Origin of the sequence: Flavobacterium sp. SLB02 (genome assembly GCF_009664855.1) — a bacterium.
In the GTDB taxonomy this organism is placed as follows: domain Bacteria; phylum Bacteroidota; class Bacteroidia; order Flavobacteriales; family Flavobacteriaceae; genus Flavobacterium.
In genome coordinates this window covers 4983674-5041344 of the sequence record NZ_CP045928.1, presented here as the reverse complement: position 1 = coordinate 5041344, position 57671 = coordinate 4983674, and the positions used below count along the sequence as shown (strand labels likewise).

Below are 57671 nucleotides of genomic sequence, written 5' to 3'. Positions count from 1 at the left end.
ACTCAAAACCATTGCGGCGAATGTTGATACGTTGACATTAACGGCAACGCCAATTCCGAGAACGCTTCAGTTTTCGTTAATGGCAGCGCGTGATTTATCGGTAATTACAACGCCTCCGCCAAACAGATATCCTATAGAAACCAATGTCGTTGGGTTTAATGAAGAAGTAATTCGCGATGCAATTTCATATGAAATTCAGCGTAACGGACAAGTTTTCTTCATTAATAACCGAATCGAAAATATAAAAGAAGTTGCGGGAATGATTCAGCGTTTGGTTCCAAATGCAAGAGTCGGAATTGGTCACGGACAAATGGAAGGCGCCAAACTAGAGGAGTTGATGTTAGGTTTCATGAATGGAGATTTTGATGTTTTGGTAGCAACCACAATCATCGAAAGTGGTTTGGATGTACCCAATGCCAACACGATTTTCATCAACAATGCCAATAATTTCGGATTATCTGATTTACATCAAATGCGTGGGCGAGTAGGGCGAAGCAATAAAAAAGCATTCTGTTATTTCATCTGCCCGCCCTATTCATCTATGACCGAAGATGCAAGAAAACGTATTCAGGCTTTAGAACAATTCAGCGAATTAGGAAGCGGTTTCAACATAGCGATGAAAGATCTTGAAATTCGTGGTGCAGGAGATTTATTAGGTGGCGAACAAAGCGGTTTCATCAACGAAATTGGTTTTGATACCTACCAGAAAATCATGAACGAAGCTATCGAGGAATTAAAAGAAAACGAATTCAAAGATTTATATCCGGAAGAGAACGATATTGAAACGAAGGAATATGTAAAAGATTTACAAATCGATACCGATTTTGAACTCTTATTCTCTGACGAATACATCAATAATGTCACAGAGCGTCTAAGTTTATATAACGAGTTAGGTTCTGTAAAAAATGAAGAAGAACTGGTTATCTTTCAAAATAAATTAATAGACCGTTTCGGGCCAATGCCTCCGCGTGCCAATGCGTTGATGAACAGTATTCGCATCAAATGGATTGCTACCAACGTAGGTATTGAGAAACTAGTAATGAAAAAAGGTAAAATGATTGGTTATTTCGTTTCAGACCAACAATCTGATTATTACCAATCGTCTAAGTTTAGAAAGGTTTTACAATTTGTACAAAAACATAGTAACCTTTGCCAAATGAAAGAAAAACAAACGCCAAACGGTTTACGACTTTTATTGACTTTCGAAAATGTTAAATCGACCAAACGGGCTTTGGAATTGATGGAATTGTTGGGGGAGTAATTTTTTTATTTTTTAGGAGCAGATCTATTTCGTTTCATAAGAGCTTTAGTCCCGCTATCCCTTGCAATCTTTTGTGCCGAACCCCGGCACAAAAGGATTTTGAGTCCTATCGGGGCTAGGCGAGAAGTTTAGTAGTTCTAATTGTTATGATCTAATAAAATCTCAGTCATATTTTTATAATTATTAAGAAAACCTTTGGTAACCAGATAATGTTCGGTTTCTTCATAATCGATTTGTCTTATTCCTTTTTCATCCAGTTGATATATTATGGCATTTGGATACGCCAAAAGAATTGGAGAATGAGTAGCGATTATAAATTGTGAATTATTTTTTACATGCTCATCTATTGCTGTAAACATCGTAAGTTGTCTCATGGGAGATAAAGCAGCTTCGGGCTCATCAAGTATATAAAGTCCGTTACCACCTAATCTTTCAGTAAGGATTTTCATGAAAGATTCACCATGAGAACATTCATGTAAAGAGTGTCCCGTTCCTTGTAGATTATCAGTTTCTTCCATGTAAGTGGCAAGGTTGTAAAAACTTTCGGCACGAAGAAAATAATAATCTTTTGGAAGGCTGTAACTTTTTACAATCTTTAAATAATTAAAAAGACCTGAAATATTTTGATGCGTACTAAAACGAGCATGTTTACTTCCTCCTTCTTGTCCAAGTCCCATGTTTAAAGCAATAGCTTCAATTAAAGTAGATTTTCCAGAGCCATTTTCTCCTACAATAAATGTAACATCGGGGTGAAATTCTACTTTGTCCAATCCTTTTATAGAAGGTATGGTAAATGGATACTGTTGATAACTCTCAATCAAATCTCTTTTAAGTGAAATCTCTTTTAAATAAGGTTTGTCTGTTATCATTAGGAACTATTTTTAATTTGAATGCCCAAAAATAAAACATTTAAGCTAAGGAGTTCCTTAATCTGTTTTGCCATAAAGTTTATATTATGAGTTTAATTCGTAGCAAAAAAACTATTCTAAAAATCTAAAGATTAAGTTTTATTTATCTTTTACTTAGGAAAATCCTTAGAACTAATAAGTTTTCTTTGAGAGAAATTTTAAAGTAAACTTCTCTATGCAATATCAATTTATTCTCTTGTTTTTATTTTTTGGATTAACCTCAATTTTCGCTCAGGAAAAGAAACAAATCGTTTTAAATGATTCTCTAAAATCAGAAGAAATTGATCCGCTTCGTCCTGCAAAAGCAGCATTTTACTCGGCTATTTTTCCTGGTTTAGGACAGATTTATAATAAAAAATATTGGAAACTTCCTTTGGTTTATGGAGCAATAGGGACTAGTACTTACTTTTATATTGATAGTCAGAAAAACTATAATATTTACAGAGACGAATATAAAAAGAGACTTGCCGGAAATACCAGTGGTTCTCAATTTTTGGCCAACTTAAGTGAAAGTCAGTTAGTATCTGCCCAAAAGCAATTTCAACGAAACAGAGATTTATCCGCTTTATTTATCGTCGGGTTTTATGTTTTGAATATTATCGATGCTAATATTGATGCTGCTTTATCTCAATTTAATATGAGCGAAAATTTAGCCTTTAAACCTGCGATTATAAAAAATGATATTGCATTCAATAATAATTTCGGTTTTGCTTGTTCCTACTCTTTTTAAGAGCTTCAAACTTATAAATTATAAAAGGATTAAAAAGATTATATAATCTGTGAGAATCTTTTTAATCTGTGGCTAACTTTTTTAAAATAAAAAAAGGCGTATGAGAATTTCATACGCCTTTTAGTTTTAATTCAATAGAATTTACAATTTCTTTAATCCCTTTAATTCTGCAGCATTTCCTTCTTTAATGCTAATGGCAACGCCACCGCCTGGGGCTAAATATTGTTTTAAAATTGTTTTAGAATTTACTACAACTTTAGTCACCGTATATTTTTGTGGATTTACGTTCCAATTAGCTTCTTTTGCATCAGCATAAATCGTAGCGATGAATTTTTTTCCGGCTGGTAAATAATCAAAAGTAATGTTGGCAGTTCTTGAATTTTCATCGGTAATTCCTCCAATATACCATTCATTTTTTCCTTTTGCTTTACGGGCAATTGTGATGTAATCTCCCGGTTCAGCTTCAAGAATATAACTGTTATCCCAATCTACAGCAACATCTTTGATGAACTGAAATGCATCTGGAAAACGCTCGTAATTCCCCGGAATATCTGCCGCCATTTGCAACGGACTGTACATTGTAACGTAATACGCCAATTGTTTTACTAAAGTAGTATTAACACGCTGCGAACTTCCGGTTCCGTAATACGAAAGATCTGTCTGGAAAATTCCTGGTGTATAATCCATTGGTCCTCCCATTAAACGGGTAAATGGTAAAATCGTGGTATGATCCGGAGCTAATCCTCCCATAGATTCAAACTCGGTTCCGCGGGCAGATTCTTGTGCAATCCAGTTTGGGAAAGTTCTGTTTAAACCCGTTGGTCGAACAGCTTCATGACTGTTAATCATGATTTTATAATCGGCGGCGCGTTTGGCTACGTTTATGTAATGATTTACCATCCATTGTCCGTCATGATGTTCGCCACGCGGAATAATTTTACCTACATAACCTGTTTTTACAGCATCATAACCGTTGTCATTCATAAACTGAAAAGCACGATCTAAACGACGCTCATAATTGGTTGCTGATCCTGAAGTTTCGTGGTGCATGATAATTTTCACACCTTTTGAAGCTGCATAAGCGTGAACCGCTTTTACATCAAAATCCGGATAAGCTGTTATGTAATCAAAAACTTCTTCTTTCCAGTTGTTGATCCAGTCTTCCCAACCAATATTCCAGCCTTCGATCAGGATCGCATCGAAACCATTTTTAGAAGCAAAATCAATATATTCTTTTGCGCGTTCTGTTGTGGCTCCGTGTTTTCCATTGGGTGTAAGTTTTGTAAAATCATCTGTCAATTTTACGTTGGTCTCTTTCCCAAAAGCCCACGTACTTTTTCCGGCTACAAAATATTCCCACCAAATCCCGATGTATTTTACGGGTTTTATCCACGAAAGATCTTTATAACTTGTTGGTTCGTTGAGGTTCAGAATTAATTTTGAAGCTAAAATTTCTGTTGCTTTATCGCTTACAACAATAGTTCTCCAAGGAGATTGTGCATCGGTTTGCATATAACCTTTTGCACCAACAGCATCAGGCGCTAAATGACTGCGCATTTTGTAATTTACAGCATCAACTTCAAGATACATGGCCGGATAATTGATCAAACCTGCTTCGTGAATGTTGATATACAAACCGTCATCGGATTTCATCATAGATGGTGTTTGAACCGATAATTCCTTAATTGGCCATTGCGAATTGATTTCGATAGTTGCTTTTTTCATCAGCGAAGGAACTTCAGAAATCTTCGAAGTCGTATAGGCATATTCATTGGTATCATAATCTCCCGGAATCCAGAAAATTTTATGATTTCCGGCCAGATTAAATTCAGAACGTTCTTCTTTTATTACAAAATAATTCAGATCATTTTGCTTTGGGAATTCATATCTAAAACCCAATCCGTCGTTGAATAAACGGAAACGTATGCGAATGTATCTGTTGTTATTTTTGGCTTGAGCCAAAGTCACAACCAATTCGTTGTAATTGTTACGAATTGTTTTTTCTTCGCCTAAAACCGGATTCCAATTTTCATCTACAGAAGATTGTCCCGTATTTGTAACGGTAAAACCATCCATGAATGAAGGCAAATCTTTTAATTCTAAGCCTAATGAACTTGGTTTTATAACTGCTTTTTGTTTGTATGATAATTGGTATGACGGAATTCCGCCTTCTTTTAATTCAAATTTTAAAGAAAGATTTTTGTTTGGCGAAGTTATTTCCTGCGCCTGAAGCCATAATGAGTTGGCACAGACAAAAAGTAACAGCGCGATTTTTTTGCCCAAACGAATTTGGAAAAAAGTTTTTTGGGATTGAAAATTCATGTTTATTTAGTTTTTTGCAAATCTAATTTAATTTTAAAGTTGCGCAGTATTAATTCTTCAATACTAAGTATTGAAAAGGAAATAATGTAATTTCAGTGCCAAGAGTTACTGCATTTCCTGTAAAAGCATCTTTCCATGTTCCTTTTAATGAATTTGCAACAAGATATTTTGCATCATTATTAGTTAAGTTCGAAAACACTAAAACTTTTTCAGCATCTTTTACCATTGTAAAAGCACTTACAGCATCGCTGCTGTATCCGGTATAAGTTCCTTTTTTTATAGCAGTACTTGAGTTTCTGAAAGCAATTATTTTCTTGTATTGAGCCAGCATTTCTGAATCTGCAGTTGACCAGTCGATTGGAGTTTTGGCGAAATAGTTGTAAATCATCGGAACAGATTTCATGTAAGCGGCAACGAGGAATGTAGCTATAGATCCTTTTACCGCCAAAAAGTTCAATTGGAGTTCCTCCTGTAAAGTTGGCATCATGATTGCTGGTATATCTTACGATTTATCGTCCTCATTGTTGCGTTCTTTGCAGTTAAGCAAAAAAAATCACCCGGAAAGAGTGATTTTAATGGTTAAATGTGGTTTTTTGGTTTAGATAATTTGGTCATGAACCTGAAAAAAGACCCGCATCGATTCTAATGCTTTACTCATTTGGTTCTTGACTATATTGATTGTGATGCCGAGTTCCTGACTGATTTCTTCGTAACTCATGCCTTTGTTCTGGGGACATCTTAAAAATTTGCTTTCGTTTTGGAGGCAATTACCCCCCCATCGCTTCTTTTCGTAATTTCCTGCAATCAGCTTCACAAATTAGATAATCACTATAATTATGAGATTTCTGACTTTCGTAAAAAAAACTCTTCTTTAAGTAATGCATCATTTACCATTTTTGAATTCACTCGCCAATAATTGCCGTTATGTTCTTTGCTTCTAACATTAATTTAATTAGTCCTTATTTAAATCTAATTATATTATGATACTATCAAATTTGATACTCTAATTTGCTGACTGGTTAGCAAATATATAAAAATATTATTCGCAATAAATTTTATTAAAAAAAACTTAATTCTATCTTTTTTAATAAAATTTATACTGAATCCCAGTAAATGCAGTGGTAAGAGCCTTTTTATCAGGTGACTATGTTTTTAACTTAAATTTGTAAAATTAATTATTCAGATGAATATTTATTGCGAATATTCTTATTTGCTGCCATACAGAATGACGATTTTACAATTAAAGGGTAAAAAAAAATCCTTTTACCTTTCTGGAGAAGAAAAGATAAAAGGATTAGTATAATAACGAATCTTAATGATTCTGTGATAAATTTATTAGTTTTTCAGGTCTTTTATTACCTTAAAAGCAACATCAACCTGATCTTCTCCAACTAAAATGGTGAATTCATTCGAAGTCGAAATTACCTCATTAATGATAATTCCTTCCCAGGCCAAACGTTGAAAAATGAAATAATAAATACCCGGAACCACGATGTTTTCTTTTGGTAATTTTACAGTAATTGAAGCCAGGTTATCTAATTTCTGAATTAGTTTTTCGCGCATAAAGTGCTTTTCAACCAAATGATTTACACTGCTGCTAACCACAATATTAGTCTCATTTACACCACGAGATGAGGTATAAAATATATCAGATAAAGCATTAATGTCAGAAATTAAATCGGCTTGTTTGTTTAAAACAGTTTCAGAAGCTGCAAAAGTGTAATCCGTCAATTCAGATCGAACTGTGATTTCACCAATATTCTTGATTACTTTATTGATTTTATGGTTCAGTTTAAAATCTAATTCTTCCGTGAGTCGTTTCAGCGACATTACAACAGCACCTTGTTTCACTTCTTTGCCAAATTCACTTTCCAATTCGGTCATAATGTTCCGTGAAAGCGACGTCAGGTTGATGATTCCAAGCGATAGCGCATTTAATAAAAAAGGTTTTGTTTTGATGTAATTTTCGACGATTGAAGAAACGGTTTTCATAATTTTTTTTCTTTTTTTTTGTAACTTAATTGTGTGGTTTAGTTAATAGGGGATGTTATAAATTCCTGCAAATATAAATAAAAAAACAATTTGTTACAAATATAACAATAAAAAATTATGTTAAAAATGATAAAAAGCATCTGTAAAATGTTCAATTACAAATGTTTCGCCTTTTTTATGAATGGATACAATGTCAAATCTAATGTTTAAATCATCACAAAAATCCTTTTCCCTATCGTTTATGTAGGCATTTACTGCTTTTATAAGAAGTTGAATCTTTTTTGGTTTCACAAAATCTTGCGGAGCACCAAAATCTAAACTTGATCTTGTTTTCACTTCAATTATGGCCAAAAGAGATTCTTTTTGCGCAATAATATCAATTTCGGCCTTCTGAAAAGTCTAATTTCAATCTAAAATTTTATATCCTTCTTTGCGGAGAAATTCTACAGCAAGTTCTTCACCTTTTTTCCCAAGTTCATTATGTTTAGCCACTTTTAAGTTATGAGTTTTGAGTTATTAGTTTTGAGTTTGTTTTGCACGCAAAGATGCAAAGTCGCAAAGAATTAAATAAAACTTTGCGACTGTGCGTCTTTACGAGATTTTATGTGGTATTTTGGATTCTTCTTAAATGGAAGAAAACAAGAAATTATTATTTTTGAAAAGAAACAGTACTTCCGGTTTCATTAACATCTATTGAAATGGTGCTTCCCATAATAAGCGCTCTGTTATCCTGAATGTGTCCTGCCGGGAAATTAAAGATTACCGGAATATTGTATTTTTTAGTCACATCGTCTACGATTTCAACCGCATTTTTGCCCCATGGGACTTCGTTGTCTTTCATTTTGGTCATTCCGCCAACGATGATTCCTTTTAGGTTTTCAATACAGCCATTACGTCTCAAATTTATCATCATTCGATCGATATGATATAAATATTCGTCAAGATCTTCAATAAATAAAATTTTATCCTTGCAGTCAATAGCCGATGGAGATCCTAATAAACTATATAAAATAGATAAATTGCCGCCTACCAATTCGCCGGTTGCTTTGCCAAAACGGTTCATTTTATCCGGAGCTACAGAATACGATAACGGCTCGCCAAACAAACTCGACTTCATCGAGCTGATTGCAGCCGGAGTAGCACGCGGAATAGTTACGGGCATTACACCATGAATAGATTTATAGCCCATGGTATTCAAATGATTGTGCAAAACCGTCACATCGCTAAACCCGATAACCCATTTTGGGTGTTGTTTGAATTTAGTAAAGTCCAATAGATCAATCATTCTCACGGTTCCATATCCGCCGCGAACACACCAGATTGCTTTAATATTAGGATTGTCTAATTGATGTTGGAAATCTGCAGCACGCTGCTCGTCAGTTCCGGCAAGTTGATTAAAATCAAGTCCAATTGTGGTTCCCACAGCGGCTTCTAATCCCCAGCTTTTTAATAAATCTATGGTAGGTTTTAAGTTATCGTCGATATTTTTTCTTGCAGTTGCTAAAATCGCTACAGTATCTCCTTTTTGTAAATAAGGTGGTGTTATCATGTTTTGTTGTGATTGACAAGTGAATGAATGCAAAGCAAAAATAAGAAATATGAATTTACAAAAAGGAAAGAGTTTCTTGAAGTGTTGGTTTTGGCTCATGTTCATTGTTTCTTTTGCTAATTCAGTATTAATGATAAACAAATATAGAGATTTTAAAAAATAAAAATATTAGAAAAATCTTACAAATAAATTAATTTGCTTAAATTGAACTTTTTAAAATAGTAAGTTCATGAAGATTATTAGATTTCAGGTATATTTTATTGCGCTGTTTTTTCTTTCGATTTCACATGCACAGTCAAAAAAGTATACCATTCATACCGTTGCGTTTTATAATTTCGAAAATCTTTTCGATACTATAAATGATCCAACAACACATGATGATGAATGGACTCCTGATGGAGCACAACATTGGACCAAGGAAAAATACGAGCAAAAATTAAAAAATCTTTCCCGTGTTTTATCAGAAATAGGAACTCCTGAAAATCCCAATGCGCCAACAATAATTGGAGGTTCTGAAATCGAAAATCGCGGCATTATCGAAGACTTAATCAAACAACCCAAATTACAGCATCTTGACTACAGAATCATTCATTTTGATTCTCCTGACAAACCAGGAATTGATGTGGCCTTACTCTAATCAAAAAAAAATATTTCAGACCCACTTCTTATTCTAATATTCCTTTATATATCTATAAAAATAATACAATTGCAAAAGAAGAAAAGAAAGAAGAACCAGATGATGAAATCGAAATAAAAACAGTCAATAACAATCGAATTTTTACAAGAGATCAGCTTTTAGTAACCGGTTTTCTCGAAGGCGAGGAAATACATATTATTGTCAATCACTGCCCATCGAGATCAGGTGGCGAAAAAAAGAGCAGTCCGTTCCGGGAATTGGCAGGAAGTTTAAATCGAAAAATTATCGATTCGCTCCAACAAATAAATCCCAATGCAAAAGTCATGACGATGGGCGATCTAAATGATGGTCCGTTTAACCGAAGTGTGAAAGTAGCTTTAGGAGCAAAAGCAAAAAAGAGCGAAGTTCCCGAATTTGGTACTTTTAATCCGTTTGAAGAAATGGTAAATAAAGGCATGGGAACGATAGCTTTTAGAGATTCCTGGGATATTTTCGACCAGATCATCATAACCGAATCCATTATAAAACCGGATTTTTCAACCTTCAAATATTGGAAAGCCGGTATTTTTAGTAAACCCTATCTCATTACAACCTCGGGGCAATACAAAGGATATCCGCTTCGGCATAGTTTAACTGAAGTTGGCTTTAGTGATCATTTCCCGGTTTATATTTATCTGATCAAGGAGATGAAATAGTTTTCAGTCACGGTTACTGAAAACTGCGACTGCGACTGGAAACTTTTCATTAACTTAGCTTCATAGAAACTCAGTACCACTAAAAATGTCAATAGCAAAACCCTTCAACCTAACCAAATGGATTGACGAAAACCGTCATTTACTTAAACCGCCTGTAGCCAATAAAAATCTTTATGTAGATTCAGGCGATTATATTGTCATGATTGTAGCGGGTCCAAATGCCCGTAAAGATTACCATTATAACGAAACCGAAGAGCTTTTTTATCAACTCGAAGGTAGTATAAAAGTGGTTATTCAGGAAGATGGCGAGCGTAAGGAAATGGAATTGAATGCCGGAGATATGTACCTTCATCCAGCAAAAATCCCTCATTCTCCAGTTCGTTCAGAAGGTTCTATAGGCTTAGTAATCGAGCGCAAGCGTGCTGGAAAAGGATATACTGACGGATTGCTTTGGCATTGCGACAATTGCAATCACAAACTCTACGAAGTGCTTTTTGAACTCCATAATATCGAGAAAGATTTCCTGCCACATTTCGAGCATTTCTATAATTCAGAAGAATTGAGAACCTGCGACAATTGCGGAACTGTAATGGAATCTGATCCGAGATTTGTCGCGAAGAAGTAGTTAATTAGAAATGATTTTCCAAACTTTCGCACAAATTCTCTTGTGTGGTTTTCGAATATAAAAGGTATATGGGCGGGAATTACAAATTTTGTCCACTTTTTTTAATTCCCCAAAGAAGTTTAAAGTGCTTCACTATAATAGCATTAAAATTTTGTCAATTAATTTAAGAAAATGAAAAGCCATTTTAAAATCATACCTGTTCTAATTTTACTCATTATTGGGTGTAAAAGAAAAGTAATAGAATTTGAACAGCCTAAAATATTAAAAGCAAAATGCAAATTTGATTTAACTATAATGGATTTTAATGAAGATGCAAAACAACTGACATCAAAAATATTTGATACAACAGCAACAGAGTCTTATTCATGTACAGATGAAAAAATGTATGATAGAAAAACTGGAAGTGTTTTGCCAACTGGCGTAAAAAGATGTGGTTATAAGACTATAGAGAAACAAGATAGCGTAGCACATTTTGATGAGTTGTTTTTCCATAGGATTTATATTGAAATAGACGAAAAGAAAAAGATTAAAGCAGTCGTAGGTTATGCAAAATTTAGACAAGAGAAAGAACTTCAAAGACTTATGAAGTCATTTTATGACAAGTACAAAACTACAGTTGATGGTGTAGAAGAATTAGGTTCCGATTACTATACAGGGCAAGATGTAAATTTATGAATGGGGTTTATATGATAGATTTATTCAAGTTCATATAGAAAATGGAAGAGAAATTGAAATCAGTACAAATGCAAAGGATAATTTTAATATTGAATACTTCTATGTTGAATTTTTAATGGTTCCGAGAGAAGAATATCAGCGAATGAAATTTCTAAATTTCAACGAAATAGTTAAAAATAAAAGAATAATGACAGTTGTAAAATCTTATTTTAATTTTGAGTCTATTGATCCATTAAGTGGAAGAAATTCTTCTCAGACATTGGATATATTACAAAATAATACTTCTAAATAAAACTTAATAAGCTAGCTTTGACTTGTCAAATCATCAAAGTCTCTGTTTACAATTATGTGATGCTTGATATGTTTTTAGAAATATTGGATAGTATAAAACATATACGAAAGTATTGACTACGATCGAATTTCATGTTGTAACGGGAATTTTTTACAACTCAAACTTTTTCCCTTGTTCAGGATAAATAATCTTAAACCCTAAGTCATTTTGCTTTTGCAATTGTTCTTTAAGTTTGATGATGTTTTTGGTTGGCGGTTTCAAATGTGTAACAATAATATTGAAACCTTTTAAAGTTCCTTTTCCTGACAAATTTTCTAAAGTATGAAGCTCTTTCATCAAATAATTTGGCGTTAAATGCCCGAACAAGAATTGATCCGGTTGCTCATTGGGGAACGAAACTTCAATAAAAATTCCTTTCAATTGTTTGCTTTTTACAAGAGGAGCAATCGCTGTCCAAAGTGATTTAAGTTTATCGCTTTTTTCTACAGCATCTGGTCCCGTATCTCCTAGATAAAGCACATAAGATGCTCCATTTCTAACAAGGAAAGCAGTACTTTCAAACGGATTCACATGACTTAACGGAAATGCTTTTACCGTCATAGTTGTATTGGTAATTGGAGTTTCTTCTCCTATATTCAGAGTCTGAAAATGATATTTTTTCAATGGAGTTCCGGGACCTTTATCACCAAAATTGGCCCAGGTTTCATCATTAAAATAATGATTCTCCATCATCTCCATACATTTTTCAGTGGCATAAACTGTTTTCGAAGAATCGGCAGGAGAGTTAATAATCAATCCCGAAAGGTGATCTAAATGTGCGTGCGAAATAAAATATCCTTTAATATACTTACGTAAAACCTCGCTTGTCGAAACTTTAAAAACGTTGTTTTCAATTGCTTTTTCGATTCCCGCATTTATAGTTCCCGCATCCAAAGCAATAAAATCATTCGTATTTGTTGGAGCCACTAAATAAGCCGAAAGATTTTTTTCGTCGATACCACCTTTTATTCCTAACGGAACAACCTGAAAAGCAGATTTTTGTTCTTTTTGAGAAAATGCATTTACAGAAATTAAAACGAAACAAATCAAAAGGCGATTGAAAACAGACATATTTAAATAATTTTGTTCCTGCAAAGTTCCTGAATTAAGGCGAATAAATTGTAGAATATTTCTCTAATTGAGTTTTATTAATCCTAAATTTACTTGATTTTAACAACTTGCTTCGGTTGAAATTCAACTCGAAATAATATCTTTACATAAAAATATAACAATTTTAACTAAAAAAGTTACAATGACAACAATAGTATCGCAATTTGGAATGAATGAGGCTCTGGAAAAATTGGGCATCAAACTGATCAATGAAGGAACATCAACAGGAGTACAAAACTTTTCTTCGGGAGAAATTCTGGATAGTTTTTCACCGGTAGATGGTAAACTAATTGCTTCAGTAAAAATGTCGACACCTGAGGATTACGAAAAAGTAATGCAGGCAGCAACAGAAGCTTTTAAAACTTTCCGTTTGATTCCTGCGCCACAACGTGGAGAAATTGTTCGTCAGTTTGGGCAAAAGTTACGTGAAAATAAAGAGGCTCTAGGTAAATTGGTTTCTTACGAAATGGGAAAATCATTACAGGAAGGATATGGGGAAGTGCAGGAAATGATTGATATCTGCGATTTTGCAGTGGGATTATCTCGTCAGCTTCACGGATTAACGATGCATTCTGAAAGACCTGGACATCGTATGTACGAGCAATATCATTCATTAGGAGTTGTCGGGATTATTTCGGCATTCAACTTTCCGGTTGCAGTTTGGTCCTGGAATACGGCGCTTGCATGGATTTCTGGCGATGTTTGTGTTTGGAAGCCTTCTGAAAAAACACCACTTTGCGGAATTGCCTGTCAAAACATCATCGCACAAGTTATTAAAGAAAACAATTTGCCGGAAGGAATTTCTTGTTTGATTAATGGCGATTATAAAATAGGAGAATTAATGACGGCTGATACCCGTATTCCGTTAGTTTCTGCTACTGGTTCTACCAGAATGGGAAAAATCGTTGCACAAGCTGTTGCGGGACGTTTAGGGAAATCATTATTAGAACTTGGAGGAAATAATGCGATCATTGTTACTCCTGATGCCGATATCAAAATGACCGTTATTGGTGCTGTTTTTGGTGCGGTAGGAACTGCCGGACAACGTTGTACATCTACACGCCGACTGATCATTCACGAAAGTATTTATGATAAAGTAAAAGACGCTTTGGTAGCAGCGTATAAACAATTGCGAATAGGAAATCCGCTTGACGAAAACAATCACGTTGGACCACTAATTGATACTCATGCTGTTGAAATGTATGCTGTCGCTTTGAACAAAGTTGTAGCCGAAGGCGGAAAAATTTTGGTGGAAGGCGGAGTACTTTCCGGTGAAGGTTATGAAAGCGGCTGTTATGTAAAACCTGCAATTGCCGAAGCTCAAAATTCTTACGCTATTGTACAGCATGAAACATTTGCTCCGGTTTTATATTTAATTAAATATTCAGGTGACGTTGATAATGCTATCGAAATTCAAAATGGAGTGGGGCAAGGGTTATCATCGGCAATTATGACGAATAATTTACGTGAAGCCGAAAGATTTTTATCAGTAGTAGGTTCAGATTGCGGAATTGCAAACGTAAACATCGGAACTTCAGGAGCTGAAATTGGTGGTGCTTTTGGTGGTGAAAAAGAAACCGGAGGCGGACGTGAATCAGGATCTGATGCCTGGAAAATTTATATGCGCCGTCAGACCAATACAATCAATTATACAACAAGTTTACCTTTGGCACAAGGAATCAAATTTGATTTGTAGAATTTGATTGTAAGAATATTATATAAAAAAGGCTTCCAATATTTTTGGAAGCCTTTTGCTTGTGCGCCCAGCATGGGTGATAACTCTAGGGTGTAAGCCCCGAACACGCCTTTACAGTGGGAAGTGTTAGCTGAATGCAAGGGTGTTCATCTCGAGGTGGAATCTGAAGGAAGCAGTAGGCAAACTCTTGGCCTGACGGAGAGAAACTATATACAAGGCCAGAAATGTTGGATAAAGTTGCAAGCCAAACTGAAGTCCCAAACTGTACGGAAGCATGATGGTAAATATAGCAGGCAGATGAGAGGAAAGTTATCGTTCTTACCTGGGGAGATCTTATAGACATAGGGAAGTTTTTTTTACAGCACTATGGATTAACAATTGCTATAAGAAGTCAGCAGAGGTCATAGTAGGTGCTGGAAATGAGTACTGAAGGACTGAACTTAATTAAGTGAGTAGTAAATGAATGTTACCTATGAAGGAACGAATGCAGAAAATATCAAATCATTTTGATAACTACCTTGGGAAGGATAGGACGGAATCCGAGAGCTACCAAGGAGTGCAGACCTTTATTTGGATAACTGAAAACAACCTCATGGAAGTACATTTAGTTCAGGGAAGCTACTAGAGCTAATCGTAAGCCCTTCCAATATGAATCTGGCTTATAAAAGAGTCAGATCCAATAAAGGAAGCTTTGGAATAGACAAGTTGTCCACTGAGATTTTATTAGAATGGCTCTTAGAACATAAAGAGTCATTGATCAAATCGCTAGAAAACGGGAAATACAAACCTAAGGCCGTTCGAAGAGTTGAGATACCCAAAGAGGGAGGTAGAACAAGGTCACTTAGTATCCCTAGTGTTGTAGACCGCCTAGTGCAACAAAGTATTGCCCAAATCCTAACCCCTATTTACGAGCAAGAGTTCTACTCAAGTAGTCATGGCTTTAGGCCTAAAAGAGGGCGCCATACTGCTTTGAAAGAAGTAGAAAGTCATCTTAATGCTGGTTATTGCTGTGTAGTGGATTTAGACTTAGAGAAGTTCTTTGATACTGTGAGTCACAGTAGGCTCATAGAACTACTATCAAAGAAAGTCAAAGACCCACGAGTGATATCCCTTATCCATAAGTATGTAAGGTCTGGTATTGTTGTGGGGAACAAATTCGAAGAAAGTGTACTAGGAGTTCCTCAAGGCGGTCCTCTAAATCCATTGTTGAGTAATATAATGCTCCACGAACTGGACAAGGAACTCGCCAGACGCGGACACCGCTTTGCACGTTATGCGGATGATTGTTTAATCTTCTGTAAAAGTAATAGAGCTTGTCTTCGTGTCAAGGAAAGTATAACTGCGTTTATTGAAAACGTATTATACTTAAGGGTAAACAAGGAGAAAACTACGGTTGGGTATATAAAAGGAAAGAAATTCCGTGGATATAGCTTCTATAACAAAAGTAAAGGGAAATGGGGGCTATGTGTACATCCAAAGAGTTACAGTAAACTCAAAGACAGGTTAAAGGAAATTACTAACCGCAGTAATGGTATGGGGTATCAAAAGATCAAAGAACTCTTACGATATTACTTGCAGGGTTGGGTATCCTATTTTAAACTAGCCGATATGTCAGGCAGGATTAAACGTATAGACGAATGGCTTCGATTTAGAATACGAATATTAATATGGAAAAGCTGGAAGAAGATAAGTACTAAATACAACAATCTGAAAAAGATTGGAGTTAAAGACAACCAAGCCTACCAGTGGTCTAATACCCGAAAGGGGTATTGTCGAACTGCGCTTAGTCCAATCCTGCAAATAGCCTTAGACACACAAACTCTAAGAAAAGCCGGATATACATTGATGACTGACACCTACCTAAAATGTATCGTAAATTAAGAACCGCCTTGGTACGGATCTGTATGCCGGGTGGTGTGGAAGGTCACCTAGGGAATTAATCCCTAGGTTCCTATCCGATTTTAGGTTAGAGGTTATTTCTTTAAAACTGTGTAATTAAATGAACCATCTGTAGTATTTATTTTCACTAAGTAAGTTCCCGGAACCAGATGATTAACATCTATATTTTCCAGATTTTTATCGGCGGTTTTTACTAACATGCCTGAAATATTATAGATCAAAACTTTTTCTATATTTTGTGTAGCAATCGAGATCGATAATGTATTAGTAACAGGATTAGGATATAATACCGGTTTTGCAATTTCTACTGTTTGTGTTGCTTCAAAATTTGCTGTTCGTAAAGTACTTCCCGAATATTCAGTGCTTATATAGAATAAGTTAGCCACAGATCCTTTTGAGATGGTGTGTGAACCCGAAGCAATTGAAGCCGTAACTATTCCTGCAGAAGCAGTATAAGAAACATTATCTATTTTAACTGTTCCTGTAAAGTTCGAATCAAAAACCAAAGTTAATGTCGAAGCGCTTGTTGTGGAGTAAGTAATCGTCGTACTTGATTCGATTTTTAAACGTTCAGTCAAAGTCAATCCGTTATAGGTTACAGACCCGGGTGTAGAATTCATGTTTCCGGTAATAGTGTAGAACGAACTTGTTTTTCCAGAAGTGGTAAAATTGTGAATTTGATTATTACCCGGATTGTTTGTTGTTACCGTGATTGTTCCTGATCCTGTAGCGGGTGTTCCTGTTCCGATTGTAGCAATGGAATATGAAACTGTAGCTGTTGGAGTTCCGGAAATAGTGATCGTTTTTGCCGAAGTATTTTTTACAAAAGTAATTCCCGATGCTGGTAATCCTGTTACTGTTGCGTCTGTTGCATTGCCTCCCCAGGTAAAGACAATCGAAGCAATGGCTGTTCCGCTTGCTACAGTTTGGTTGTTATTAGCTGTAGAAGTAAGAGTTTGACCATTTGCTGCCGAAACAGTAATTGTGCCTGATCCAGTAGCAGCTGTTCCTGTTCCTATTGTAGCAATAGAATAAGATAACGTGGCTGTAGGAGTTCCTGTAATAGTAATAGTTTTAGCGGTTATGTTTTTTACAAAACTAATTCCCGATGCCGGTAATCCCGTTAATGTTGCATCTGTCGCGCTTCCTCCCCAGGTAAAAACAATAGAACTTATAGCTGTTCCGCTTGTTACGGTTTGATTATTGTTTGTTGTCGAAGTAAGGGTTTGAGGGTTCGCGGGCGGAGTTCCTTCGCCTTGCACAGCTACTAATGGTCCCGTATAATTGGTAAGTGCAGATTTTAATGCTGTAATTACCAGAGACGATTTGTCGTCTACACTATTATCAAATGTCCATTTTAGATCTCCTCCGGAAACTCTTCCGGCATATTGTGTTGTTTTTGATTTTGCAACTGCAGGTTGATCTATTACTAAGTTTTTTACATAAAAAGCTGCGTTGGTATCAAAGTTATTATAAGTATTTGCTCCAGATTTAGACTTTACGTTGCTGCTTACAATTTCACCTCTTGTTGTTGCTACATAAGCATCGAAGTCTGTGGTAGAGCTTGTTTTTCCTGAAATGTTGTATAAAGGATTTGTATCGCCATAAGCTACAAACCGCATATTATTTGTAGCAATATCTGCGTCGAAAGTATTGTTGAATGCTTTGATTGAACCTCCCGCTTCGCCTGAAAATGTTCCCATAGTTCCGGCATTATTTACCTGATTGGCTTCGTCCCAGATATCACTTCCCTGTAAAGAGGTCAACATTGGGTATTTGCTATTTCTATAATAATTTCCTTCAACAAATAAAGAAGAACCTAAAGTAGAGCCTGATCCGTATTTTGAAACTCCATCAAAATAATTATTATAAATGTGCGCCGAATAATAACGAACGCGTGGATGACGTGAATCAGAGTGGTCAAACCAGTTATGATGATAGGTAATATACAAACCGCTTGTAGTACCTTCACTTAATCCTAAAAGACTTGCTTTACCGCTATCCCAAAAGTGATTGTAAGCCAGTGTAATATAAGTCGAAGTTTTATTGTCTAATGCCCCGTCTCCTTTTATCTGATCAGCATCGCTGCCCGCATTTCCGTAAAATAAATCGCAATTATGAACCCAAACGTGATCATTATCTTGCTGCATTCCAATATTATCGCCGGCAGTACTATTGCAATTCATAACACCTATATTGCTAATTTCAATATTAGAGGCAGATTTAAGACGAACTCCCCAACCATTTGCAACAGCATCTGTTCCGACCCCTTCGAGAGTAAGATAGCTGGAAGCGTTGTTTGAGTTTTCAATTACAACATCTCCGCCTTCCATCACGGTCATATCAGTGATATTTCCGATCAATCGAATAATAAACGGACGTGTATCCTTTCCTTTTTTAATCGCGTATAAAATATTTTGTAAGCCCACACACGGATTAGAACTTGCACCGGTGATGTCCATAGATATCGTATTTTTAGTATTTTGAGTAATGTAAAGAATTACCGCACCGGCTTTTGGAGTTCCATCAGCATTGTAACCGCCCGGAACGCGTCCTCCGTCAAATGCAAAACCATTACGGTCATGTGCTAAAACAGTTAGATTACTTGTTGTTGAACCTGTTCCTTCAGTTCCTGCTATTACCGGTTTTACTTTTACAGTATACGTTCCGGCTTTTAGACCTGGAATATCAGCGCGAAAATACGAACCATAACTTCTAATAAGCTGGTCGTCTATTTTTTTGTCGACTAAACCATTTCCGGTGTAGTAAACATTATACGTTTGGGCATTACTTACAGGTTGCCATTTTATAAAAACAGATTCTAACCAGCCAGAAGCTTCGTTAATCTGAACTTGTTGCGCCCATGTTTGAATACTGACAAGAAAGAGCGTCAGGATAAGTAGGTTTTTTTTCATAATCGTGGTTTTTTTGTTAATAAAGTTTTTGTGGTTTTTTGGGTATCGAAACTATTTTAATAATTGTAATCGATTACACAAAAGTATATTTATTTTTTTAAATGTGTAATTAATTAGCTATAAAAAAACATAAAACATAAAAATATTTGCTTTTAATAATTATTATGTAATAAATTACACTAAATGCAATTTATTACATAATTGTAAAATAGCTTGTCAGGGAGTGTTTTTATTGAATTTTGTAAATCTATACAAAGACAGAATACAACAAAATCGCATAAAAATATTGTATCTAATTTTATTTGGATAGGATACATATTAAACAAGTAAAAAGCTACAATTTAAAATAAAGCTTTCATGTTTTTGACTTAAAATTGGCTTTTAAATCAAAAAATGATGAAGATATTTGATACAAAAAAATGATGCAATTATTTATTTTGAAAAGTCTAAAAAGCAGATTTTTTAATTTTTGTAATAGATGAATTACAGGCTATTGATCCAATTGAAAAATTGAAGTAAAAAGTAAAATTATTACATAATTGAAACCAACAGTTACTTGCCAAAAGGAATAGAAAACGATCTATAAAATTTAGGAGGATGGAAATATTAGATCATAAAAAAAAGCCTTTTTGAGAAATCAAAAAGGCTTTGTATTTATGGTATAGAAAGAATTAATCTTTACTTGATAATTTCGATAATAATCTTAAGAATTCGATGTATAACCAAACTAAAGTGATCATTAATCCCATAGCGCCATACCATTCCATGAATTTTGGCATTCTTTCCTGAACACCTTTGTCAATTTGATCAAAGTCTAAGAATAAGTTCAGAGCAGCGATAATAATAACAAAAACGCTAATTCCAATACTCATCATTCCGTTTCCGTAATGAACAGGAGTGAAGTTGAAAATCAATGAAGCTATCCATGAAATCAAATAATAAGTCGCAATTGCTAAAGTAGCAGCAATAACTACTGACTTAAATTGCTCCGTAACTTTTACAATTTTAAATTTATATAAACCTAAGCAAACTAAAAAGGTGACTAATGTAGCGCTAACCGCATTAATTACAATTCCCGGATATTTAGCTTCAAAAATCGCAGAAATTCCTCCAATAAATAGACCTTCAAATAGGGCATAACCCGGAGCCAAATATGGAGAAAGGTGAGGTTTGAATACTGAAACTAAAACCAAAATAAAACCTATTATTGCTCCGCCAATTGCAGGTAATAATGCATTCATTCCGTTAAATGCCATCCACCATGTTACCATTGCAGATCCGCATAATATTAAAAATAAAATAGCTGTTTTATTGATAGTACCTGACAAAGTCATTTCCTGATTGTAATCAATAATTTGAGCTTGGTGTACTTCTTCAGCTTTTGAAACAGCATTTGATGAAAAACGCTTGTTGCTTAAAAATGGGTTTTTTGAGTTGAAGTTCATATTTCTAATACATTTAAATGAACCCAAATATATGGAGTTTTTTTGAAGCTCGTATTGTTTAAGTTAAATTTTTAACATGAATTTCTCTTCTGAAATAGAATGTCCCTGAAATAAAAAATCCATTCGTGAAAACGAATGGATTTCTTTATATTTTGATTGAATTTTTAGTTCAATAAATCTAAAACTAATGATGGAAACAAACCTAAAACAATATTTAAAGTAATCGAAATTACAGCAACTGCATAAATAAGGAAAGGTTTTCCGGTACGTTCCTGGTTTGGCTCTTTAGAATACATAGCTAATATTAATTTGAAATAATACCCAACACTAATAATAGAGTTGATAACAGCAACGATTACTAAAGCAATATATCCAGCCTCGATAGTTTGATTGAATAAAAATAATTTAGCAAAAAATCCAGAGAAAATAGGAATACCGGCCATAGATAACAATGAACCTGTAAGTATTGCCGCTAACAATGGATTTGTTTTTCCTAAACCATGAAAATTCGTAATATCTTCATTGTCCTGATTTTTGCAAACATATAAGATTACGCTAAAAGCAGCAATTCCGGCCAATGCATAAGCAGCAGTATAATATAATAAAACACCTGCTGATGTTGCAACCGTTAATAAAGTCATCAACATAAAACCTGCATGAGAAATTCCTGAGAATGCCAGCATACGTTTTACATTTACCTGACGTAATGCCATTATATTACCAACAGTCATAGAAGCAATTGAAATGATCACTACGATAGTTTCAAATGTTCCTAAAAGATCCTGATTGTCTAAAGACGGAACAAAATTCAATGCCGAAACCAATTTATAAAGAGTTGCAATCGCCACAACTTTAGCCAAAGTACTCATTAAAGCAGTAGTTAAAGCAGGAGATCCTTCGTAAACATCCGGAGCCCAGAAATGAAAAGGAACTGCAGCAACTTTAAACAACATACCAATAATCATTAAGATCATACCAATTGGAAACCAGATTGGCAATTCGGCAGATAAAGAGCTTTCATGAATTTCTGCAACATCAAAACTTCCCATTGCTCCGTAAATCAAACAGATTCCGAATAAGATAATTCCTGATGCAAAAGATCCCATCAAAAAGTATTTCATACCTGCTTCGTTACTTTTTAGATTTAATCTTTCGCTTGCTGCCAATACATAAAGCGCTATGGATAAAATTTCGATTCCTAAGAAAAACATCGCTAAGTTTCCAAAAGAAACCATAGCAACTCCTCCAGCCAATAAAAAGATTTTGATAGCCACAAAATCAGAGATTTTTGTTGGATGATTTTCGTAAAAATTATGACTTAATGCTACTAAGAAAATAGTTAGAATAATAAACAATGATGAAAACGTGGTAGAGAACTTACTCACCGTAATCATATTATTATAGTAACTTGCTGTTGATCCAAATTCGTAATAGTTAAGGGCCAAAACGCCCAACAAACCAATAATGGTAATAGGAACGATGGCCTTTCTTAAATTAAGAATTTCAAACAATAGGCAGAAAATACCCAATCCTGTTATAGCTATTAATGTATTCATTTTTGTTTTTTTGATTTAGGAAATCTCAAACTAATGATGCCCTAATTTATTTTTATTTAAAATATTAATTTTTATTGATAACGTTTAGAATCGTTTCTAAACTAGGTGTAATCAAGTCTGTAATTGGTTTTGGATAAAATCCGAATAATATTAAAACCGCAATAATTACTACAAATGAAATTCCTTCATTAACAGAAACATCTGCAAAAGTTTTAGTATTGGTTTCACCTAACATTACATTTTGAAACATTTTAAGCATATAATAAGCTCCTAAAATAATAGTGGTTCCGCCTAAAACAGCAAACCAAATATTAATTTGAGAAAGACTATACAAAACAGTAAACTCTCCAACGAAATTAAAAGTACCTGGTAAAGCTACTGAAGCCAATACCAAAATTAAAAACATAGAAGTAAATTTTGGAGATTGAGTACGAATACCACCCAATTCATTAATTTCTCTGGTTTCGAATCTTCTAAAGATAACTTCGGCGGCAAAGAACAATCCTACTACAACAAAACCGTGAGCAATCATTTGTAGAACAGCTCCGCGTAAACCATCAATAGTTAAAGTGTACGTTCCTGCAGCAATTAATCCAACGTGTGCTAATGAAGAATAAGCCAATAATTTCTTTAAATCTCTTTGTCTTAAAGCTACGATTGATCCGTAAATAACACCAGCAATTCCTAAAGCGATGAAAATATTCATGTATTCTTTTGCAGCCAATGGTGCAATTGGCAATTGCCAACGAATAACACTGTATAATCCCATTTTTAGCATGATACCAGATAAAAGCATTGTTCCAACAGTTGGCGCTTTTTGGTACACATTTGCCTGCCATGTATGGAAAGGAATAATCGGGATTTTAATAGCATAAGCCAGGAAGAAAGCTAAGAATATCCAAAGTTGTTCACTAGCCGATAGATTTAATTTGTATAAATCTTCGATTAAGAAGCTTCCTGCTTTTTGATATAAATAGATAAAAGCAATTAACATGAACAATGAACCTGCAAGTGTGTAAATAAAGAATTTAACCACTGCTTTTCTGCGTTCTTCGGCATCACCGTTACCCCAAATAAGCGCAATAAAGTAAATAGGAATAAGTGCTAATTCCCAAAAGATATAATATAAAAGACCATCTGCTGCAAGGAAAGTTCCTGTCATAGCAAAAGCCATAAATAAGATTAAAGCGTAAAAACCTTTTGCATTTTTATATTCATTCCCAAAAGAAGAGAATATAATGATTGGTGTCAAAGCAACAGTCAATAATAACATTGCAATTCCTAATCCATCCGCATTTAGAGCAAATGAAATATTAGGTTTTGTAATCCAGGAGTTTATTAAACTGATATTTTCGCCTGCATAAAAATGATTTAGCAATACAATTGAACAACCTAAAGCCGCCAAACTAAAGAACAAAGCTACTTTAGATGCTAGTTTGTCGCCAGCAAAATAAGTGACAAATGCACCAATTAGAAGAATAATTAATATAAGAGAAACGTTCATAGTTGTAAAATTATTTAGCTAAAAATATATAGGAAACAATGGCGCAAAGACCCAAAACAAAGGCAAAAAGATATAATCCGATACTTCCGTTTTGTAATTTTTTACCCTGAAAAGCAAGTTCATTCGTTACTTTTCCTAATCCAAAAACAAGAGCAGATAAACCAGTCTCTATATAGTCTCTGAAAAATCTTGATAATCCGTTAATAGAGCGCACAAATATAGCGTCGTAAGCTTCGTCTACATAATATTTGTTGTATAAAACTTTGGTGAAACCTGTAATGTTTTCATCTGCTTCTGGAACATTATCTTGTTTGAAGTATTTCATGTAAGCAATCAAAATACCTAATAATCCGCCTAAAACAGCCACCCCCATTAAGGTATATTCTGTTGTGCCTAAATGATGTTCTTCTCCTGCCACTTTCGTGAAAAGCGGAGCCAAATATTCATTCAGCCAGCTATTTCCAGGCAAGCTGATAAGACCGCCAAAAGTAGCCAGAATTGCTAAAATGATTAAAGGGAAAGTAATCAATCCGTCACTTTCGTGTAAATGATGTTTTTGCTCTTCGGTTCCTCTAAAATCTTTAAAGAAAGTAAGGAACATCAATCTGAACATATAAAATGCTGTCATGATAGAAGCAATAGATCCAATAGCATAAAGCGCTTTACTATGTTCGAAAGCAGTCAATAAAATTTCATCTTTAGAGAAGAAACCTGAGAAAAATGGAACCCCTGAAATAGCTAATGATGAAATCAACATTGTCCAGAAAGTGATAGGCATTGCTTTACGCAAACCACCCATTTTACGCATATCCTGTTCTCCGTGTAAACCGTGAATAACAGATCCTGATCCTAAGAACAAACAAGCTTTAAAGAAAGCGTGCGTTATGACGTGAAAAACAGCTACTTCATAAGCACCAAATCCTAAGGCTAAAAACATTAAACCTAACTGAGAAACGGTAGAGTAAGCCAATACTTTTTTGATATCGGTCTGAACTAAACCAATTGTTGCAGCGACTAATGAAGTAATAGCTCCAATAACAGCAATAACGGTTTGAACATCCGGTGCTAAATCAAAAATAAAGTTTAATCTGGTGATCATAAAGATACCAGCTGTAACCATTGTTGCAGCGTGAATCAATGCAGAAACCGGAGTTGGTCCAGCCATCGCATCAGGTAACCAGGTATATAATGGAATTTGTGCCGATTTACCACAAGCTCCAATAAATAAACACAAAGCAGCTAATGAAAGCAAAGTAGTATCTAAGTTTGTTGCTCCGGCAATTGCAGTTTTTAAAGTTGCATAATCTAAAGTCGAGAACATCGAACCAAGAATGAACATTCCGATTAAAAGACCTAAATCTCCAATTCTGTTCATGATGAAAGCTTTTTTCGCAGCATCATTGTAATCCTGGTTTTTATGCCAAAATCCAATTAATAAGTACGAGCAAAGTCCAACACCTTCCCAACCAATAAATAGAACTAATAAGTTACTTCCAATTACAAGTGTAATCATGAAGAATACAAACAGATTCAAATATGCAAAAAACTTGTGCATATTCTCATCGTCGTGCATATAGCTGATAGAGTATAAGTGAATCAATGATCCAATACCGGTTACAAAAAGCAACCAAAGTAATGATAATTGATCTAATAAAAATCCAAGATTAATTTTTATGTTGCTAATTTCAATCCAGTCAAATAAAGTAACCTGAAGGGCTTGTTTGGTTTGGCTGATTTGATTGAAAAAGAAAAGTGTCACAGCAAAAGAAACTACTACAGTAGCAGTCCCAATGATTCCTGAAACTGTTTTCCCTAAGCTCTTGCCAAAGAAAACATTGATTAAAAATCCTAAAAAAGGAGATAAAACTAAAAGTAAAGCTAAATTGGTATCCATTTCTATTTATCCTTTTAAATTTTTTAAATTATCGATACTAATCGAACCTAAATTTCTAAAGATCGAAACTAAAATAGCCAATCCAACTGCAACTTCTGCCGCAGCAACTGCCATCGAGAAGAATACAAAGACTTGTCCTTGTGCATCTTGATGATAAGTTGAAAAAGCAACAAATAAAAGGTTAACAGCATTCAACATGATTTCGATAGACATGAAAACGATAATAGCATTTCGTCTGTACAATACACCAAAAATACCAATACAGAAAAGTACAACACTTAAAAAAATGTAGTTTTCAATACCTATTTGATTTAATATATTACCCATTATTTATTTAATTTTTCTTTTTTAGACAATAGTACAGTTCCAATCATTGCTACTAAAAGCAAGATCGAAGCAAATTCAAACGGAACCATATATTCGTTCAATAATATTTTACCCAATACTTTAATCGATTGGAAATCTTCTCCATTAGATGGGTCGTACTCAACAATTGGCTTAGAGTTGATGAAAATTGCAATTAATACAATGCAAATCAAGCAAAAAGAAACAATCGCGCCTAAACGTGTAATTCTAGGTCTGTGTACTTCCCGTTGTTCGTTCAGGTTCATCAACATGATCGTAAACAGGAATAAAATCATGATTGCTCCAGAGTAGACTATAATATGTACAATAGCCAAAAACTGAGCATTTAATAATAAATAGTGACCTGCAATCGAGAAGAAACAAATTACTAAGTAGATAGCACTGTGAATTGGGTTTCTGCTAAAAATGGTCAAAAATGCGGTAATCACCGTAATAAACGCTAAGAAACAAAATATAATTTGTACAGTTGTTGCGTGTGCAAAATCAGGAATATGTATCATTTAGTTAGCATTATTAAGTTGAGCATTTTTGATCGCCACATCAAGAGGCATTACTAATCTGTCTTTTCCAAAAATGAAATCTTCTCTTTCATAGCTAGAAGGAACCAATACTTTCGAAGTAGTCAAATAAATAGCATCTTTTGGACAGGCTTCTTCACATAAACCACAAAAAATACAACGTAACATATTGATCTCGTAGATCGAAGCATATTTTTCTTCTCTGTACAAATGTTTTTCATCAGCTTTACGTTCAGCCGCTTTCATTGTGATCGCTTCTGCGGGGCATGATAAGGCACATAATCCGCAAGCGGTACAGTTTTCACGACCTTGCTCATCACGTTTCAACTGGTGCTGACCGCGATAAACCGGACTCATTTCACGCACTTGTTCAGGATAGTGAATCGTCACTTTTTTTCTGAATAAGTGTTTAAGTGTGATAAACAATCCTTTGACAATCGCCACAAGATACATTCGCTCTAAAAAAGTCATCTCTTTATTAGAGACCATCTTTTTTCTACCGGATAATGATATAGTTTCTATTGACATTTTTTAATGTATGATTTACGATTTACTATTTGTATGAAACAAATCAAATCTATTTTATTATTATTTGAAGCTAATCCCGCTATCCGCTATATCTTTAATTTTTTAAAGAAAAAAATTAAAGGATGCCGCTTCTATCGGGTCTAGGTACTATGGTTCTTAGAATCCTAAAGCGGCTGCAATATCGTGTCTTAATATTACAACACCTGTAATCATGATATTAATGATCGAAAGTGGAATTAAAATTCTCCAGCCCAGATTCATTAATTGGTCATATCTAAATCTCGGAATTGTCCAGCGTACCCACATATAGAAAAATATGAAGAAACATAATTTTGCAAACAATGCTGCAATTCCAAGTAAATTAGCTGTATTGACACCTACATTTTCTACCATCCATTGCATTCCAGGGTAATTGTATCCGCCAAAGAACAAAACAGAAATAATTGTAGCAGAGATAAACATACTGGCATATTCAGCAAATAAATAGAATCCCATTTTCATCGATGAATATTCTGTATGGTAACCTCCAATTAATTCGTTTTCACATTCTGCTAAGTCAAAAGGAGTTCTGTTAGTTTCTGCAAACGAACAGATTAGGAAAATTAAGAATGATAAAGGCTGATAAAATACATTCCAGTTCATTCCGGCTTGTTGCTCAGAAATCGTTTTTAAGCTTAAAGTTCCGGTCATCATCAACAATGCAATTATTGATAATCCCATAGCAACTTCATACGAAACCATTTGAGATGCTGCACGAATAGCTCCCATTAATGAGAATTTATTGTTCGAAGCCCATCCCCCAATCATGATACCGTAAACTCCTACTGAAAGTACCCCAAAAATGTATAATATACCAATATTAATATCAGTTGCCTGTAAAACTACATCGCGGCCAAAAACATGCAATTTGTCTCCCCAGGGAATAACAGCACTTGTCATTAAGGCAGTACTCATGGCAATTGCAGGTCCTACAACAAATAAAAATTTGTTTGGTGTATTTGGGAAAAACTCTTCTTTCGAGAATAATTTCATACCATCTGCAAGAGGTTGTAATAAACCACCCCATCCTGCACGGTTAGGCCCCACACGATCTTGTAGAAAAGCTGCAACTTTACGTTCAGCCCAGGTAGAATACATTGCCATAATCATAGTTATCGCGAAAACGACAATAATAACAACACTTTTTTCTATAATAAATGCACTTTCCATTTCTTAAGATTTTTTATCATTAGTTGTTAATGGAATTGCGGCCATACTAATTTTTTTACGATCGGCATCTCTACCTAAAAGAATATTCTTTTCAGTATCAATTTCAACTTTCTCTAATTTTTGAGTGTAATTATTTTGGTTGATAACAGAATCTTTTTCAAATTCTCTTGGACCTTCAATAACCCAGTCATTCACGTTTTTATGATCAAAACGACAGCTGTTGCAGATGAATTCTTCTACTTCATGATACTCGTCTTTACGACCAGTTACACGTTGAATTTCTCCTCCAAACATCCATACAGTTGTTTTACCACAACATCCCGGAGTTGTGCATTCTCTATGAGCGTTGAAAGGTTTGTTGAACCAAACCCTTGATTTAAAACGGAAAGTTTTATCTGTTAAAGCTCCAACCGGGCAAACGTCGATCATGTTTCCAGAAAACTCGTTGTCGATTGCTTTGGAAATTCCGGTAGAAATATTAGCGTGATCACCACGATCTAATACTCCGTGAACTCTGTTATCTGTCAATTGATCTGCCACTTGTACACATCTTTGACATAAGATACAACGGTTCATATGTAGTTGAATATGTGGGCCAATATCTTCTGGCTCAAATGTTCTTTTTTCTTCAATAAAACGTGATTTCGGATTTCCGTGCTCAAAACTTAAGTTTTGAAGATCACATTCACCAGCCTGATCACAAATTGGGCAATCTAACGGGTGATTGATCAATAGAAATTCAGTTACAGATTTACGTGCCTCAGTTACACGAGCCGACGATTTACTGTTTACTTCCATTCCGTCCATACATCCTGTTACACAAGATGCCATTAATTTTGGCATTGGTCTTGGGTCAGCCTCACTTCCTTTAGAAACTTCAACTAAACAACAACGACATTTTCCGCCGCTGCCTTTTAATTTTGAGTAATAGCACATGGCTGGCGGAACCAAATCTCCACCAATCATACGTGCAGCCTGCAGGATCGTTGTTCCTGGCTCTACGTCTATACTTTGACCGTCTATGGTTACTTTCATCTTTGTTTTGTTTTTTTAGTTTCAGGTTTAAAGTTTCAGGTTGTTGTACTTGAAACTAAAAAAGATTGAAACTTGAAACTATTTTTAAACTGTTTGTTTGCCTACTAAATGTTTTACTTGCGAAAAAGGTTCGGCTACAAAGTGATCTCTGTTTTTTATTTTTTCAGGGAAACGAACGTGATATTCAAATTCATCTCTAAAGTGACGAATCGCCGCTGCTACTGGCCATGCTGCTGCATCTCCAAGCGGACAAATCGTATTACCCTCGATTTTACTTTGAATACTCCACAATAATTCGATATCCTCTTCACGGCCTTGGCCGTTTTCGATTCTCCATAATATTTTTTCTAACCATCCAGTTCCTTCACGACAAGGAGTACATTGTCCGCAGGATTCGTGGTGATAGAAACGAGAAAAATTCCAGGTGTTTCTTACGATACAAGAAGTGTCATTGTAAACAATAAATCCTCCTGAACCTAACATAGATCCGGTAGCAAAACCACCATCACTCAAAGATTCGTAAGACATTAATCTGTCTTCTCCGTTTGCTGTTTTAAAAATTAGTTCAGCCGGTAAAATTGGCACTGAAGATCCTCCTGGTACAAATGCTTTCAAAGGACGGCTTGAAGACATTCCTCCTAAATACTCGTCAGAATTCATGAATTCATCAACGGATAATCCTAATTCAATTTCATAAACTCCTGGGTTTTTGATATGTCCTGAAGCAGAGATTAATTTAGTTCCTGTTGAACGACCGATACCAATTTTAGCATAATCATCACCAGAATTATTGATGATCCACGGCACAGTAGCGATAGTTTCAACATTGTTTACTACCGTTGGGTTTGCCCAAAGACCTGAAACGGCAGGGAAAGGTGGTTTGATACGAGGATTTCCTCTTTTACCTTCAAGAGACTCGATAAGTGCAGTTTCTTCTCCGCAAATATAAGCTCCAGCTCCACAGTGAACATATAGTTCTAAATCGTAACCAGTACCTAATATATTTTTTCCTAACCAACCGGCAGCTTTAGCTTCGGCGATGGCTCTTTCTAATATTTTGAAAACCCACATATATTCTCCACGAATGTAGATGTATGAGAGGTTAGCGCCTAAGGCAAAACTTGAGGTAATCATTCCTTCGATCAATAAGTGAGGAATAAATTCCATCAAATAACGATCTTTGAAAGTTCCCGGTTCAGACTCGTCGGCGTTGCAAACTAAGTGTCTTGGTTTTCCAGATTTTTTATCAATAAAACTCCATTTCATTCCGGCAGGGAAACCTGCACCTCCACGACCACGAAGACCTGATTTTTTTACTTCTTCAGTAACTTCATCCGGTGTAAGTGTTTTTAGGGCTTTTTCTACAGATGCATAACCACCATTTTGGCGATATACTTCGTAGGTTTTAATTCCTGGAATATTGATTTTATCTAATAATATTTTTTGTGACATCTTATTTATCGTGTAATATTATTTTATCATCTTTACAATCAGCGATTAACTGATCTATCTTGTCTTCTGTCAATTTTTCTTTGTAGAAATCGCCTAATTGTAACATTGGAGCATATCCGCAGGCACCTAAACATTCTACACCGGCAATGGTAAACATTCCGTCCGGAGTTGTTTCTCCCATTTTAATGCCTAATTTCTCAGAAGTATAATCCATTAAATTTTCGGCACCATTTAAACAACAACAAGAAGTCTGGCAAAACTCGAACATGTATTTTCCAATTGGTTTTTGGTTGAACATGGTATAAAATGTAACTACTTCGTATACCTCAATTGGTTTTATCTGAAGAATTTCGGCAACTTTATCTTGCAATTCAATGCTAAGCCAGTTGTTATGCGCATCTTGCACTTCATGCAAAACAGGCAACAACGCTGATTTTTGTTTGCCTTCAGGATAATGACTGATCAATTCATTGATACGGGTAATCAATGCTTCGGTCATATTTATTTCTTGTTTGTAATGTTTACGTTCCATTTTTTATTTTGGATTTTAGATTTTAGATCTGAGATTTTTTCAATCTGTGATCTATAACCTTCATTCTGCAATCTTCTAATTTTAGATTTATGATTTTAGATTTTTCAATCTTTTCTTTATAAATCCATATTCTGCAATCTTGTTTTAGTTTTAGATTTTTCAATCTGAATTCTTCAATTCTATATAAGTGTAGATTTTCAATCTAAATTTTAAAATGTGGAATAGTGCAATCTAAAATCAGAAATCTACAATTTTTTTACGCGTCTAATTCTCCTGCAATTACATTTAAACTTGATAAGATAACAATCGCATCAGAAAGTAAAGATCCTTTGATCATTTCAGGATAGGCCTGATAATAGATAAAACAAGGTCTTCTAAAATGTAATCTATATGGAGTTCTGCTTCCGTCAGTAACTAAATAAAATCCTAATTCTCCGTTTCCACCTTCAACTGCATGATACACTTCAGCAACTGGTACAGGAACTTCTCCCATGACAATTTTAAAGTGATAAATTAAAGATTCCATCGAAGTGTAAACATCTTCTTTTGGAGGAAGGTAGTAATCAGGAACTTCTGCATGGTATTCGTTTCCGGCTGGCATTTTATCCAAAGCCTGACGAATAATGCTTAAACTTTCACGAACTTCAGCATTACGAACACAGAAACGATCGTAAGTATCTCCTGATTTTCCAACAGGAACAATAAAATCGAAATCTTCGTAAGAAGAATATGGGTGTGCTACACGTACATCGTAATCAACTCCGGCAGCACGTAAGTTAGGACCTGTAAATCCGTAAGCCATTGCTTGCTCTGCTGAGATTGCACCTACGTCTACGGTTCTGTCAAGGAAAATTCTGTTTCTTTCGAATAAGTTTTCAAATTCTTGCCATGCGACAGGGAATTCTTTTAAAAACACATCTAATTTGCGGAAAGCTTCTGGTGACCAATCTCTTTCGAAACCACCAATTCTTCCCATATTTGTTGTTAAACGAGCACCACAAATTTCTTCGTAAATCTCGTAAACTTTTTCTCTAAATTGAAAAACGTATAAGAAACCAGTATAAGCGCCAGTATCAACACCTAAGATTGAGTTACAAATTAAGTGATCTGTAATACGAGCCAATTCCATTACGATAACTCTTAAATACTGAGCGCGTTTAGGAACTTCAATATTGAGCAATTTCTCCAGAGTCATCCACCATCCCATATTATTGATAGGAGAGGAACAATAGTTCATACGGTCCGTAAGAGGTGTGATTTGATAAAAAGGACGATTTTCGGCGATTTTCTCAAAAGCTCTGTGAATGTAACCAATAGTTGGTTCAGCTTCAAGAATTCTCTCACCGTCCATCAACAGGATATTTTGAAAAATACCGTGAGTGGCTGGGTGTGTTGGGCCTAAATTCAGTACCGAAAGCTCGCTTCCGTCTTCGTTTAGTTTATCCTTTACTATTTTAGCATAACGATGCTCTGGTGGTAATAATAGTTCTGACATTTTATAATGTTGAATTATTTATTTTTAGCAATTTGTTGTTGTTCTTCCAAAGAATCTGTCATCTTTATCAGTTCTTCCGCTGTCTTCCATTGGGAATTCTTTTCGCATTGGGAAAGACACCATTTCATCCATATTCAAAATACGTTTCAATTGCGGATGTCCAATAAAATTGATTCCGAAAAAGTCGTATGTTTCTCTTTCCATCCAGTTTGAACTTAAGAAAATATTTGAAATGGTTTTAATTTCTGGTTTTTCACCGTTTAAGAATACTTTTATTCTAATTCTTTTGTTTTCGTACCAGTTGTGTAAATGATATACTATGGCAAACTGACGATCTGTTTCATTGTCCGGATAGTGAACTCCGCATAAATCAGTTAAAAAGTGAAAACGAAGGTCGGAATCGTTTTTTAAGAAAAGAATCAAAGCTGTGATTTTATCAGCGCTGGTTTCTAAAGTAAAAACATCTCTTTCGTCGTGAAAGTTAAAAACACTTGCATCAAATGTTTCTGTAAGTTTATCCTGGATCAGTGTATTTTCTAAAGCCATCTTATGAAATATTATATGAAGCTAATAATTCTTGGTATTCCGGAGAGCTTCTGCGTCTAACAGATTCGCTTTTTACCAGTTCCTGAAGTCTCATTACTCCATCAACAATTTGTTCTGGTCTTGGCGGGCATCCCGGTACATAAACGTCAACCGGAATTACTTTGTCAATTCCTTGTAAGACAGAATACGTATCAAAGATTCCTCCTGATGAAGCACAAGCTCCAACAGCAATTACCCAGCGTGGTTCAGACATTTGTTCGTAAACCTGTCTTAAAATAGGAGCCATTTTTTTAGAAATAGTTCCCATAACAAGCAACATATCAGCCTGACGAGGAGAAAAACTCACACGCTCAGAACCAAATCGTGCTAAATCGTAGTGTGAAGCCATTGTAGCCATGAATTCGATACCACAGCATGAAGTTGCGAAAGGCAATGGCCATAATGAATTGGCTCTTGCTAAACCTACAACATCATTAAGTTTTGTAGCGAAGAAACCTTCTCCTACAACCCCTTCTGGTGGTGCAACCATATTTACATTTGAATTGCTCATTTTATTTTAGATTTCTGATTTTAGATTTTAGATTTAGGAAATCGTAAAAGTTAAAATCAATTTTTTAAATCAGTGTATTAATTCGAGGAAATCAAATTTCAAATTGTAATTCTAAATCTATTTCGGATAAGGACCGGTTCTAATCTAAAATCACTAATCTAAAATCTAAAATCATTTTATTCCCAGTCTAATGCTTTTTTCTTGATGATGTAGAAAAAGCCCACTAAAAGAAGTGACATGAATACGATCATCTTTAGCATTCCTTCTACTCCTAGTTCTTTAAAGTTTACTGCCCAAGGATAAAGGAAAATTACCTCTACGTCAAACAATACAAACAAAATGGCCACAAGGAAGTATTTTACTGAAAAAGGGATACGGGCATTTCCAACAGATTCGATACCGCACTCAAAGTTTTTATCTTTGGTTTCAGAGCTTCTTTTTGGTCCTAATTTTCCGGAAATAATAATTGTTCCTACCACAAAACCAACAGCCAAAATGAACTGCATTAAAATAGGAATGTAATTGTATTGATCAGATTGCATAATCTTAGGTTTTTTACTTAAAGAATAAGCCACAAAGATAACTTTCAACTCTGTAAATCACAAGCTAAAAAAGGATTTAAGTGTGTTAGAAAAGGGTGAATATTTGTAATTTTTATTCATTATAAATAATAGTAACCTATTTTAAGGTTTTTTTAAGATTTGAGCAAAAAAAAACGCTTCGAAATAAATCGAAACGTTTTTAAACCATTCAGAGGCAAAAAAAATAAATTGCTATATTTTTCTTAGATTACTGCTACTTTAGCAGCAACTTTCCCTTTTCTTCCTTCTTCTTCTTCGTAGCTTACACGGTCACCTTCGCGTAATTCTTCCGCGTTAATTCCTGAAGCGTGAACGAAGATATCTTTTCCTGTTTCTTCGTCTGTAATGAATCCATAACCTTTAGATTCATTGAAAAATTTTACTGTACCTGTACGCATTGTAATTGTAATAATAATTTATAATGAAGCAAATGTAATATATAAATTCATACAAAAGACAATAAGGTGTTAATTTTTTGTAAAAATTATTGATTCACAGTGTTTTCGCTATTTATATTGCATCAATTTTGATATGGAAGTATTTTATTTAAGAATCATTAATTGTAAGAATAAAAGTTAAAAAAGTAGCTTATAGTTTACAAATTTTTCTTATATTATGCACAAGCCGATCCTTAAAACTGTGTAAATGTGGCAGAATACTTGTAATTACTCATATTCTCTCTTTATAGCGCTACAAATTTTAGGTTAAAAGACGAAAAAAATCCAAAAAAATGGCAGCTAAAATTAATAGCTGCCATCTGTAATTTTAAAATTCTGAGAATTTATATTGCATCAATTTTGATGTGTAATTCTTTTAATTGAGCATCATCGATTTTTGCAGGTGCATCGATCATTACATCGCGACCTGAATTGTTTTTAGGGAAAGCAATAAAATCTCTAATTGTTTCCTGTCCTCCTAAAATAGCTACTAATCTGTCAAGACCAAATGCTAAACCTCCGTGTGGTGGTGCACCAAACTGAAAAGCATCCATTAAGAAACCAAATTGTGCTTTTGCTTCTTCTTCGGTAAAGCCTAAATATTTAAACATTAATTGTTGAGTCGCTTTATCATGAATACGAATAGATCCTCCTCCAATTTCATTTCCGTTTAATACCATATCATATGCATTAGCGCGAACTTTTCCAGGTTCAGTTTCTAATAATTGCATGTCTTCCGGTTTTGGAGATGTAAAAGGGTGGTGCATAGCGTGGTAACGACCCGTTTCTTCATCAAGTTCTAATAATGGGAAATCTACAACCCATAACGGAGCAAATTCTTCCGGTTTACGCAATCCTAAACGAGTGGCCAGTTCCATACGAAGTGCTGAAAGCTGAGCACGTGTTTTGTTAGCCGGTCCTGAAAGCACAAAAATCATATCGCCAGGTTTTGCTCCTGTAATTTTTGCCCATTGTCCTAAATCGTCCTGATCGTAAAATTTATCTACAGATGATTTAAAAGTTCCGTCGTCATTGCATTTTGCGTACACCATTCCTGATGCTCCAACTTGCGGACGTTTTACCCAGTCAATCAATCCGTCAATTTCTTTACGGGTATAATTTCCTGCTCCAGGAACTGCAATTCCCACAACTAATTCAGCAGCATTGAATACCGGGAAATCTTTATGTTGCGCAAATTCGTTTAACTCACCAAATTCCATCCCGAAACGAATGTCCGGTTTGTCATTTCCATATGTTTTCATGGCATAGTCGTAAGTAATTCTAGGGAATTTATCTACTTCAATGCCTTTAATTTCTTTTAGTAAATGTCTTGTCAGACCTTCAAAAACATTCAAAATGTCTTCTTGCTCCACAAATGCCATTTCGCAATCGATTTGTGTAAACTCAGGCTGACGGTCAGCGCGCAAATCTTCGTCACGGAAACATTTCACAATCTGGAAATATTTATCCATTCCGCCCACCATCAATAATTGTTTGAAAGTTTGAGGAGATTGTGGTAATGCATAAAACTGTCCTTCGTTCATACGGCTAGGTACAACGAAATCTCTTGCTCCTTCAGGAGTCGATTTGATTAAGTAAGGGGTCTCAACTTCGCAAAAATCTAAATCAGATAAATATTTACGAACTTCCATCGCTACTTTGTGGCGGAACAACAAACTGTTTTTTACAGGATTTCTACGAATATCTAAATAACGATATTTCATTCTGATATCTTCTCCACCATCAGTTTCATCTTCAATGGTAAATGGAGGTGTTAATGCTGCATTTAAGATCGTTAATTCAGTAACTAAAATTTCGATCTCACCAGTTGGAATATTTTTGTTCTTAGCTTCACGCTCAATTACAGTTCCTTTTACCTGAATTACAAATTCTCTACCCAGCGTTTTTGCCAGTTCAAAAACCGTTTTATCAGTACGGCTTTCGTCGAAAATAAGTTGTGTAATTCCGTAACGGTCGCGTAAGTCAACCCAATTCATAAATCCTTTATCGCGTGATTTTTGAACCCAACCCGCTAGTGTAACTTCCGTATTAATATTTGAGGCGTTTAATTCGCCACAATTATGACTTCTATACATGATCAAAATTTTAGACTGCAAAAGTAAACACAAAATTCAAATTAATGTAGTAAAGTGATCACTAGATGCTCAATAATTTGAAATATTTTGTTAATTCTTAAATTTGGGAGCTGTAATTTCTTTAGATTTGAATCACTAAAAACAAACTTTAATTTATATGAACAAACTTTTTGTTACTGGTCTGTTGATTTTTAGCGCTTTGAATGTTATAGGTCAAACCAAAAATCAAATTAAATTTACGGCTAAAATTACCAATAGAAATAGCGATACTTTAGTGATTAGAGGCAGGGATAATTTTAAACAAGTAATCCCAATTAATAAAAAAGAGGTTTTTGCAGCCAATTTTGATGCTCCAAAAGGGTTTTATATGTTTTCTGATGGTACAGAGTCTTCTAATTTGTATTTAAAGCCAAACTCAGAGATCAATTTAACGATGAATGCTAAAGAGTTTGATGAAACAATTGTCTATAAAGGTAAAGGTGTAGACGAGAGTAATTTTATGGCTCAGCAAGCTTTAAAAGACGAGCAATTTCAAAAAGAAGCTTTCGCTAAAGAACCTGCAGAATTTACCTCGCTTTTAGAAGCAAAGAAAAAAACAGATATTGAAAATGTTGAAAAAGGTAATTTTGATCCTGAATTTAAAACCGCTTTAAAAGGTAGTTTTGAAAGTTTTAACCAATATGCAGCGCAGGAATATGAAAGAGCTTCTAAGGCAAATAAGTTGAACGGAAAACCATCTCCTGAATTTGATTATGATAATTACAAAGGTGGAAAAACAAAACTTTCTGATCTAAAAGGTAAATATGTTTACATTGATCTTTGGGCTACATGGTGTGCGCCTTGTAGAGCTGAGATACCTTACTTGCAAAAAATTGAAGAAAAATATCACGGAAAAAACATTGAGTTCGTGAGTATTTCAATTGATAAGGTAAAGGACAATGAAAAATGGAAAAAATTTGTAAGGGATAAAAACTTAGGCGGTATTCAATTATTTGCTGATAAAGATTGGGAATCTGAATTTGTGACAAGTTATGGTGTAACGGGAATTCCGAGATTTATTATCGTTGATCCTAAAGGAAATGTTTTAAGCGCAGATGCTGCAAGACCTTCGTCTCCAGAGCTTCAAACGCAATTAGACTCATTATTGAAGTAATTTATTTACCAAATTTATAACGTTATAGTAAATTTGTGTTTTTTATAAAAACCCAGTAAAGCCAGTGCTTCAGCACTGGTTTTTTTGTTTTTGGTAAATTTCCAATGTTAAGCTTTAATCCAATGTTACCAAATTGTTAAGTAAAAGTTTTTTTAATGTAAATAATTAATTATATTTGATAACGATTTGATAACATTAAAACCTCAAGATATGAAAAAGTGTGTAATTTTAGTTGCAATATTGTTCTCTGGAATTTTAGTTGCACAAGAGATAAAACCAGAATTAGAAGCTGTTGGAAACAAAGTAAAAGCTACTTATTATCATGAAAATGGTCAGGTACAACAAGAAGGCTTTTTTAAAGATGGTAAATTAGATGGTGTTTGGGTGTCTTATGATGAAAAAGGAAATAAAGTTGCCGTAGGAGAATACACAGACGGATTGAAAACTGGAAAATGGATTTTCTTTACTGAAAAAAACCTTTGCGAGGTTGCTTACGAAAACAGCAAAGTCACTTCAGTTAAAAACTTACAGAAAAATGCATTAGCAAATAGAAATTAATACTATTTCGAATAATTTAGAAAACCGCTTTAGTTAGCGGTTTTTTTATTTATAAGATTTTATATAAGCGCAAAGTTCGGAAAGCTTTATAAATTATAGCTTTGGCGAACTTTGCGTTTGTAATGATAAGATAAAAACTTGCGTCCTTTGCGGTTAAATTTTTAGGCCTTTATTTTTTTACAGGATTTATTTCTTCGTCCGTACCAAATTACAAAACCTGTTACAGGCAAAGCTGCGGTAATTAAGCTGATAATAAAAGCAATAATTTTTCCCGGTAAATCTAAAATTTGTCCCGTATGTATTCCGTAATTCATTTCGACAACTTGCAGGCCTAAACTCTTTTTGTCGAAAGGCTGACTTTGGATTAATTTTCCATCACCCGGATGAAAATAATAATTGCTTTGATGATCGTATCGTAAAGTATGAGGATACGCTCCGGTATTAATTAAGTCTCCTTTTTGCAGAGGGTAAGTTATAAAAATCATTTCGGCTTCAGGTTGTAGTTTCATAGTTGCAACAAAAGCACTATCGACAGCAGTAAGTTTGTTAGTCGCAAATTTTGTAGTGTCAATTACAGGCGCTTTTGTTTCTAAAGCTTTATCTCCACCAAAATTGAAGGTTTTATAAATGCCATCTCCAACCCATTCATAAGTAAAAGTTAAACCTGTAATGGCAATAATAGCAGCGATTATGGCAATATAAAATCCGGAAGTGTTGTGCCAGTCATAATTTACACGACGCCATTTTGCCGACCATTTTACGGTAAAACTTCGTTTGATATCGCTTCTTCGTTTTGGCCACCACTGGATAATTCCCGAAATCAGTAATAAAATAAAAATGATAGTTGCGCTACCAATAATGTGTTTACCTATATAATCCGGCAAGAGTAAATACAAATGAATATATTCGATAATGATGAAAAAATCAGTTGCAGGATCTTCGGTTTTTAAATATTTTCCTGTGTAGGGATTAAAGTAGAGATATCGATTTTGGTTATCAGAATATGTGTAAACAATCGCAGATCTATTTTTCCCGTAAAAAGAAACCATTGATTGTTTATAGTCCGGAAGAATTTCTTTTGACTTTTCCTGTAAAATAGAAGGCATTAGAAAAGGTTTGTCCTGAGATTCTACCAATCGCCATTCTTTTCGGGTAATGTCTTTTATTTCGTCATGAAAACAAAAAATACAACCGGTAATACTGATAATAAAAACAATAAGCCCGGAAATTAATCCGAGCCATTTATGTAGAAAACGTATTTGTTTTTTAAATCCCATTTTTTGAATAAAGCGTAAAAGTATACGCTAAATCAATAGAGGGCAAATAATTTAAGCTAATTTTTAAGAAACTGCTTTTTTCGGTTTTAAATGATAGGCTACATAAAGTGTTAGCGAAGCCAGAACAATCCAGAAAACATCAATAAAGAAAACCTGAATGTGATTGTGCATAAACGAATGCCAAAACCAGTTTCCAGATACGATTCCGTTTGTAATTGGAATTAGAAATCCTAAAAAACTTCCTGAAATTAAACAGAATTTATTGGTAAAAGCATCATTCTTTTTTAGGATAAAAAAGATGGTAAGAGCCAGCCATCCACCAAAATAAACCGCAAAAAGATTATTCTGACTTAAGGGATAAAATATTTTTGTAGCAATAAACGCAAGTGCAGTAATAGGGTACATGCTTAAACATATGGCCAGATAAATACGAACAACTGCAGCGTTGAATCGTCTTTTCTTTTCAGGTAAATTATTTTTTTGTCTGGCAACTAACCAAATCATTACGCCTGAAATGATGACAAAACACGTAATAATTCCTAAAACGAAACTTACGATTCTTAAAGGATAACCTCCGTAATCGCCAAAATGTATTTTATACAAAACATTTTTTACAACATCGAGATAGTTGTTTTGCGTAACAGGGTTTTTCTTTGCGATTTCTTTCCCGTCAGCAATTCTGTAAATCACTTTTCCTATTCCTGTAAATTTTTTGTGACTTGGCATTTCGCCTTCTACAACGACATGCATATTCGCATCACCATAATTCTGAATAAAAACACGGGTAATTTCGAAATCCTTCCAGTTGCTTTTTGCTTTTGCAACTAACTGATCGATATTAAATGGTGTGGCTAATTTTTTATTATCAAATTTATATTCCGGGTCGCTGTATTCTAGTTCTTTATATAATTTATCCTGATCTCCTTTATATAATGTCATTACAGCAGGCGCAACAATCAAAAGTTTGATCATAAAAAAGGCTCCTGTTACGGCATAAACAAACTGAAAAGGCAGGCCAATCATTCCTAAAGCAGTATGGGCATCTGTCCATAATGTTTTTAATTTTTCTTTTGGACGGAAAATATAGAAGTTAGAAACGATTTTTTTCCAATGCAATAAAACACCTGTTAAGATTGCAAACAAGAAAAATAAAGCAATAAAGCCGGAAAGATAATAACCCACCGGATACGGAATTTGGGCTAAGAAATGTAATCGATACAAAAATTCGCCTAATGAATACGATTGTTCGTAAGTATAAGTCTTAAAGGTTTTAGTGTCAAGATAGAAAAACGAACCTTCTTTTTGTTTGGCTGGAGCCAAAGTATCTTTGGTGCCTTCCATATAAACGGCAACCCTTCTTTCGTTACTGTTTTTAGAAATTGTTACGTTTCTTCCGTGCAGAACGTATTCCTTGTCTAATTTTTTTAAGGCTGTGTTGTAGCCTAATTGAATTTCTTTGGTAATAGCAGTAGATTCGTTTCTTTCCCAATTGTTGATGTCATCTCTGAAAAAAGAAAAAGACCCTGCGAAAAAAATCACAAAGAGTACTACACTGATAACAATTCCGCTAACAGTATGGGTATGAAAATAGATATTATAATTACGGTTATTCATAAGTTATTTTGCTATCGGATTGTAAGTTTGACCAAGATAAATAAGGAGAGAAAAAACCAGAGTAAGGAGTATGTAAATACCCCAAATTTTCAATCCGCTTTTTGCTAGGAAAGCAATTATCATAAGCGCTACCCAAAGAATGAATCCGCTAAAAGCCATTGTCATAAGAATATTAGCACGGTTGAACCAGGATGCTAAAGCCAAATGAAAACTGACTGAAACAAAATAGCCGCCAATTATAGCCGCTGTAATTTTGGCAAATCGTTGCCATTTAGATTGGGTTAGATATTTTGGGTTTGCTGGCATATTTTGGTTAGAAATAAGTTAGTTGTAATAAAATTCTAGTAAAGCAACAATTACAAAGAGAGCAATAATAGCGAATCGGCTAATTTTTTTTAAGGGAGCCAAAATGATAATCAAACTTCCAATTGTCATTAGCTGAATAAAAAACATTAAAGTTCCACAGCAAAGTGATTGTGTAAACAACCAAAGACAGTACGCTAATAAAAGAAGTCCTAAACCCATATATTTGGTTGGCTTAGGATTACTTTTCATCCATTTCTCAAAACCTAAATCATAAGATAAAGTAGCTCTTTTCGAAGTATAGTAAAGAGTGTAAAAAGCTAAAAAAACGATGAGACTTGCTATTGTTATCATAATTTCATAGAATTTAAAAAACACCTTTCTATCTTATAGAAAGGTGTTTTTGTTATTTATTTTTTAGAATCGGTAAGAGAAACTTGCAATCAAAGCTCTGGCATCTTTTGGATGTATCGTTGACCATCCATCATAGATTTCTTCGTTTGTAATGTTGTTTAATTTAAGTGTGATTGTGAATTTTTCAACATTGTAAAATAGAGATGAATTTAAAGCTGTGTAGGCGGGTATTGTAAATGTTCCTGCGACATTTCTGTTCATGATCATATTGTCGCCAACATAATTTCCGCCAAAACCTAAACCAAAACCTCTAAGTAAACCGTTTGTAAATTTATAACTAGCCCAAAGGTTTGCCAGGTTTCTTGGTCCTGCATTTTCAGATCTGTGACCCACAAAATCAGGATCTCCTTTTGTTAAAACGGCATCATTATAGCTATATCCTAAAATAATATTTAAACCATTAATTGGATTTGCAATAAATTCTGCTTCAAAACCTTTATTTCTTTGAGCACCATCTTGATAAGAAGCCTGATCGTTTGGTAGTTCAGCTGTTGGATCTGCAGGATCGATATAAGGAGTTTCTACTACATAGACCTGATCAGAAACCTGAATATCGTAATAGCTAAAAGTAGCATATAGTTTGTCTTTGAACAGGTTTAATTTAGTTCCAACTTCAAACTGATTTGCGCGTTCTGGATTAAATATAACTGGTGTAGTTACATTCGAAACACGATTTTGTCCCGGAGCAACGTTTACGAATCCATTCATGTAATTAGCAAAAATGGAAACTTTGTCTAAAATTGGCTGATACACTAGTCCGAATTTTGGAGAAAAAGCAGTTTGATTGTATCCGTCGTTTTTGGCGTTCATAAAACGGTCAGCACGTAAGCTTAACATCGCAGAGAATGCAGGTGTAAAGTTGATTACGTCAGAAACGTAAGCGCTGTAAACTTCTTGTTTTGTATTATTGTTGTTTCTTGGACTATTTGCAATAAGAGCATCTGAACCTGCTTTTGTTAAATCTCCGGAATCTCCATTTGTTTGTTTCCCAATGATGTTGTTAAAAGTTTGTAAGTCATTGCCAATATATATAAGACCATTTGAAACGTATCCGGAACTACGATCAGAGGCGGTTCTTTTGAAATAATCAAAACCTATAACAATTCTGTTTCTGAAATTTCCAATTTTGAAATCACCATTAAAGTTTTGCTGAATATCTGTTGTTATATTTTGATTGTCCTGATCTGTAAATTGTCTGCCTAATACAATTCCGTCTTTTAGTGATTTGAAAAGAGGATTGCTTGTGCCTTCGTATAAGTAAGTATAGTTTCCTTGCGATTTTGCTGAACTGGTAGAGAACACAGTTTGAGAACTCCATTGGTCAGAAAATTTATAGTTCATCTGAGCCTGAATGTTGTATGAAGGAGTTTTCATTGTTAGTTCGTTACTTGTGTAAGAACGTTTGTTATCGTAATTTAACTCCTTAATATTATGCACTCGTAATGGTGTTCCTCTGTCTAAAAATAGCATCGTTGGGTTTGTAGCCTCGCTGCTCATAAATTCAGTATTCATTAAAAATGATAATTTATCATTTACATCATAAGATAATGAAGGTGCTATAAAAAAAGATTCTTTGAAACCGGCGTCCTGAAAACTTTCTTGTTTATTGTATGCTGAATTTACTCTGAAATTTAAAGTTTTTGTATCATTAAGAGGTGTATTTAAATCTACAACTGCGCGGTGTAAACCATAGCTTCCTGTAGTGTAATTTACTTCTCCTCCAAATGTTTTATAAGGTCTTTTTGTAGTGGTATTAATCAAACCTCCGTAAGAGATTAAACTACTTCCAAACAAAGTTCCTGATGGACCTCTGATAATTTCAATTCTATCAATATTTGCCGGATCTAAACTTCCGTTTGTTAAACCTGGCAAACCATTCACCATTGTTGGCTGTACTGGGAATCCTCTTAAAGAGTAATAAGCCGCTCCGTCTCCGGCACGTCCTGTTGCTGCCCAAAGTGGAGTTATACCAGATGCATTTTTTAACGCATCATCAAAATTGGTAACCACTTGCTCTTTTAATAATTCTCCTGTAATGGTAGTATATACTTGTGGATTTTCAAGGTTTTTAAGAGGTAATCTGGAAATTTGTCGATTGTCTTTACGGGCGAAATGATTTTTCTTGCCACTATTAACCACTACTTCTGTTAAGTCTTCTGAGTTTGTAGAAATAGAAAAATTTTGAGTCAGGTTATCACCTTCTTTTACTACAATTGTTTTTTCCTGCGTAATGTAGCCTATTGAAGAGACTTTTAAAGTATAAGTTCCAGGCTTAATGTTTTTTAAAATATAATTACCGGCATCATCTGTAGTTGTTCCTGATTTTGTACCTTTTAATACAACAGAGATGTTCTCAGGAGATTCGTCACTATTTAAACTAATTTGGCCCTTAATAGATGCTTTTTCCTGTGCAGAGATACTTGTAGCTGCTAATAGAAAAAAACAAAAGCTCAAAAAAGAAATTGTAAATTTATATTTCATTTTATTTAGAATTGATTTTAATAGCGCAAATTTAGTTGTTGATTAGCAACTGTACAAGCTATTCTTATTTATTCTAAATAAAATATTTTTTAAAGGTTAAAATTTACGTTTATTTAAAAAATTAACATCTTAAGCAAATCTTAAGCAAGTTTTGCATAAAAAAACCTGTTCACGCCAGTGAACAGGTTTTTGGTTATTGTGAAAATTACTTACAATTACAATTCTAAAGCACGTTTAGCATCGCCATTCATCAATAATTCTACTGGATTTTCTAAAGCTTCTTTTACAGCAACCAAGAAACCAACTGACTCACGTCCGTCGATAATTCTGTGGTCATAAGAAAGTGCAACGTACATCATTGGGTGAATTTCAACTTTACCGTTTACAGCAATCGGACGCTCAATAATATTGTGCATTCCTAAAATTCCTGATTGAGGAGGGTTGATGATAGGAGTACTTAACATACTTCCAAAAACTCCTCCATTAGTAATGGTAAAAGTTCCACCAGTCATATCGTCAACAGTAATTTGACCATCACGGGCTCTCAATGCTAATCTTTTGATTTCAGCTTCAACACCACGGAAAGTTAAGTTTTCAGCATTACGAACTACAGGGACCATTAAACCTTTTGGTCCTGAAACTGCGATAGAGATATCAGCAAAATCGTAAGCGATTTTATAGTCACCATCCATCATTGAGTTAACATCAGGATATAATTCTAATGCTCTTGTAACTGCTTTTGTAAAGAAAGACATGTATCCTAATCCAAGACCGCCATGTTTTGCTTTGAAAGCATCTTTGTATTCGTTACGAATCAAGTTGATTGGCGTCATGTTAACTTCATTAAAAGTAGTTAACATTGCTGTTTCGTTTTTAGCAGCTACTAATCTTTCAGCTACTTTACGACGCAACATTGATAATTTTGTACGCTCAGATCCACGGTTTCCTCCAGTTGGAGTTCCCATAGAAGGTACTGCGTTTACAGCATCTTCTTTAGTGATTCTTCCGTCCTTACCAGTTCCTGAAATAGTTGCCGGTGCTATGTTTTTTTCGTCTAATATTTTTCTTGCTGCCGGAGAAGGAGTTCCTGCTGCATAACTTGTAGCTGCCGGAGCTTGTGCTGGTGCTGCTTTTGGAGCCTCAGCTTTTACTTCTGCCTTTGGAGCTTCAGCTTTAGGAGCCTCAGCCGCTGGTGCAGCCGGAGCATCACCTGCAGGTTTTACACCATCTGTATCAATTAAACAAACTACAGCTCCTACAGCAACTGCATCACCTTCTTCAGCTTTTAGCGTAATAATTCCGCTCATTTCAGCAGGTAATTCAAGAGTTGCTTTGTCTGAATCAACTTCAGCAATAGCTTGATCTTTTTCTACATAATCTCCGTCTTTTACTAACCAAGTTGCAATTTCAACTTCTTTTATTGATTCCCCTGGTGATGGGACTTTCATTTCTAAAATCATCTTTGTTTTTGTTTAAGGTTTGTATTGTTTAAAGCTTAAAGTGTTTGGTCGAACTCTAAGCCTTAAACGTTAAACTAATTTTTTATCTGAATAAATCTTTATCGAATACCATTCTAATTGCATCTGCATGACGACGTTTTGCACGTGTATAACTTCCTGATGCTGGTGCAGCATAAGCTTTTAACGAAGCTAATCTCCATTTTACAAGATCAAAGTTCATTAACATAAAGCTGTAAGCTCCCATGTTTTTAGGTTCTTCCTGAGCCCAAACATAATCATCTGCATTTGGATATTGTGCGATGATTTCTTTAAGTTGTGCAGCCGGGAAAGGGAATAATTGCTCGATACGAACAACTGCAACGTCATTTCTTCCGTTGTTTTCTCTTTCAGCAACGATGTCATAGTAGAATTTACCAGTAACAAAAACCAATGTTTTTACTGCTTTTTTATCTACTGTATTGTCATCAATTGTTTCCTGGAAACTTCCTGTAGCTAATTCATCTGCTGTAGAAACGCATCTTGGATCACGCAATAAGCTTTTTGGAGAGAAAACGATCAACGGTTTACGGAAATTTGTTTTCATTTGTCTTCTCAACAAGTGGAAGAAGTTGGCAGGAGTTGTACAATCTGCAACATACATATTTTGTCTTGCGCAAAGTTGTAAATAACGCTCCATTCTTGCAGAAGAGTGTTCTGCACCTTGTCCTTCGTATCCGTGTGGCAATAATAAAACAATACCATTTTGGTTGTTCCATTTGTCTTCACCACATGAAATGTACTGGTCAATCATGATTTGTGCTCCATTAGAGAAATCACCAAATTGTGCTTCCCAAATAGTCAAGGCTTTTGGATTCGCTAATGCATATCCATAATCAAAACCAAGAACACCATATTCAGATAAAAGAGAATTGAATACGCCAAATTTTCCTTTTTTGTTTTCGATACTATCCAATAGAATTACTTCTTCTTCAGAATCTTCAACTTTAACTACAGCATGACGGTGAGAGAATGTACCACGCTCTACGTCCTGACCAGAAATACGAATATCAAATCCTTCAGTCAAAAGTGAACCGTAAGCCAGTGCTTCTGCAGTTCCCCAGTCAATTGTATTATTGTCGTATCCGGCTTTTCTGTCCGTAACAATTTTAGTTATTTTATTAATAAACTTTTTGTCTTCAGGTAAAGTAGATATTGTATTGATAATAGAATCCAATCCTTTTTTGTCAAAAGTAGTATCTACTTTTTCAAGCATTTGAGTATCTGTTACCTGAACAAATCCGTCCCATTCGTTTTTCATGAATGGAGTTATAATAGTCAAATCTTTTTTACGGGAAGCTTCTAAGTTCTCCTCCATGGTAGATTTGTATTCTTTTTCTAAAGCATTTACATAAGAGGCATCAATTACGCCATCAGACAATAATTTCTCTGCATAAATATCTCTTGGATTTTTATGTTTTGCGATGATTTTATATAAAACAGGTTGAGTAAAACGAGGTTCGTCACCTTCGTTATGACCGTATTTTCTGTACCCTAATAAGTCAATAAATACGTCACGTCCAAATTGCATTCTGTAATCTAATGCAAAAGATACTGCATGTACAACAGCTTCAGCATCGTCAGCATTTACGTGTAATACTGGCGAAAGCGTTACTTTGGCAACATCTGTACAGTAAGTAGAAGAACGAGCGTCTAAGTAGTTAGTAGTAAAACCAACCTGATTGTTGATTACAATATGGATTGTTCCTCCGGTTTTGTAACCGTCAAGCTGAGCCATTTGAATGATTTCGTACAAGATACCCTGACCTGCGATTGCAGCATCTCCGTGAACGGCGATTGGTAATACTTTAGAGAAATCATTTGGATAGTATTTATCTTGTTTTGCTCTTGTTATTCCTTCAATTACAGCTCCAACCGTTTCTAAGTGAGATGGGTTTGGTGCTAAATTGATATTGATACTTTTTCCTGTTCTTGTTTTTTTGTCGGCAGTAAGACCTAAGTGGTATTTTACGTCACCATCAAAATATTCCTGATCGTAATCTTTACCGTCAAACTCACCAAAGATATCCTGAGTAGATTTTCCGAAGATGTTAGCCAAAACGTTCAAACGACCACGGTGAGCCATTCCCATTACGAATTGTTCAACACCTTTTTCAGCAGCCTGTTCGATCAAAGCATCTAAAGCGGGAATAATAGATTCTCCACCTTCTAATGAAAATCGTTTTTGACCTACGTATTTAGTGTGAAGGAAGTTCTCGAAAGAAACTGCCTGGTTTAATTTATTTAAGATAGTTTTCTTTTCTTCAGAAGAGAAATTAGGCTGATTAACATTTACAGCCAGTTTATCCTGAATCCATTTTACAACGCCTGGATTTCTGATATACATATATTCAATACCAATATGCTGGCAGTAAATAGATTTAAGACGTGTTATAATGTCTTGCAAAGTAGAAGGTCCCACTCCAATAGTTTGAGCAGCATCAAAAACTGTAGAAAGATCAGCAGTTGTTAATCCGAAATTTTCAATATCTAATGTTGGAGAAGATGTTCTGCGATCACGAACCGGATTTGTTTTTGTAAACAAGTGGCCACGAGTACGGTAGGCATCGATTAACTTTAGTACATTGAATTCTTTTTGTAGTTTGTCAGAAACAAGACTACAATCTGTGTTGTCGCTAGTTACATACTCAACGATTCGTTGAACCGGATTTTCGTCATTATAAGTCGTTTGTCCAAAGTCGAAACCTTGAAAAAAACTTCTCCAGCTTGGCTCAACGCTATCTGGATTTACTAAATACTGATCATATAATTGTGCGAAAAACTCTGTATGCGCTGCATTTAAAAATGAAAACCTATCCATAATATTAGTGAATATACTTTTTGTTAAATAGAAAGGCAAAAGTACAACAATCGCATTTATTTAAATCTTTTTTTTACGTACTTTTACGTAAAAATTTGTTAAAAATAGACTCAACTATGAATTATAATCAAATTTCAATCGTTTTCAAACCTTTTTTTGTGATTTTGGTACTGTTGTTTTCAACTTCAGTAATTTCGCAGCAAAAATACGTTATTGACAATAGCAGTGATTTCTGGGACAAAGTTCAGTTTGGTGGAGGACTTGGTTTAGGAATTGGATCAGGTTATACTGATATTTCTGTAATGCCAAGTGCCATTTATAATGTAAACGAAATTGTGGCTGTGGGTGTTGGTTTGCAATTTGGTTATTTATCTTCTAAAAGTTACTACAATTCTTTTGTTTATGGAGGAAGTGTGGTGGGGCTTGTAAATCCAATTCCGGAAATTCAGTTGTCTGCAGAGTTAGAGCAGGTGCGAGTAAATACAGATTATAATTCGACTCCTTACAGACCAAGTTATTCGGATAATTATTGGAATACTGCCTTGTATCTTGGTGCAGGTTACAGAACCGGAAGTGTCACTATTGGTGCACGTTATGATGTTTTGTATGATCCTGATAGAAGTTTGTATGGATCTGGATTTATGCCTTTTGTGAGAGTTTACTTTTAAAGGTTCAAAGGTTTTAAAAAAAAAAATCTAATAGTGAAGAGATATATTTTTGTATTTATTATTGTTGTTATTTCGAGTTGTAACAATTTTACTAAAGTAGATGTTGCGGATAAAAAAGTTGTAGAGAAAGAATTGACACCTTTTTTCGATTCAGATAAAATCGATCATTATTATTTGAATTTTTCTGAGGAGGATTTTGTGAAACTTACTAGTAAAGATCCCGTTACTAAAAAAGAAAAAGAATTCTCTAATTTATATATGCGGTATTATCCGGATAGTATTCCAAAAGAAAATTTCGAGAAAATACTATTAAGTCACAATTATAAAAAATCAAACTTATCCATAAATAAAGAAAAAGATATTCAAAATGTTTTTAGCGCCAAAGATTCGTTAATGACCGAAGGATATGCTTGTGTAGCTGAATATCGTGATATTTTTATTTTTAAAAAGAAGGAAAAAACAGTTGGAATAGCAAAGATTTGTTTTAAATGTGGTCGTTACCAGATTATCGGAAGTAAACTAGATACTAGCGGATTTGGACTTTGGTCTGAATTCGACAAATTAAAAAATATTGTAAGACCAAATAGTAAAACTTAGAATGGGAGAATATCCAGAAGAGATAGATTTATTCCAAAAAACATTAGGAAGTTTAAAAGGAATAGAAAATGTTAGCAGTGGAATTGATAATTTAGAAGGGATAAAAGGTTCTGATTTGGGTGATGTATCACTTTCTCATCTACCTCTTGCTACTTTATTAAGAACAGATGGTGGACTGAAAGATGAAGTAATGTTGCAATTCGAATTCACATTAGATAAATCTTCTGAGAGTTTAATCTCGTTAGAATTTCTGTCCTGGTTTTTTCGTGATCAGGCAAGAAGTGGTGAACTACTTCAATTAAGATCGTTCTCACTTCCACCTAAAATAGGTGATCGTTTCCAGATAGGGGAAACATTAAAATTTCATATCGACTATTTTATTGAAGATGCTCCGGAATCTTTGCAACCAATTTTAGATAAAGTTTTAAATTTAAACAACGCGCTGGAACTCTTTATTAAACTATATGAAATACCAACAAAGGAGTAAAAATAAAACTTACAAACTTAGTATCTCAGCATCTCAGAACCTTGGCAACTTACTTAGAATAATGTTTTCTAAACCAAACCTTCTGCCATTCTCTTTTTAAGATCAAAAAGGAAACTTGTTCAGCCAGAACAACCAAATCTGATCCGTCTAGTTTTTTGATTTCACTTTCAGATACATCAATAATATAAAGCAGGTTCAGATATTCAGCAAATTTGTACTGAATCATTCGGTAGATTTTTTCGTGAAGCTGAATTTTTAATTCTTCGGGAGAAATGCTCATCGGGAAATCAATTCCTTCATTGGCCAAATTAAAGTCTTTATTGATTTGCTCAACAAGGCTTAGATATAGATTTTCTTTTTCGGCATCAGCCAATAAAAAATCGGTATTTTCAGGAATCGGAAACATTGATGCTTTTTAAGATTGAGGCAAAGTTAGAATTAAAAAATCATTTAACTGTCGATTCTCGCTCAATGATTCTTGTAGGAAGTTCAATAATTTGATGCGTTACCGGACGATGTTCTTTTATGTCTACAATTTCATCAATTAAAAGGGAAACCGCCTGATGTCCCATTTCGAATCCGGGTTGATCGATTGTGGTTAATTTTGGCGAAATAACCGTACTCATAAACCAATTGCTAAAGCCAAAAACGGCTACTTGTTCAGGCGTTTTTATTCCGGCTTCATTAAAGTATTTAATAATTCCTATGGCTACTAAATCAGTAATGGCAAAAATGGCATCGATATCTGGATTTTCGGTCATTATTTTTTGGGCATTTTCGTAGCCGTCTTCAAAATCGGTATTGTTGTCGCAAACATAAACCAATTTCGAATCGTACTCAATTCCGTGTGCTTCAAGCGCTCTTTTATAACCTAAAAAGCGATCGATCGAGTTTTGCGGAACATACGAACCTCTAAAATGAGCAATTTTTTTATATCCTTTATTAATAAGGTAAGAAACGGCATCAAAAGCTGCTTTCGCATCATTAATAACTACTTTGGAGCAATCTACTCTTTTGGCAATTTTATCAAATAAAACTACGGGAGTATTTTTTCGGATAGCTTCATTAATATGGGTAAAATCGTCTGTCTCGTTAGAGAGTGACATTAAAACCCCGTCAACTCGTTTTTGAATCAATAAAGCGAGCTGTTTTTTCTCGAGTTCATATTTTTCGTTTGATTGTAATATAATGACCAGATATCCTCTTTTTTCGGCTTCTTCGAGAATACCATTTAATACACTCGAAAAAAAGTGATGAACGGTAGCCGGAATAATAACGCCAATGGTTTTGGTTTCATTGGTTCTAAGATTTACTGCAACAGAATTGGGGATGTAGTTCATCGTTTCGGCCATTTCGATAACTCTGGCGCGTGTAGATTTACTAATATCCGTATATCCTTTTAACGCTTTTGAAACCGTAGTAACCGAAATTCCTAATGCCGAGGCTATATCTATTAATTTTGTGTCATTCATGAAATAAAAGTACTAAAAATAAACTGTATTGGTAAGTTTTTAAGTTCCGAAAACGTTTTAGGTCTTTTCGAAAACGTTTTCGATTTTTAATTCGTAAATTCCTTTATGATTTGTAGTTAAGTTTGACAGTGATAACCATAATTACTAACTAACCGAACAAAAAAATGAAAAAGCTACACCAGTATTTAGGTACATTATTTTTAATGTTTTGCCTATTTTTTTTACCAAATAAAGGGTTTGCCCAAAATACCAATACAGTTTCCGGAAAAGTGCTTGACGATAGCGGAGTAACCGTTCCCGGAGCAAACGTATCGATTAAGGAAACGGGCAAAAGTACCGTTACAGATGAAAACGGAGGATATTCGTTCTCGAATGTTGAAGCAGGAACGTATACCATTATTGCAACCAATGTGGGGTATAAAACCTTCGAGAAAAAAAATGCCATAAAACAAGGAGAATCCCTAGAGGTAAATTTATTGCTTGAAGCAGAATCACAAAGCTTAAAAGAAGTTGTCGTTACAGGATCGTCAACGCCAAGATCAAAATTGGAGTCTAGTGTTGCCATTACGACAATGGGCGCCAAAGCGATCGAAGACAGAGCGCCATCGAGTACAGCGGCATTGCTTCAAACCATTCCCGGATTTGTAGTAGAAGCATCTGGAGGAGAAATAGGAAACAACCTTTTTGCAAGAGGAATTCCGTCTGCGGGAGCTTACGAATATGTGCAGATTCAGGAAGACGGATTACCGGTTTTTGAAGATGGAGCTTTGCAATTTGCCAATGCCGATACTTTTTACAGACTAGACGAAACGGTAAGTAAAATGGAAGCTGTTCGTGGAGGTTCTGCCTCAATTTTTGCCAATAACGCTCCTGGAGGAATTATCAATTTTATTTCTAAAACAGGTCAGAATGAATTTATGGGAAGAGCAAAATTCACGACTTCAGATTACGGAATGTTCAGAACTGATCTTAATTTATCAGGTGCTTTAATTAAGGACAAATTATTTTTTAATGTTGGAGGTTTTTACAGAGCCGATAACGGAGTTAGAAATACTGGTTTTACAGCCAATAAAGGCGGACAAATAAAAGGAAACATCACCTACAAATTTGATGATGACGATTATTTGAGAGTAAACTTCAAACATCTTGACGACAGAAACACATTCTATTTACCAATTCCGCTAAAAAGCACTAACGGAAAAGTAGAAGGAATCCCTGGATTTAACCCGAATTACGGAACGTTGACTTCAGTAAATTTAAGTCACTTAAATGTACCTCAATATGGCGGCGGAACTTTTAGTGCAGATTTAGAAGATGGTTCTCACCCAATTATCAACTCTATTGGAGCTGAATTTAAAAAGAAAATATCGGAGAAAGTAACGTTCAAAAATGCTTTCAAAAACACCAACATCGATTTAAATTACAATGCGATTTTCCCAAATGGAGGACCGTGGACACAAGATGCCTATGCAGCAGATGTTCAAAATACAACAGCTAGTAATCTAACGTATTCTTATGTAGATAACGGACAAAGGCTGGATCCAAATGCTTTAATCATGAGAGCAGATCTTTGGCATATCGAGAAAAAGATGAACAATTTTGCGAATAATTTCTCTTTTAATTTTGATTTAGATCCGGTGAAATTAACAGCGGGTTACTACTATTCGAACTGGAAATCAAATCAATACTGGAACTGGAATTCTTATTTAGTAGGTGTTTCAGACAACCCAAGATTATTAAATGTAAAAGACAATACAAGTGGAGTAGATCATACCTGGAATGGTGTAGAAAGAATCACCTGGCTAGAAAGAGATGCACAAACCAAAGGAGTTTTGAATGATATTTATGCTGATGCCGAAATTAAAGCAACAGATAATTTGACCTTCAACGCAGGTTTAAGGTACAACAAAGACAAATATTCTGGTTACAGAGACAATGCAAGATTTTTTGCTGAGAATTTAGGAATTTTAGACAACAATACAGCCGATGATGCAGTAACAACGGTAAAAGGAAATCCGTATACGTATTGGAGATATGATGTGAGCGAATGGTCTTATACAGCCGCAGGAAACTATAAATTCAATGATAAAATGGCTTCATATGTTCGTTATAGCCACGGATTTAGATCTCCAATCGAAGAATCTTTTTATGATAATGCGGCAGATTTAAGCAAGCTTGAAAATACAGAAGTAAATCAGTTTGAATTAGGTTACAAATACGCCAGTTCATTCTTCTCAGTAAATGCGAATTTATTTCACATGAATTTAAAAAATGTTGCTTTCACGGATATTTTATCTGACGGATCTTCTGAAAATAAATTTGCTGATGTAAACAATATTGGTCTTGAAGTAGAAACGAATGCAAGATATAGTATTGTAAAACTGAACTTTACATTTACCGTTCAAAAACCGGAATACGATAATTTTACAGGAACAAATGCTGATGGTTCTACATTTGATTTTAACGGAAATACGGCCAGAAGAATTCCTAAATTTTTCTGTAATCTAAGACCGGAAGTTGATATTACAAAAGATCTTACGGCTTATGTTCAGTTCTGTTATTATGATAAAAAATACACAAATCAGGATAATAAACAAGTTTTGCCAGCCTATAAAGAAGTTGGGGCAGGATTAAATTATACCTATAATAATCTTCGTTTTGCAGTAGATGCTTCGAACTTATTCAACGAAATAGGTTTAACAGAAGGAGATCCGAGACAAACAACATCTGCGGCAAGCGATGTGTTTATGGCAAGACCTATTTTAGGACGCGCCTTTAGATTTTCGGTAGCGATTAATTTTTAATAAATTCAACGTAATATAGTTACAGTACTGTAGAGGCGCACAGCAGTGCGTCTCCGTACAGTAACCACACAGCATAGACAAACAAATAAAAAAAAATGAAAAACATAGGAATTAAAATCTCTCTTTACCTTAATTATTTTGTCTTCGCTATTTTATTGAATAGTGTAGGTATTGTGATCCTAAAATCACAGAAAAATTACGGAGTAGATGAAGTTCAGGCCAGTATTTTGGAAGCTTTCAAAGACATGCCCATTGCTATTGTATCATTTTTTATAGCCTCTTTTTTACCAAGAATAGGTTATAGAAAATCGATGTTGATAGGTTTGGCCTTGGTGACTTTGGCTTGTATTTCTATGTATTTTGGAAACTCATTCGATAATGCTAAGATTCTTTTTGCAACCGTTGGGGTTTCCTTTGCCTTGATTAAAGTTTCGGTTTATTCACTGATAGGCACCGTGACCGAAACCAAAAAAGAGCACAATGCTTTAATGAGCAGTATCGAAGGTTTTTTTATGGTTGGAATTGCGTTGGCCTATTTTTTATTTCCGGCTTTTAATCACGAAGAAGATCCTGATTCATGGTTGAATGTGTATTGGTTTTTGGCGGGATTATCGTTCTTGTCATTTCTATTTTTATTTTTTGTAAAATTCAAAGAGCCCGAAGTTTCAGCAGGAGCAAACCTTAAAGATGATTTCCTGCAAATGTTCAAATTAATGGCAAAATTACTTACCGTTATTTTTGTGATTTGTGTCTTTTTGTTTGTCATGATCGAGCAGGGAATCCTTTCGTGGTTGCCAACATTCAATACAAAAGTGCTTCATTTACCAGAAAATATTAGCATAATGATGGCCAGTATTTTGGCTATTTCATTAGCTGTTGGGAGATTAATTGCAGGTATTGTAACCAAAAAAGTCAACTGGATCTGGGTGTTAAGTTTCTGTATTTTTTCGGCCATGTTAATTGTTGTTTTTCTACTTCCTAAAACCGTAGGTCTCGAGGTAAAAAACATCGATACACTTTCAGATATACCTTTAATAGGTTTTGCATTTCCATTAATCGGATTGTTTATTGCGCCTATTTATCCTTTATTAAATTCGATTGTATTAAGTGCTTTACCAAAGAATCTGCAAAGTTCGATGACTGGATTAATTGTGATTTTCTCTGCTCTTGGTGGCACATTAGGTTCCAGAATAACAGGTTGGCTGTTTAAAAATGAAGGACCGGAAAACGCATTTTATTTTACTTTAATTCCAATGTCTTTATTATTAATATCCTTTTTTATTCTCAAAAAAATAACTGCAAAAGATGAAATTTAAATTACATATACTCCAAACCATCGAAAAATTATTGGCTCAGGAAGATACTGATGGTGATAAAAAAATAACGATCGATGATAATGGCCCAAAAAAGTTTTTGTTGCATGATGAAAACGGAAATTCTGCCTTGATTGAAGGAACTTATCAGCTTTCGAATTTGTTGCAGGAACTGGCTTTGGCCAAAAAAAACAATACCGAATTTGCCGAAATTAATCTGGATGAAATTACGGAAGATCCGGTAAAAAGAATTTCAGGAAAAATAAAAAATCTGTATTGGAAAGGTCTTACCAGAACGATTGATGCTGATGGTGTAAAGAAAATTCTGGAAGACAATAAAATCGAAAACGAACTGGCGTATTTGTATGTGCCATTTGGTGACGAAATAGTTTTTGATTATTTCAAGAAATTAGAAGCTGCAACACCAAAATTAAAAGTGGTACAAATGCATAAAAACATTTCGCCTGACTATGTTTTATCGCTAAATAAAAAACCAGGGATTTTAGCTTTGGCACTTCAAATTAAGAACAATGAAATCTCCGGAGTTCCCTTTGTGGTTCCTGGCGGAAGATTCAATGAAATGTACGGTTGGGACAGCTATTTTATTGCCAAAGGACTTTTGATCGATGATAAAATTGAACTTGCCTTGGGGATTGCAGAAAATTTTAAATATCAGATTGATCATTACGGAAAAATTCTAAACGCGAATAGAAGTTATTATTTAACCCGCACACAGCCGCCGCTTTATACATCCCTGATTATGGATGTTTTAGAAAAGTCGAATCCGGATATTTTCTGGATCGAAAGACATCTGAAAACTGCCATAAAAGAATATCAAACGGTTTGGATGGAAGAGGGGAAACGACTTACCGCAAACGGATTAAATCGTTATAAAGCAGAAGGAATCGGACTTCCATTTGAGGTAGAAGAAGGACATTTTGATGATATTTTAGAGCAATATGCACCAAAGTATAATCTCTCAACACGCGAATTTGAAAAGAAATATCTCGAAAGAGAAGTAGTAGATCCTGAACTCGATAAGTATTTTATTCACGATCGCAGTATGCGCGAAAGCGGACATGATACAACAAACAGATTGGTGGGAGTTTGCGCCAATTTGAATA

The 57671-nt window shown here is 34.7% G+C and carries 48 protein-coding genes and 2 pseudogenes (2 of these 50 running past the window's edge); 15 read left to right on the top strand and 35 right to left on the bottom strand.

Features of this window, described 5'->3' with window-relative positions; genetic code table 11:
* Window positions 1–1261, top strand: the 3' portion of a protein-coding gene (gene mfd, locus GIY83_RS18900; RefSeq protein ID WP_194615161.1) for a transcription-repair coupling factor. The gene continues 2105 nt to the left of window position 1, outside the view; 1261 of the gene's 3366 nt are visible here — the last part of the coding sequence; its start codon lies off the left edge, out of view; the stop codon is at window positions 1259–1261.
* Between the two features lie 137 nt (window positions 1262–1398).
* Here the strand turns inward: mfd and GIY83_RS18895 are convergent, their stop codons facing one another.
* On the bottom strand, window positions 1399–2130 hold the full coding sequence (locus tag GIY83_RS18895) for an AAA family ATPase (protein ID WP_208682865.1): 732 nt from the start codon (window positions 2128–2130) through the stop codon (window positions 1399–1401).
* Between the two features lie 214 nt (window positions 2131–2344).
* Between GIY83_RS18895 and GIY83_RS18890 the strand changes: the two genes are divergently transcribed.
* Complete coding sequence (locus GIY83_RS18890) at window positions 2345–2899, top strand: DUF5683 domain-containing protein (protein ID WP_194615163.1); 555 nt, start codon at window positions 2345–2347, stop codon at window positions 2897–2899.
* Between the two features lie 141 nt (window positions 2900–3040).
* Here the strand turns inward: GIY83_RS18890 and GIY83_RS18885 are convergent, their stop codons facing one another.
* From GIY83_RS18885 to GIY83_RS18860, 6 genes and pseudogenes are all read right to left on the bottom strand, one after another.
* Complete coding sequence (locus GIY83_RS18885) at window positions 3041–5221, bottom strand: glycoside hydrolase family 97 protein (protein WP_229029136.1); 2181 nt, start codon at window positions 5219–5221, stop codon at window positions 3041–3043.
* A gap of 49 nt (window positions 5222–5270) precedes the next feature.
* Complete coding sequence (locus GIY83_RS18880; protein WP_228520349.1) at window positions 5271–5708, bottom strand: hypothetical protein; 438 nt, start codon at window positions 5706–5708, stop codon at window positions 5271–5273.
* Window positions 5709–5819: 111 nt separating this feature from the next.
* Window positions 5820–5939 carry an RNA polymerase sigma factor gene (locus GIY83_RS24975; RefSeq protein ID WP_229029135.1) on the bottom strand — a complete coding sequence of 40 codons (120 nt, stop codon included), beginning with the start codon at window positions 5937–5939 and terminating at the stop codon, window positions 5820–5822.
* A 617-nt stretch (window positions 5940–6556) separates the two neighbouring features.
* Window positions 6557–7213, bottom strand: coding sequence for a hypothetical protein (locus tag GIY83_RS18870; protein ID WP_008466087.1), 657 nt, complete (start codon window positions 7211–7213; stop codon window positions 6557–6559).
* Between the two features lie 120 nt (window positions 7214–7333).
* Window positions 7334–7705, bottom strand: a pseudogene (locus GIY83_RS18865) (YraN family protein).
* Between the two features lie 157 nt (window positions 7706–7862).
* The gene (locus GIY83_RS18860) at window positions 7863–8762 is read right to left on the bottom strand and encodes an LD-carboxypeptidase (protein ID WP_208682863.1); all 900 of its coding nucleotides are present in this window, start codon (window positions 8760–8762) and stop codon (window positions 7863–7865) included.
* A 229-nt stretch (window positions 8763–8991) separates the two neighbouring features.
* On the opposite strand from GIY83_RS18860, the pseudogene GIY83_RS18855 reads away from it, so the two are divergent.
* From GIY83_RS18855 to GIY83_RS18845, 3 genes and pseudogenes are all read left to right on the top strand, one after another.
* A pseudogene (locus GIY83_RS18855) lies at window positions 8992–10094 on the top strand (endonuclease/exonuclease/phosphatase family protein).
* Between the two features lie 85 nt (window positions 10095–10179).
* Window positions 10180–10719: a 3-hydroxyanthranilate 3,4-dioxygenase gene (locus GIY83_RS18850; protein WP_194615165.1), complete on the top strand. Its 540-nt coding sequence runs from the start codon at window positions 10180–10182 to the stop codon at window positions 10717–10719.
* Window positions 10720–10890: 171 nt separating this feature from the next.
* Window positions 10891–11394, top strand: coding sequence for a hypothetical protein (locus GIY83_RS18845; protein ID WP_208682861.1), 504 nt, complete (start codon window positions 10891–10893; stop codon window positions 11392–11394).
* 442 nt (window positions 11395–11836) lie between these two features.
* Here GIY83_RS18845 and GIY83_RS18840 read toward each other — a convergent pair whose 3' ends face one another.
* Window positions 11837–12796: an MBL fold metallo-hydrolase gene (locus tag GIY83_RS18840; protein WP_208682859.1), complete on the bottom strand. Its 960-nt coding sequence runs from the start codon at window positions 12794–12796 to the stop codon at window positions 11837–11839.
* Between the two features lie 181 nt (window positions 12797–12977).
* Between GIY83_RS18840 and GIY83_RS18835 the strand changes: the two genes are divergently transcribed.
* Window positions 12978–14531, top strand: coding sequence for an aldehyde dehydrogenase family protein (locus GIY83_RS18835; RefSeq protein WP_208682857.1), 1554 nt, complete (start codon window positions 12978–12980; stop codon window positions 14529–14531).
* 648 nt (window positions 14532–15179) lie between these two features.
* Window positions 15180–16412, top strand: coding sequence for a group II intron reverse transcriptase/maturase (ltrA, locus tag GIY83_RS18830; protein ID WP_229029134.1), 1233 nt, complete (start codon window positions 15180–15182; stop codon window positions 16410–16412).
* Window positions 16413–16504: 92 nt separating this feature from the next.
* On the opposite strand, the gene GIY83_RS18825 is transcribed toward ltrA, so the two are convergent.
* The 18 genes from GIY83_RS18825 to aspS all read right to left on the bottom strand — a co-directional run bounded on the left by GIY83_RS18825 (window position 16505) and on the right by aspS (window position 37089).
* Window positions 16505–19345 (bottom strand): T9SS type A sorting domain-containing protein, encoded by a 2841-nt coding sequence (locus GIY83_RS18825; protein WP_208682855.1) that lies wholly within the window; start codon window positions 19343–19345, stop codon window positions 16505–16507.
* 671 nt (window positions 19346–20016) lie between these two features.
* On the bottom strand, window positions 20017–20790 hold the full coding sequence (locus GIY83_RS18820; RefSeq protein WP_208682853.1) for a Bax inhibitor-1/YccA family protein: 774 nt from the start codon (window positions 20788–20790) through the stop codon (window positions 20017–20019).
* A 164-nt stretch (window positions 20791–20954) separates the two neighbouring features.
* Window positions 20955–22346 carry an NADH-quinone oxidoreductase subunit N gene (locus tag GIY83_RS18815; RefSeq protein WP_194615170.1) on the bottom strand — a complete coding sequence of 464 codons (1392 nt, stop codon included), beginning with the start codon at window positions 22344–22346 and terminating at the stop codon, window positions 20955–20957.
* A 64-nt stretch (window positions 22347–22410) separates the two neighbouring features.
* Window positions 22411–23850 carry a NuoM family protein gene (locus GIY83_RS18810; RefSeq protein WP_194615171.1) on the bottom strand — a complete coding sequence of 480 codons (1440 nt, stop codon included), beginning with the start codon at window positions 23848–23850 and terminating at the stop codon, window positions 22411–22413.
* A gap of 10 nt (window positions 23851–23860) precedes the next feature.
* A complete protein-coding gene (gene nuoL / locus GIY83_RS18805; protein ID WP_194615172.1) occupies window positions 23861–25744 on the bottom strand; it encodes an NADH-quinone oxidoreductase subunit L in 1884 nt (627 codons plus the stop codon).
* Window positions 25745–25750: 6 nt separating this feature from the next.
* Window positions 25751–26071, bottom strand: a complete 321-nt coding sequence (nuoK, locus tag GIY83_RS18800; RefSeq protein WP_017494599.1) for an NADH-quinone oxidoreductase subunit NuoK — start codon at window positions 26069–26071, stop codon at window positions 25751–25753.
* On the bottom strand, window positions 26071–26610 hold the full coding sequence (locus tag GIY83_RS18795; protein WP_173969071.1) for an NADH-quinone oxidoreductase subunit J: 540 nt from the start codon (window positions 26608–26610) through the stop codon (window positions 26071–26073). The genes nuoK and GIY83_RS18795 overlap by 1 nt, the downstream gene beginning before the upstream one ends.
* Window positions 26611–27156 carry an NADH-quinone oxidoreductase subunit I gene (locus GIY83_RS18790; protein WP_194615173.1) on the bottom strand — a complete coding sequence of 182 codons (546 nt, stop codon included), beginning with the start codon at window positions 27154–27156 and terminating at the stop codon, window positions 26611–26613.
* 156 nt (window positions 27157–27312) lie between these two features.
* Window positions 27313–28365: an NADH-quinone oxidoreductase subunit NuoH gene (nuoH, locus tag GIY83_RS18785; protein WP_194615174.1), complete on the bottom strand. Its 1053-nt coding sequence runs from the start codon at window positions 28363–28365 to the stop codon at window positions 27313–27315.
* 3 nt (window positions 28366–28368) lie between these two features.
* Entirely contained in the window at window positions 28369–29400 is a 1032-nt protein-coding gene (locus GIY83_RS18780; protein ID WP_194615175.1) for a 2Fe-2S iron-sulfur cluster-binding protein, read from the bottom strand.
* An 84-nt stretch (window positions 29401–29484) separates the two neighbouring features.
* Entirely contained in the window at window positions 29485–30852 is a 1368-nt protein-coding gene (nuoF, locus tag GIY83_RS18775; protein ID WP_194615176.1) for an NADH-quinone oxidoreductase subunit NuoF, read from the bottom strand.
* Window position 30853: 1 nt separating this feature from the next.
* The gene (locus GIY83_RS18770) at window positions 30854–31384 is read right to left on the bottom strand and encodes an NAD(P)H-dependent oxidoreductase subunit E (protein WP_173969066.1); all 531 of its coding nucleotides are present in this window, start codon (window positions 31382–31384) and stop codon (window positions 30854–30856) included.
* A 256-nt stretch (window positions 31385–31640) separates the two neighbouring features.
* A complete protein-coding gene (locus tag GIY83_RS18765) occupies window positions 31641–32879 on the bottom strand; it encodes an NADH-quinone oxidoreductase subunit D (RefSeq protein WP_194615177.1) in 1239 nt (412 codons plus the stop codon).
* A 24-nt stretch (window positions 32880–32903) separates the two neighbouring features.
* Window positions 32904–33425 (bottom strand): NADH-quinone oxidoreductase subunit C, encoded by a 522-nt coding sequence (locus tag GIY83_RS18760; RefSeq protein ID WP_194615178.1) that lies wholly within the window; start codon window positions 33423–33425, stop codon window positions 32904–32906.
* Between the two features lies 1 nt (window position 33426).
* On the bottom strand, window positions 33427–33975 hold the full coding sequence (locus GIY83_RS18755; protein ID WP_065451598.1) for an NADH-quinone oxidoreductase subunit B: 549 nt from the start codon (window positions 33973–33975) through the stop codon (window positions 33427–33429).
* 176 nt (window positions 33976–34151) lie between these two features.
* Window positions 34152–34517, bottom strand: a complete 366-nt coding sequence (locus GIY83_RS18750) for an NADH-quinone oxidoreductase subunit A (protein WP_194615179.1) — start codon at window positions 34515–34517, stop codon at window positions 34152–34154.
* Between the two features lie 242 nt (window positions 34518–34759).
* Window positions 34760–34954, bottom strand: coding sequence for a cold-shock protein (locus tag GIY83_RS18745; protein WP_007137066.1), 195 nt, complete (start codon window positions 34952–34954; stop codon window positions 34760–34762).
* 383 nt (window positions 34955–35337) lie between these two features.
* Window positions 35338–37089 (bottom strand): aspartate--tRNA ligase, encoded by a 1752-nt coding sequence (aspS, locus tag GIY83_RS18740; protein ID WP_208682851.1) that lies wholly within the window; start codon window positions 37087–37089, stop codon window positions 35338–35340.
* 157 nt (window positions 37090–37246) lie between these two features.
* Between aspS and GIY83_RS18735 the strand changes: the two genes are divergently transcribed.
* Both GIY83_RS18735 and GIY83_RS18730 read left to right on the top strand, forming a co-directional pair.
* Complete coding sequence (locus tag GIY83_RS18735; protein WP_194615181.1) at window positions 37247–38242, top strand: TlpA disulfide reductase family protein; 996 nt, start codon at window positions 37247–37249, stop codon at window positions 38240–38242.
* Window positions 38243–38452: 210 nt separating this feature from the next.
* Window positions 38453–38800, top strand: a complete 348-nt coding sequence (locus tag GIY83_RS18730; protein ID WP_194615182.1) for a toxin-antitoxin system YwqK family antitoxin — start codon at window positions 38453–38455, stop codon at window positions 38798–38800.
* A gap of 161 nt (window positions 38801–38961) precedes the next feature.
* On the opposite strand, the gene GIY83_RS18725 is transcribed toward GIY83_RS18730, so the two are convergent.
* The 7 genes from GIY83_RS18725 to GIY83_RS18695 form a co-directional block, all read right to left on the bottom strand.
* Window positions 38962–40077 (bottom strand): PepSY domain-containing protein, encoded by a 1116-nt coding sequence (locus tag GIY83_RS18725; RefSeq protein WP_194615183.1) that lies wholly within the window; start codon window positions 40075–40077, stop codon window positions 38962–38964.
* A 63-nt stretch (window positions 40078–40140) separates the two neighbouring features.
* Window positions 40141–41691 (bottom strand): PepSY domain-containing protein, encoded by a 1551-nt coding sequence (locus GIY83_RS18720; RefSeq protein ID WP_208682849.1) that lies wholly within the window; start codon window positions 41689–41691, stop codon window positions 40141–40143.
* Between the two features lie 3 nt (window positions 41692–41694).
* A complete protein-coding gene (locus GIY83_RS18715; RefSeq protein WP_208682847.1) occupies window positions 41695–41997 on the bottom strand; it encodes a hypothetical protein in 303 nt (100 codons plus the stop codon).
* 18 nt (window positions 41998–42015) lie between these two features.
* Window positions 42016–42348: a hypothetical protein gene (locus GIY83_RS18710; protein WP_208682845.1), complete on the bottom strand. Its 333-nt coding sequence runs from the start codon at window positions 42346–42348 to the stop codon at window positions 42016–42018.
* 63 nt (window positions 42349–42411) lie between these two features.
* Window positions 42412–44889, bottom strand: a complete 2478-nt coding sequence (locus GIY83_RS18705; RefSeq protein ID WP_194615187.1) for a TonB-dependent receptor — start codon at window positions 44887–44889, stop codon at window positions 42412–42414.
* 215 nt (window positions 44890–45104) lie between these two features.
* The gene (gene odhB / locus GIY83_RS18700) at window positions 45105–46349 is read right to left on the bottom strand and encodes a 2-oxoglutarate dehydrogenase complex dihydrolipoyllysine-residue succinyltransferase (protein WP_194615188.1); all 1245 of its coding nucleotides are present in this window, start codon (window positions 46347–46349) and stop codon (window positions 45105–45107) included.
* An 82-nt stretch (window positions 46350–46431) separates the two neighbouring features.
* Complete coding sequence (locus GIY83_RS18695) at window positions 46432–49206, bottom strand: 2-oxoglutarate dehydrogenase E1 component (protein WP_194615189.1); 2775 nt, start codon at window positions 49204–49206, stop codon at window positions 46432–46434.
* Window positions 49207–49322: 116 nt separating this feature from the next.
* Between GIY83_RS18695 and GIY83_RS18690 the strand changes: the two genes are divergently transcribed.
* The 3 genes from GIY83_RS18690 to GIY83_RS18680 are packed head-to-tail and all read left to right on the top strand — an operon-like array spanning window position 49323 to window position 50958.
* Window positions 49323–49874 (top strand): hypothetical protein, encoded by a 552-nt coding sequence (locus GIY83_RS18690; RefSeq protein WP_208682843.1) that lies wholly within the window; start codon window positions 49323–49325, stop codon window positions 49872–49874.
* 33 nt (window positions 49875–49907) lie between these two features.
* Complete coding sequence (locus tag GIY83_RS18685; RefSeq protein WP_194615191.1) at window positions 49908–50471, top strand: hypothetical protein; 564 nt, start codon at window positions 49908–49910, stop codon at window positions 50469–50471.
* A gap of 1 nt (window position 50472) precedes the next feature.
* Window positions 50473–50958: a hypothetical protein gene (locus tag GIY83_RS18680; RefSeq protein WP_194615192.1), complete on the top strand. Its 486-nt coding sequence runs from the start codon at window positions 50473–50475 to the stop codon at window positions 50956–50958.
* A 49-nt stretch (window positions 50959–51007) separates the two neighbouring features.
* Here the strand turns inward: GIY83_RS18680 and GIY83_RS18675 are convergent, their stop codons facing one another.
* Together GIY83_RS18675 and GIY83_RS18670 are read right to left on the bottom strand one after the other, a co-directional pair.
* Window positions 51008–51364, bottom strand: a complete 357-nt coding sequence (locus GIY83_RS18675) for a hypothetical protein (RefSeq protein WP_194615193.1) — start codon at window positions 51362–51364, stop codon at window positions 51008–51010.
* A 40-nt stretch (window positions 51365–51404) separates the two neighbouring features.
* Window positions 51405–52430 (bottom strand): LacI family DNA-binding transcriptional regulator, encoded by a 1026-nt coding sequence (locus tag GIY83_RS18670; RefSeq protein ID WP_065451582.1) that lies wholly within the window; start codon window positions 52428–52430, stop codon window positions 51405–51407.
* A gap of 164 nt (window positions 52431–52594) precedes the next feature.
* Here GIY83_RS18670 and GIY83_RS18665 point away from each other — a divergent pair, with 164 nt between their 5' ends.
* The 3 genes from GIY83_RS18665 to GIY83_RS18655 form a co-directional block, all read left to right on the top strand.
* Window positions 52595–55234: a TonB-dependent receptor gene (locus GIY83_RS18665; RefSeq protein WP_208682842.1), complete on the top strand. Its 2640-nt coding sequence runs from the start codon at window positions 52595–52597 to the stop codon at window positions 55232–55234.
* 95 nt (window positions 55235–55329) lie between these two features.
* Window positions 55330–56550 (top strand): sugar MFS transporter, encoded by a 1221-nt coding sequence (locus tag GIY83_RS18660; RefSeq protein WP_208682840.1) that lies wholly within the window; start codon window positions 55330–55332, stop codon window positions 56548–56550.
* Window positions 56540–57671: the 5' portion of an alpha,alpha-trehalase gene (locus tag GIY83_RS18655; protein WP_208682838.1), read on the top strand. It continues 734 nt past the right edge of the window; 1132 of the gene's 1866 nt are visible here — the first part of the coding sequence; its start codon is at window positions 56540–56542; its stop codon lies beyond the right edge, outside the window. Before GIY83_RS18660 ends, GIY83_RS18655 begins: the two co-directional genes overlap by 11 nt.

Coding starts and splice junctions, on each gene's coding strand:
- GIY83_RS18895 (WP_208682865.1), bottom strand. CDS start 2,130: ATGATAACAGACAAACCTTATTTAAAAGAGATTTCACTTAAAAGAGAT.
- GIY83_RS18890 (WP_194615163.1), top strand. CDS start 2,345: ATGCAATATCAATTTATTCTCTTGTTTTTATTTTTTGGATTAACCTCA.
- GIY83_RS18885 (WP_229029136.1), bottom strand. CDS start 5,221: ATGAATTTTCAATCCCAAAAAACTTTTTTCCAAATTCGTTTGGGCAAA.
- GIY83_RS18880 (WP_228520349.1), bottom strand. CDS start 5,708: ATGATGCCAACTTTACAGGAGGAACTCCAATTGAACTTTTTGGCGGTA.
- GIY83_RS24975 (WP_229029135.1), bottom strand. CDS start 5,939: ATGAGTTACGAAGAAATCAGTCAGGAACTCGGCATCACAATCAATATA.
- GIY83_RS18870 (WP_008466087.1), bottom strand. CDS start 7,213: ATGAAAACCGTTTCTTCAATCGTCGAAAATTACATCAAAACAAAACCT.
- GIY83_RS18860 (WP_208682863.1), bottom strand. CDS start 8,762: ATGATAACACCACCTTATTTACAAAAAGGAGATACTGTAGCGATTTTA.
- GIY83_RS18850 (WP_194615165.1), top strand. CDS start 10,180: ATGTCAATAGCAAAACCCTTCAACCTAACCAAATGGATTGACGAAAAC.
- GIY83_RS18845 (WP_208682861.1), top strand. CDS start 10,891: ATGAAAAGCCATTTTAAAATCATACCTGTTCTAATTTTACTCATTATT.
- GIY83_RS18840 (WP_208682859.1), bottom strand. CDS start 12,796: ATGTCTGTTTTCAATCGCCTTTTGATTTGTTTCGTTTTAATTTCTGTA.
- GIY83_RS18835 (WP_208682857.1), top strand. CDS start 12,978: ATGACAACAATAGTATCGCAATTTGGAATGAATGAGGCTCTGGAAAAA.
- ltrA (WP_229029134.1), top strand. CDS start 15,180: ATGAATCTGGCTTATAAAAGAGTCAGATCCAATAAAGGAAGCTTTGGA.
- GIY83_RS18825 (WP_208682855.1), bottom strand. CDS start 19,345: ATGAAAAAAAACCTACTTATCCTGACGCTCTTTCTTGTCAGTATTCAA.
- GIY83_RS18820 (WP_208682853.1), bottom strand. CDS start 20,790: ATGAACTTCAACTCAAAAAACCCATTTTTAAGCAACAAGCGTTTTTCA.
- GIY83_RS18815 (WP_194615170.1), bottom strand. CDS start 22,346: ATGAATACATTAATAGCTATAACAGGATTGGGTATTTTCTGCCTATTG.
- GIY83_RS18810 (WP_194615171.1), bottom strand. CDS start 23,850: ATGAACGTTTCTCTTATATTAATTATTCTTCTAATTGGTGCATTTGTC.
- nuoL (WP_194615172.1), bottom strand. CDS start 25,744: ATGGATACCAATTTAGCTTTACTTTTAGTTTTATCTCCTTTTTTAGGA.
- nuoK (WP_017494599.1), bottom strand. CDS start 26,071: ATGGGTAATATATTAAATCAAATAGGTATTGAAAACTACATTTTTTTA.
- GIY83_RS18795 (WP_173969071.1), bottom strand. CDS start 26,610: ATGATACATATTCCTGATTTTGCACACGCAACAACTGTACAAATTATA.
- GIY83_RS18790 (WP_194615173.1), bottom strand. CDS start 27,156: ATGTCAATAGAAACTATATCATTATCCGGTAGAAAAAAGATGGTCTCT.
- nuoH (WP_194615174.1), bottom strand. CDS start 28,365: ATGGAAAGTGCATTTATTATAGAAAAAAGTGTTGTTATTATTGTCGTT.
- GIY83_RS18780 (WP_194615175.1), bottom strand. CDS start 29,400: ATGAAAGTAACCATAGACGGTCAAAGTATAGACGTAGAGCCAGGAACA.
- nuoF (WP_194615176.1), bottom strand. CDS start 30,852: ATGTCACAAAAAATATTATTAGATAAAATCAATATTCCAGGAATTAAA.
- GIY83_RS18770 (WP_173969066.1), bottom strand. CDS start 31,384: ATGGAACGTAAACATTACAAACAAGAAATAAATATGACCGAAGCATTG.
- GIY83_RS18765 (WP_194615177.1), bottom strand. CDS start 32,879: ATGTCAGAACTATTATTACCACCAGAGCATCGTTATGCTAAAATAGTA.
- GIY83_RS18760 (WP_194615178.1), bottom strand. CDS start 33,425: ATGGCTTTAGAAAATACACTGATCCAGGATAAACTTACAGAAACATTT.
- GIY83_RS18755 (WP_065451598.1), bottom strand. CDS start 33,975: ATGAGCAATTCAAATGTAAATATGGTTGCACCACCAGAAGGGGTTGTA.
- GIY83_RS18750 (WP_194615179.1), bottom strand. CDS start 34,517: ATGCAATCTGATCAATACAATTACATTCCTATTTTAATGCAGTTCATT.
- GIY83_RS18745 (WP_007137066.1), bottom strand. CDS start 34,954: ATGCGTACAGGTACAGTAAAATTTTTCAATGAATCTAAAGGTTATGGA.
- aspS (WP_208682851.1), bottom strand. CDS start 37,089: ATGTATAGAAGTCATAATTGTGGCGAATTAAACGCCTCAAATATTAAT.
- GIY83_RS18735 (WP_194615181.1), top strand. CDS start 37,247: ATGAACAAACTTTTTGTTACTGGTCTGTTGATTTTTAGCGCTTTGAAT.
- GIY83_RS18730 (WP_194615182.1), top strand. CDS start 38,453: ATGAAAAAGTGTGTAATTTTAGTTGCAATATTGTTCTCTGGAATTTTA.
- GIY83_RS18725 (WP_194615183.1), bottom strand. CDS start 40,077: ATGGGATTTAAAAAACAAATACGTTTTCTACATAAATGGCTCGGATTA.
- GIY83_RS18720 (WP_208682849.1), bottom strand. CDS start 41,691: ATGAATAACCGTAATTATAATATCTATTTTCATACCCATACTGTTAGC.
- GIY83_RS18715 (WP_208682847.1), bottom strand. CDS start 41,997: ATGCCAGCAAACCCAAAATATCTAACCCAATCTAAATGGCAACGATTT.
- GIY83_RS18710 (WP_208682845.1), bottom strand. CDS start 42,348: ATGATAACAATAGCAAGTCTCATCGTTTTTTTAGCTTTTTACACTCTT.
- GIY83_RS18705 (WP_194615187.1), bottom strand. CDS start 44,889: ATGAAATATAAATTTACAATTTCTTTTTTGAGCTTTTGTTTTTTTCTA.
- odhB (WP_194615188.1), bottom strand. CDS start 46,349: ATGATTTTAGAAATGAAAGTCCCATCACCAGGGGAATCAATAAAAGAA.
- GIY83_RS18695 (WP_194615189.1), bottom strand. CDS start 49,206: ATGGATAGGTTTTCATTTTTAAATGCAGCGCATACAGAGTTTTTCGCA.
- GIY83_RS18690 (WP_208682843.1), top strand. CDS start 49,323: ATGAATTATAATCAAATTTCAATCGTTTTCAAACCTTTTTTTGTGATT.
- GIY83_RS18680 (WP_194615192.1), top strand. CDS start 50,473: ATGGGAGAATATCCAGAAGAGATAGATTTATTCCAAAAAACATTAGGA.
- GIY83_RS18675 (WP_194615193.1), bottom strand. CDS start 51,364: ATGTTTCCGATTCCTGAAAATACCGATTTTTTATTGGCTGATGCCGAA.
- GIY83_RS18670 (WP_065451582.1), bottom strand. CDS start 52,430: ATGAATGACACAAAATTAATAGATATAGCCTCGGCATTAGGAATTTCG.
- GIY83_RS18665 (WP_208682842.1), top strand. CDS start 52,595: ATGAAAAAGCTACACCAGTATTTAGGTACATTATTTTTAATGTTTTGC.
- GIY83_RS18660 (WP_208682840.1), top strand. CDS start 55,330: ATGAAAAACATAGGAATTAAAATCTCTCTTTACCTTAATTATTTTGTC.